General features: G+C 65.5%; 47 protein-coding genes and 2 tRNA genes. 30 read left to right on the forward strand and 19 right to left on the reverse strand.

Annotated elements, in window-relative coordinates; translation table 11 throughout:
• Window positions 1-209: 209 nt before the first annotated feature.
• Complete coding sequence (locus tag AB5S05_RS19750) at window positions 210-1,193, forward strand: tRNA dihydrouridine synthase (RefSeq protein WP_369289238.1); 984 nt, start codon at window positions 210-212, stop codon at window positions 1,191-1,193.
• A gap of 35 nt (window positions 1,194-1,228) precedes the next feature.
• On the opposite strand, the gene AB5S05_RS19755 is transcribed toward AB5S05_RS19750, so the two are convergent.
• The 3 genes from AB5S05_RS19755 to AB5S05_RS19765 all read right to left on the reverse strand — a co-directional run bounded on the left by AB5S05_RS19755 (window position 1,229) and on the right by AB5S05_RS19765 (window position 6,702).
• The gene (locus AB5S05_RS19755) at window positions 1,229-1,975 is read right to left on the reverse strand and encodes an SDR family oxidoreductase (RefSeq protein ID WP_369289239.1); all 747 of its coding nucleotides are present in this window, start codon (window positions 1,973-1,975) and stop codon (window positions 1,229-1,231) included.
• A 50-nt stretch (window positions 1,976-2,025) separates the two neighbouring features.
• A complete protein-coding gene (locus AB5S05_RS19760) occupies window positions 2,026-5,703 on the reverse strand; it encodes a PAS domain S-box protein (RefSeq protein WP_369289240.1) in 3,678 nt (1,225 codons plus the stop codon).
• A 93-nt stretch (window positions 5,704-5,796) separates the two neighbouring features.
• Complete coding sequence (locus AB5S05_RS19765) at window positions 5,797-6,702, reverse strand: LysR family transcriptional regulator (protein ID WP_369289241.1); 906 nt, start codon at window positions 6,700-6,702, stop codon at window positions 5,797-5,799.
• Between the two features lie 134 nt (window positions 6,703-6,836).
• Here AB5S05_RS19765 and leuC point away from each other — a divergent pair, with 134 nt between their 5' ends.
• From leuC to AB5S05_RS19835, 14 genes are all read left to right on the forward strand, one after another.
• Window positions 6,837-8,264 carry a 3-isopropylmalate dehydratase large subunit gene (leuC, locus tag AB5S05_RS19770; RefSeq protein WP_369289242.1) on the forward strand — a complete coding sequence of 476 codons (1,428 nt, stop codon included), beginning with the start codon at window positions 6,837-6,839 and terminating at the stop codon, window positions 8,262-8,264.
• Window positions 8,265-8,275: 11 nt separating this feature from the next.
• On the forward strand, window positions 8,276-8,923 hold the full coding sequence (gene leuD / locus AB5S05_RS19775; RefSeq protein WP_369289243.1) for a 3-isopropylmalate dehydratase small subunit: 648 nt from the start codon (window positions 8,276-8,278) through the stop codon (window positions 8,921-8,923).
• Between the two features lie 13 nt (window positions 8,924-8,936).
• Window positions 8,937-10,019, forward strand: coding sequence for a 3-isopropylmalate dehydrogenase (gene leuB / locus AB5S05_RS19780; RefSeq protein WP_369289244.1), 1,083 nt, complete (start codon window positions 8,937-8,939; stop codon window positions 10,017-10,019).
• A gap of 55 nt (window positions 10,020-10,074) precedes the next feature.
• Complete coding sequence (gene asd / locus AB5S05_RS19785; protein WP_369289245.1) at window positions 10,075-11,187, forward strand: aspartate-semialdehyde dehydrogenase; 1,113 nt, start codon at window positions 10,075-10,077, stop codon at window positions 11,185-11,187.
• A 159-nt stretch (window positions 11,188-11,346) separates the two neighbouring features.
• Window positions 11,347-12,357 (forward strand): aspartate-semialdehyde dehydrogenase, encoded by a 1,011-nt coding sequence (locus AB5S05_RS19790; RefSeq protein ID WP_369289246.1) that lies wholly within the window; start codon window positions 11,347-11,349, stop codon window positions 12,355-12,357.
• A 153-nt stretch (window positions 12,358-12,510) separates the two neighbouring features.
• Window positions 12,511-15,315, forward strand: coding sequence for a motility hub landmark protein FimV (locus AB5S05_RS19795; protein WP_369289247.1), 2,805 nt, complete (start codon window positions 12,511-12,513; stop codon window positions 15,313-15,315).
• 3 nt (window positions 15,316-15,318) lie between these two features.
• Entirely contained in the window at window positions 15,319-16,185 is an 867-nt protein-coding gene (gene truA, locus AB5S05_RS19800) for a tRNA pseudouridine(38-40) synthase TruA (RefSeq protein ID WP_369289248.1), read from the forward strand.
• 44 nt (window positions 16,186-16,229) lie between these two features.
• Window positions 16,230-16,850: a phosphoribosylanthranilate isomerase gene (locus AB5S05_RS19805; protein WP_369289249.1), complete on the forward strand. Its 621-nt coding sequence runs from the start codon at window positions 16,230-16,232 to the stop codon at window positions 16,848-16,850.
• A gap of 243 nt (window positions 16,851-17,093) precedes the next feature.
• On the forward strand, window positions 17,094-17,981 hold the full coding sequence (accD, locus tag AB5S05_RS19810; protein ID WP_369289250.1) for an acetyl-CoA carboxylase, carboxyltransferase subunit beta: 888 nt from the start codon (window positions 17,094-17,096) through the stop codon (window positions 17,979-17,981).
• A complete protein-coding gene (gene folC / locus AB5S05_RS19815; RefSeq protein ID WP_369289251.1) occupies window positions 17,978-19,285 on the forward strand; it encodes a bifunctional tetrahydrofolate synthase/dihydrofolate synthase in 1,308 nt (435 codons plus the stop codon). The genes accD and folC overlap by 4 nt, the downstream gene beginning before the upstream one ends.
• Complete coding sequence (locus tag AB5S05_RS19820) at window positions 19,269-19,865, forward strand: SPOR domain-containing protein (RefSeq protein WP_369289252.1); 597 nt, start codon at window positions 19,269-19,271, stop codon at window positions 19,863-19,865. The genes folC and AB5S05_RS19820 overlap by 17 nt, the downstream gene beginning before the upstream one ends.
• A gap of 67 nt (window positions 19,866-19,932) precedes the next feature.
• Window positions 19,933-20,475 carry a CvpA family protein gene (locus AB5S05_RS19825; protein WP_369289253.1) on the forward strand — a complete coding sequence of 181 codons (543 nt, stop codon included), beginning with the start codon at window positions 19,933-19,935 and terminating at the stop codon, window positions 20,473-20,475.
• 55 nt (window positions 20,476-20,530) lie between these two features.
• A complete protein-coding gene (gene purF, locus AB5S05_RS19830) occupies window positions 20,531-22,039 on the forward strand; it encodes an amidophosphoribosyltransferase (RefSeq protein ID WP_369289254.1) in 1,509 nt (502 codons plus the stop codon).
• Window positions 22,040-22,133: 94 nt separating this feature from the next.
• Window positions 22,134-23,345: an O-succinylhomoserine sulfhydrylase gene (locus tag AB5S05_RS19835; protein ID WP_369289255.1), complete on the forward strand. Its 1,212-nt coding sequence runs from the start codon at window positions 22,134-22,136 to the stop codon at window positions 23,343-23,345.
• 106 nt (window positions 23,346-23,451) lie between these two features.
• On the opposite strand, the gene sugE is transcribed toward AB5S05_RS19835, so the two are convergent.
• Complete coding sequence (gene sugE / locus AB5S05_RS19840) at window positions 23,452-23,766, reverse strand: quaternary ammonium compound efflux SMR transporter SugE (protein ID WP_369289256.1); 315 nt, start codon at window positions 23,764-23,766, stop codon at window positions 23,452-23,454.
• A gap of 78 nt (window positions 23,767-23,844) precedes the next feature.
• Window positions 23,845-24,765, reverse strand: coding sequence for a recombination-associated protein RdgC (rdgC, locus tag AB5S05_RS19845; protein ID WP_369289257.1), 921 nt, complete (start codon window positions 24,763-24,765; stop codon window positions 23,845-23,847).
• Between the two features lie 161 nt (window positions 24,766-24,926).
• Here rdgC and AB5S05_RS19850 point away from each other — a divergent pair.
• The 4 genes from AB5S05_RS19850 (at window position 24,927) to AB5S05_RS19865 (ending at window position 26,793) form a co-directional block, all read left to right on the forward strand.
• Window positions 24,927-25,002 (forward strand) — tRNA-Val (locus AB5S05_RS19850).
• Between the two features lie 21 nt (window positions 25,003-25,023).
• Window positions 25,024-25,100 (forward strand) — tRNA-Asp (locus tag AB5S05_RS19855).
• Window positions 25,101-25,286: 186 nt separating this feature from the next.
• Window positions 25,287-25,994 (forward strand): BamJ family beta-barrel-assembly machinery protein, encoded by a 708-nt coding sequence (gene bamJ, locus AB5S05_RS19860; RefSeq protein WP_369289258.1) that lies wholly within the window; start codon window positions 25,287-25,289, stop codon window positions 25,992-25,994.
• Between the two features lie 355 nt (window positions 25,995-26,349).
• Window positions 26,350-26,793 (forward strand): YkvA family protein, encoded by a 444-nt coding sequence (locus tag AB5S05_RS19865; RefSeq protein ID WP_369289259.1) that lies wholly within the window; start codon window positions 26,350-26,352, stop codon window positions 26,791-26,793.
• A gap of 19 nt (window positions 26,794-26,812) precedes the next feature.
• On the opposite strand, the gene AB5S05_RS19870 is transcribed toward AB5S05_RS19865, so the two are convergent.
• Window positions 26,813-27,538 (reverse strand): substrate-binding periplasmic protein, encoded by a 726-nt coding sequence (locus AB5S05_RS19870; RefSeq protein ID WP_369289260.1) that lies wholly within the window; start codon window positions 27,536-27,538, stop codon window positions 26,813-26,815.
• A gap of 132 nt (window positions 27,539-27,670) precedes the next feature.
• Between AB5S05_RS19870 and AB5S05_RS19875 the strand changes: the two genes are divergently transcribed.
• From AB5S05_RS19875 to AB5S05_RS19885, 3 genes are read left to right on the forward strand one after another with little or no spacing between them, the layout of a single operon-like run.
• Entirely contained in the window at window positions 27,671-27,988 is a 318-nt protein-coding gene (locus AB5S05_RS19875; protein WP_369289261.1) for a helix-turn-helix domain-containing protein, read from the forward strand.
• Window positions 27,985-28,350, forward strand: a complete 366-nt coding sequence (locus AB5S05_RS19880; RefSeq protein ID WP_369289262.1) for a hypothetical protein — start codon at window positions 27,985-27,987, stop codon at window positions 28,348-28,350. Before AB5S05_RS19875 ends, AB5S05_RS19880 begins: the two co-directional genes overlap by 4 nt.
• A complete protein-coding gene (locus AB5S05_RS19885; protein WP_369289263.1) occupies window positions 28,350-28,817 on the forward strand; it encodes an SEL1-like repeat protein in 468 nt (155 codons plus the stop codon). The genes AB5S05_RS19880 and AB5S05_RS19885 overlap by 1 nt, the downstream gene beginning before the upstream one ends.
• A gap of 65 nt (window positions 28,818-28,882) precedes the next feature.
• Here AB5S05_RS19885 and AB5S05_RS19890 read toward each other — a convergent pair whose 3' ends face one another.
• Entirely contained in the window at window positions 28,883-30,643 is a 1,761-nt protein-coding gene (locus AB5S05_RS19890; RefSeq protein WP_369289264.1) for a bifunctional diguanylate cyclase/phosphodiesterase, read from the reverse strand.
• A 141-nt stretch (window positions 30,644-30,784) separates the two neighbouring features.
• Entirely contained in the window at window positions 30,785-32,866 is a 2,082-nt protein-coding gene (locus AB5S05_RS19895; RefSeq protein ID WP_369289265.1) for a carboxy terminal-processing peptidase, read from the reverse strand.
• A 128-nt stretch (window positions 32,867-32,994) separates the two neighbouring features.
• On the opposite strand from AB5S05_RS19895, the gene AB5S05_RS19900 reads away from it, so the two are divergent.
• The 7 genes from AB5S05_RS19900 (at window position 32,995) to AB5S05_RS19930 (ending at window position 41,756) form a co-directional block, all read left to right on the forward strand.
• Window positions 32,995-33,960: an NAD(P)H-quinone oxidoreductase gene (locus AB5S05_RS19900; RefSeq protein ID WP_369289266.1), complete on the forward strand. Its 966-nt coding sequence runs from the start codon at window positions 32,995-32,997 to the stop codon at window positions 33,958-33,960.
• 156 nt (window positions 33,961-34,116) lie between these two features.
• Window positions 34,117-34,680, forward strand: a complete 564-nt coding sequence (ahpC, locus tag AB5S05_RS19905) for an alkyl hydroperoxide reductase subunit C (RefSeq protein ID WP_369289267.1) — start codon at window positions 34,117-34,119, stop codon at window positions 34,678-34,680.
• Window positions 34,681-34,831: 151 nt separating this feature from the next.
• Window positions 34,832-36,388 carry an alkyl hydroperoxide reductase subunit F gene (gene ahpF, locus AB5S05_RS19910; RefSeq protein ID WP_369289268.1) on the forward strand — a complete coding sequence of 519 codons (1,557 nt, stop codon included), beginning with the start codon at window positions 34,832-34,834 and terminating at the stop codon, window positions 36,386-36,388.
• A gap of 112 nt (window positions 36,389-36,500) precedes the next feature.
• Window positions 36,501-37,160 (forward strand): ABC transporter ATP-binding protein, encoded by a 660-nt coding sequence (locus AB5S05_RS19915; RefSeq protein ID WP_369289284.1) that lies wholly within the window; start codon window positions 36,501-36,503, stop codon window positions 37,158-37,160.
• A 1-nt stretch (window position 37,161) separates the two neighbouring features.
• Window positions 37,162-39,639 carry an FtsX-like permease family protein gene (locus tag AB5S05_RS19920; protein ID WP_369289269.1) on the forward strand — a complete coding sequence of 826 codons (2,478 nt, stop codon included), beginning with the start codon at window positions 37,162-37,164 and terminating at the stop codon, window positions 39,637-39,639.
• Window positions 39,629-40,705 (forward strand): lipocalin-like domain-containing protein, encoded by a 1,077-nt coding sequence (locus AB5S05_RS19925; protein ID WP_369289270.1) that lies wholly within the window; start codon window positions 39,629-39,631, stop codon window positions 40,703-40,705. The genes AB5S05_RS19920 and AB5S05_RS19925 overlap by 11 nt, the downstream gene beginning before the upstream one ends.
• Window positions 40,706-40,808: 103 nt before the next feature.
• Window positions 40,809-41,756 (forward strand): L-threonylcarbamoyladenylate synthase, encoded by a 948-nt coding sequence (locus AB5S05_RS19930; RefSeq protein WP_369289271.1) that lies wholly within the window; start codon window positions 40,809-40,811, stop codon window positions 41,754-41,756.
• Window positions 41,757-41,785: 29 nt separating this feature from the next.
• Here the strand turns inward: AB5S05_RS19930 and AB5S05_RS19935 are convergent, their stop codons facing one another.
• The 8 genes from AB5S05_RS19935 to AB5S05_RS19970 form a co-directional block, all read right to left on the reverse strand.
• A complete protein-coding gene (locus AB5S05_RS19935; protein WP_369289272.1) occupies window positions 41,786-42,187 on the reverse strand; it encodes a hypothetical protein in 402 nt (133 codons plus the stop codon).
• A 54-nt stretch (window positions 42,188-42,241) separates the two neighbouring features.
• Window positions 42,242-42,640 carry a VOC family protein gene (locus AB5S05_RS19940; RefSeq protein ID WP_369289273.1) on the reverse strand — a complete coding sequence of 133 codons (399 nt, stop codon included), beginning with the start codon at window positions 42,638-42,640 and terminating at the stop codon, window positions 42,242-42,244.
• A gap of 37 nt (window positions 42,641-42,677) precedes the next feature.
• Window positions 42,678-43,331, reverse strand: coding sequence for an HAD family hydrolase (locus AB5S05_RS19945; RefSeq protein WP_369289274.1), 654 nt, complete (start codon window positions 43,329-43,331; stop codon window positions 42,678-42,680).
• Entirely contained in the window at window positions 43,331-44,320 is a 990-nt protein-coding gene (locus AB5S05_RS19950; RefSeq protein WP_369289275.1) for an ABC transporter ATP-binding protein, read from the reverse strand. The genes AB5S05_RS19945 and AB5S05_RS19950 overlap by 1 nt, the downstream gene beginning before the upstream one ends.
• Window positions 44,317-45,114, reverse strand: a complete 798-nt coding sequence (locus AB5S05_RS19955) for an ABC transporter permease (RefSeq protein ID WP_369289276.1) — start codon at window positions 45,112-45,114, stop codon at window positions 44,317-44,319. The genes AB5S05_RS19950 and AB5S05_RS19955 overlap by 4 nt, the downstream gene beginning before the upstream one ends.
• A complete protein-coding gene (locus AB5S05_RS19960; RefSeq protein WP_369289277.1) occupies window positions 45,101-46,012 on the reverse strand; it encodes an ABC transporter permease in 912 nt (303 codons plus the stop codon). Before AB5S05_RS19960 ends, AB5S05_RS19955 begins: the two co-directional genes overlap by 14 nt.
• Window positions 46,009-46,815, reverse strand: a complete 807-nt coding sequence (locus AB5S05_RS19965) for an alkaline phosphatase family protein (RefSeq protein WP_369289278.1) — start codon at window positions 46,813-46,815, stop codon at window positions 46,009-46,011. Before AB5S05_RS19965 ends, AB5S05_RS19960 begins: the two co-directional genes overlap by 4 nt.
• Before the next feature lie 146 nt (window positions 46,816-46,961).
• Window positions 46,962-48,020: an ABC transporter substrate-binding protein gene (locus tag AB5S05_RS19970; protein WP_369289279.1), complete on the reverse strand. Its 1,059-nt coding sequence runs from the start codon at window positions 48,018-48,020 to the stop codon at window positions 46,962-46,964.
• 330 nt (window positions 48,021-48,350) lie between these two features.
• On the opposite strand from AB5S05_RS19970, the gene AB5S05_RS19975 reads away from it, so the two are divergent.
• Entirely contained in the window at window positions 48,351-49,067 is a 717-nt protein-coding gene (locus AB5S05_RS19975; RefSeq protein ID WP_369289280.1) for a UTRA domain-containing protein, read from the forward strand.
• Window position 49,068: 1 nt separating this feature from the next.
• Here AB5S05_RS19975 and AB5S05_RS19980 read toward each other — a convergent pair whose 3' ends face one another.
• From AB5S05_RS19980 to AB5S05_RS19990, 3 genes are all read right to left on the reverse strand, one after another.
• The gene (locus tag AB5S05_RS19980; protein WP_369289281.1) at window positions 49,069-49,467 is read right to left on the reverse strand and encodes a GFA family protein; all 399 of its coding nucleotides are present in this window, start codon (window positions 49,465-49,467) and stop codon (window positions 49,069-49,071) included.
• Window positions 49,467-50,756, reverse strand: a complete 1,290-nt coding sequence (locus AB5S05_RS19985; RefSeq protein ID WP_369289282.1) for a M18 family aminopeptidase — start codon at window positions 50,754-50,756, stop codon at window positions 49,467-49,469. The genes AB5S05_RS19980 and AB5S05_RS19985 overlap by 1 nt, the downstream gene beginning before the upstream one ends.
• A 72-nt stretch (window positions 50,757-50,828) precedes the next feature.
• A complete protein-coding gene (locus AB5S05_RS19990) occupies window positions 50,829-51,539 on the reverse strand; it encodes a 4'-phosphopantetheinyl transferase family protein (RefSeq protein ID WP_369289283.1) in 711 nt (236 codons plus the stop codon).
• Between the last annotated feature and the right edge of the window lie 621 nt (window positions 51,540-52,160).

The raw sequence follows: 52,160 nt of genomic DNA on the forward strand, positions 1-52,160 counted from the left end.
GGCTCGACCGCGAGGGGTAAGACGGGCATGTTTATGCAGGTTCATTCGGGGCTCCTGGAAGGCTTGGTTGGTCGCACTTCCAGAATTCCGGGAATGCCCCGGATGAACAACCTACTGAGAGATCACAGCTAGTCGGCAAGGACTGGCAGACTGTTCATCTGCCCGCCCGCGCCGCGTACACTGGCGGCCCTTTTTCGAGAGCTCCGTGAATGCAGATTGCCCTGGCGCCCATGGAAGGCCTGGTCGACGAGATCCTGCGAGATGTGCTGACCCGGGTCGGCGGCATCGACTGGTGCGTGACCGAATTCATCCGGGTTACCGAGCGGGTGTTGCCGGCCTCGACCTATCAGAAGCTCGCACCCGAGCTGTTCAGCGCTGCGCGGACTGCGGCGGGCACGCCGCTGCGCGTGCAGTTCCTCGGCTCGGACCCGCAGTGCCTGGCGGACAACGCCGCCTTCGCCGCCACCTTGGGGGCGCCTGTGGTCGACCTCAACTTCGGCTGCCCGGCCAAGACGGTGAACAAGTCCCGTGGCGGTGCGGTGCTACTCAAGGAGCCGGAGCTGCTGCATGCCATCGTCCGCGAGGTGCGCCGTACCTTGCCGGGGCAAATACCGCTGACGGCGAAGATGCGTCTGGGCTTCGATAACAAGGACCAGGCCCTCGAGTGCGCGTTGGCGCTGGCAGAGGGCGGCGCCGCGCAGATCGTGGTGCACGCGCGGACCAAGGTCGAGGGCTACAAGCCTCCGGCCCACTGGGAGTGGGTGGCGCGGGTGCAGGAGGCGGTCGCGGTGCCGGTGTTCGCCAATGGCGAAGTCTGGACCCTGGACGACTGGCGACGCTGTCGCGAGGTCAGCGGCGTCGACAACATCATGCTCGGTCGTGGCTTGGTGGCGCGCCCGGACCTGGCCCGGCAGATTGCCGCGGCCCGCGCCGGCCAGATCGTCTCGCCCATGGAATGGGCCGAGCTGCGGCCCCTGCTCGGCGAGTTCTGGCTGCAGGCGCGGCGCAAGATGTCGCCGCGATACGCCCCCGGGCGGCTCAAGCAGTGGCTGGCGATGCTGCTGCGCAGCTACCCACAGGCGGCCGAGCTGTTCAACCTGCTGCGTCGCGAGAACGATTGCAGCCGCATCGATGCCTTGCTCGGGGTCGAAGTGCCGGAGCGGGTGTTGCTTGAGCGCCTTGCCGTCGCCTGAGCGTCTGCGGGCAGTCGTTGCCCGCGATGCCCTGCTCAGCGCCCGCCGCTGACATCCAGCAGGGCCCCGCTGGTATAGGAGGCCTGCTCGCCGGCCAGCCAGAGTATCGCCCGGGCCACTTCTTCTGCCTGGCCGCCGCGGCCCATGGGCACGCTCTGGCTGACTCGCGTGACCCGCGCCGGTTCGCCGCCGCTGGCGTGGATGTCGGTGTCGATCACGCCGGGGCGCACCGCGTTGACGCGGATGCCCTCGGCGGCCACCTCCTTGGCCAGGCCCAGGGTCAGGCTGTCGATGGCACCCTTGGCGGCGGCGTAGTCGATGTACTCGCCGGGCGCGCCGAGGCGCGCGGCCACCGACGACAGGTTGACGATGGCTCCGCCCCGGCCGCCGTGGCGGGTCGACAAGCGTTTGACCGCCTCGCGGGCGCAGAAGAAGCTGCCGAAGACATTGGCGGCGAACACCCGCTGCAGGCGACCGCCGTCCATCTGCTCCAGGCGCATCTGCTGCTCCAGCATGCCGGCGTTGTTGACCAGCACATCGAGGCGGCCGAAGTGCTGGTCGAGGCGGGCGAACAGTTGCAGCACCTGCTGCTCGTCGGCCACGTCGGCCTGCACCGCGATGGCCTGGCCGCCCGCGGCGACGATCTCGGCGACCAGGGCCTCGGCCGCGTCGCGCTGTCGTCGGTAGTTGAGGCACAAGGCATAGCCTTCGGCGGCGGCCAGCCTGGCGGTGGCGGCGCCGATGCCGCGGCTGGCGCCGGTGATCAGCATGACTTTGTTCATCGACTCGCTCCGGTGGCCGGGCGCCGGCTCGGCGAGGGCGCCCGTTGGCATCAGCTCCTGCGCGGGCGCTGGGGGGTATGGGCCAGCAGCGCGCGGAACTCCATCAGCGGCAGCGGCTTGCTGAACAGGTAGCCCTGGTACAGGTGGCAGCCCTGCTGCTCGAGGAAATCCAGTTGCTGCTGCTGCTCGACGCCTTCGGCGATCATCTCCAGGCCGAGGCTGCGCGCCATGGCGACGATGGCGCGGATGATCTCGGCATCGTTGGGGTCGGTGGTGGCGTCGCGGACGAACGACTGGTCGATCTTCAGCACGTCCACCGGCAGGCGCTTGAGGTAGGTCAGCGAGCTGTAGCCGGTGCCGAAATCGTCCATCGCGAAGCTCACCCCCAGTCGCTTCAAGCGGTTCATCTTGGCGATGGTGTCCTCGATGTTCTGGATGACGATGCCTTCGGTGATCTCCAGTTTGAGCATCGGCTTGGGCAGCAGGCTGTTGGTCAAGCTGCTCTCGACTCGATCGACAAAATCGTTCTGGCGAAACTGCCGCGGGCTGATATTGACGCACAGGCTGAAGTCGTCGGCGCGGATCAGCTTGTCGTCGAGCAACTGGGCGCAGACCTGGCAGGATTCGGCGAGCACCCAGCCACCAACGTCGAGGATCAGCCCGCTTTCCTCCAGGACGTGGATGAACAACGCCGGAGACTGGGGGCCCAGGGTCGGGTGCTGCCAGCGCAGCAGGGCCTCGGCCCCGATTACCTGGCCATTGCGGGCATCGACCTGCGGCTGGAAGTACAGTTCGAACTCGCCGCGTGCCAGCGCCAGGCGCATGTCGTTCTCCAGGCGCAGGCGTTCGCTGGCGGCCTCCTGCATGGTGCTGCGGAACAACTGAATGGCGTTGCGTCCCTGGTCCTTGGCGCGATACAGGGCGATGTCGGCGCGCTTGAGCAGGTCGGCCGGGGTGTCGCCGTGGTCGGGGATCAGGGCGATGCCGATGCTCGGGGTGACCTGCAGGCGATGGCCATCGAGCAGCATGGGCTCGGCCAGCAGCCGGCGCAGTTTTTCCGCGACGCCACGGGCCTGGCGGGTGACCTCCGAGCGCTTGCCTTCCAGGCCGGAAATCAGCACCACGAATTCGTCGCCGCCGAGGCGGGCGACGGTGTCCTCCTGGCGCACGCTGGCTTCCAGCCTGGCGGTGACCAGCTTGAGCACGCTGTCGCCGACCGGGTGGCCGAGCGAGTCGTTGATGTGCTTGAAATGGTCGAGGTCGAGAAACAGCAGGGCGCCGCGCAGGTCGTGGCGCTTGAGCAGGGCGATCTGCTGGGTCAGGCGGTCCATCAGCAGGGCGCGGTTGGGCAGGTTGGTCAGCGAGTCGTGGTAGGCCAGGTGCTGGATCTGCGCCTGGGCTTCCTTGAGTTGGCTGATGTCGCGCGCCGTCAGCAACAGGCAGTCGGTATCGTTCAGCTCGATCGGCTCGACCGAGACTTCCACCGTCTTGATCTGCCCGTCGCGGTGTTGGCCGAGCATTTCCTGATGCAGGATGCGGCCGTCGCGCCGCAGTGTGTCGAGCATCGCCTGGCGCTGCTCGGGCTTGGCCCAGATATTCAGTTCCAGGGAGGTTCGGCCGATCACATCTTCGGGATGATAGCCGGTGAGGCGGTAGAAACCCTCGTTGACCTCGATATAGCGGCCGCTGTCACGCTCGGTGATGGTGATGGCGTCGGGGCTGGAGTGAAACGCCTTGGCGAATTTCTCCTGGCTGGCCTTGAGTGCCGCCTCGGCCCGCAGCTGTTCGCTGATGTCGCGGAAGGTGCTGGTGATGCAGAGTTCGCGCTCGACGCGGATATAGCGGCTGGAGACCACGCAGCTCAGCTGCCTGCCTGATCGCGTGCGGAAGCAGGCGACTTCGCCGCTCAGCCCCTTGTCGCGGCTGAGCCGGTCGTAGAGCTCGCGACGTCGTTGCGGATCGACCCAGAAGTTCACCTCCGGGGCGCTGCGGCCGACGATTTCCTCGGGCGGCCAGCCGAAGGTTTCGCTGAAACCGGGGTTGACCTCGACAAACACGCCGTCACGAATGCGCGAGACGCAGATGGGGTCGGGGCTGGAGTTGAACAGGGTGGCGAACTTCTCCTCCGAGGCGGCCAGGCGCTGCTCGCGCACCACCTGTTCGCTGACGTCTCTGACGGTCCCGGTCATGCGCAGGGGTTGCCCGTACTCGTCGAGATACAGCTTGGCGGTGCTTTCCAGGTGATGGGTCTCGCCGTTGGCGGGGCGTGAACGGTAGGTCACCTGGAACAGCTGGCCATGGCCTTCGAGCAGCTCCCGGTATCTGTGCAGCAGGCGTCGCCGGTCTTCCTCGGGCACATGGCGGAGAAAGGCGTCGAACTCGCCGAAGTAGGCCTCGTCAGCCAGGCCGTGCAGGCTGGCGGCGCGCTCCGAGCCATGCAGCATGTTGCTCGGGATGTGCCAGTCCCAGGTGCCCAGATCGGCGGACTCCAGGGCCAGGGTCAGGCGCTCCTGGCTGTCCTTCAGGGCGCGTTCCTGGGCGCGCTGGCGAGTGACGTCGCGTACCGTCAGTACCAGGCAGGCGCGGCCATCGAACTCGAACTCGCCACCGAACAGCAGGTTGTCGCTGATGCTGCCGTCGCGGCTGCGCAGGCGTACTTCCAGGTCGCTCAGGCGACCCTGGTGCAGGGCGTCGAGCATCCTCTGGCGATCGTCGGGGTCGGCCCAGATCCCCAGTTCCAGGGACGTGTGGCCGATGGTTTCGGCGGCACTCCAGCCGAACTGACGCTCGAAGCTGGCGTTGACCTCGAGGAAGCAGCCGCTGTCCTTGGTGGTGATCACCACGGCGTCGGGGGTGTGCTGGAAGGCTTGCGAGAACTTCTGCTCGCTGCTGCGCAGCGCCGCCTCGTTGCGTTTGCGTTCGCTGGTGTCGAGGAAGGTCAGGAGGATATAGCCTTGCTCATCCAGTTCCAGGTACTGGCTGCTCAGCAAGCCGTCGAGGATGCGGCCGTTGCGGGCGCGCCACTGAACTTCCTGGACGATGGGCTCGCTTCTGGCGTCGGCGTGCTGGCGCAGCTGCTCACGCTGCTCGGGGTGTACCCAGAGGTTCAGCTCGAGCGTGCTGCGGCCAATGGTCTCGGCCGCCGGCCAGCCGAACTGTTGCTCGAAGTGACGGTTGGCCTCGGTGATCACGCTGTCGCTGAGGCGCTTGAGCAGCACCACGTCCGGGCTCAGGTGAAACAGGCTGGAAAAGCGTTTTTCGGAGCTGGTCAGTGCCTGGGCACGCTCTTCCTGCGCGGTGATATCGCGGATCACGCCGAACATGCAGGGGCGCCCGTCCTCGGCAGACTGCAAGCTGCCGCTGATCTCCAGCCAGTGCAGGCTGCCGTCTGCCCACTGGATGCGGTGGCGCAGGGCATGGCTGCCGGGCGTGCCGGCGAGGATGGACTGGAAGACCTGCTGGACCTTGGCCCGCTCCCCGGGAGGAATCATCTCGATATAGTCGACTCGGGTGCGCAGGGGCCTGCTCGGGTCCAGGCCGAACAGCGCCTGGGCGCCGCGTGACCAACTGACCCGGCCGCTGCTGACATCCCAGTACCAGGCGCCAAGCTTGGCGCCGTTCAGCGCGGCGAGCAGGTGTTGGGCGTCGTCCCAGGTGCGCTCGAATTCGGCAGGGTCGAGTGCTGGAATGAACGGAAATGGCGGATGTTGACTACCGGGTTCGGCCATGCGCGGCTCTGTCTGTGCGTGAAGGAGTGGTGCGGCCCTTGGGTTGGAGATCTGGCACGGGCATGCGGCCCCTCCTTTTTATGCTTATGAGGCTCACGTTAGCCGTTGCGCAGGCCCCAGTGCAAGGCTGTCGCGCTGGCCATCGAGCAGGGCCATGAAGGCCCGTGCGGCATTCGACAGGGTGCGCTCGGTATGCAGGATGTAGCCGAGCCGGCGCGACAGTTGGACGCCGGGCAATGGCAGCCGTGCCACCTGCTCGTCGAGCATGGTGCGCGGCAGTACGCTCCAGGCCAGGCCAATGGAGACCATCATCTTGATGGTTTCCAGGTAATTGGTGCTCATGGCGATGTTCGGCGTCAGCCCCTGGGCCTCGAACAGGCGCTGGACGATATGATGGGTGAAGGTGTTGCCGCCCGGAAACACCGCCGGATGACGCGCCACATCCGCCAGGCTGATGGTGTCACTGGCCGCCAGTGGATGCTCGGGGGCGGCGACGAAATCCAGGGGGTCATCCCACACGGTGACCGCGCGTACCGGTTCGCGGGTCTCCGGCGCCAGGGTGATCACAGCCAGTTCGGCGCGGCCGTGGAGGATCTCCTCGTAGGCCACTTCCGAATCGAGAAACTGGATGTCCAGTGCCACCTGGGGGTAGGTGCGGGTGAAGGCGCGCAACAGCGGCGGCAAGCGGTGCAGGCCGATATGGTGGCTGGTGGCCAGGGTCAGGCGACCGCTGACCTCGCCACTGAGGTTGTTCAGGGCGCGACGGGTGTCGTCCAGCACATTGAGAATCTGGTAGGCCCGTGGCAGCAGGGCGCGTCCGGCTTGGGTCAGGCCAACCTCGCGACCCAGGCGGTCGAACAGGCGCACCTCCAGTTGCTGCTCCAGGCTGGCGATACGCTTGCTGACGGCGGGCTGGGTCAGGTGCAGGCGTTCGGCGGCCTCGGAGAAGCTGCCGAGCTCGGCGATGGCAATAAAGGCATTGAGGGTTGCCAGGTCCATATTGCATTCCAGTTGGTTATCCAATGGATGAAAAATATGAATTTGAGTAATTCAATGCAAGTCCTTAGGATCAGCCCCATAAGCCGAGGGGCTATTCGCCCAGGCATAGAAACACGCTGATGAGGGATAAGCTGATGGCCGGCAAAACGCTCTACGACAAGCTCTGGGAAATGCACGAGGTGAAGCGCCGCGACGATGGTTCGTCGCTGATCTACATCGACCGGCATATCCTCCACGAAGTGACCTCGCCACAGGCCTTCGAGGGGCTGCGCCTGGCCGGACGCAAGCCCTGGCGCATCGACGCCAACATCGCCACCCCGGATCACAACGTGCCGACCACCCAGGCAGAGCGCCAGGGCGGCCTCGAGTCGATTGCCGATGAGGTGTCGCGCATCCAGGTACAGACCCTGGACGAGAACTGCGATGACTTCGGCATCCTCGAATTCAAGATGAACGACAGTCGTCAGGGCATCGTCCACGTGGTCGGCCCGGAGCAGGGCGCTACCCTGCCGGGCATGACCGTGGTCTGCGGCGACTCGCATACCTCCACCCATGGCGCCTTCGGCGCCCTGGCCCACGGCATCGGCACCTCCGAGGTCGAGCACGTGCTCGCCACCCAGTGCCTGGTGGCCAAGAAGATGAAGAACATGCAGGTGCGCGTGGAGGGCCAGCTGCCCTTCGGCGTGACCGCCAAGGACATCGTCCTCGCCGTGATCGGCAAGATCGGCACCGCCGGGGGTAATGGCCATGCCCTGGAGTTCGCCGGCAGCGCCATTCGCGACCTGTCCCTGGAAGGCCGCATGACCATCTGCAACATGTCGATCGAGGCGGGCGCCCGGGTCGGCCTGGTGGCGGTGGACGAGAAGACCATCGCCTACGTAGAGGGCCGTCCCTTCGCGCCCAAGGGTGCCGATTGGGGCAAGGCCGTGGCGCAGTGGCGTGGCCTGGTGTCGGATGAAGATGCCGTGTTCGACACCGTCGTCGAGTTGCGTGCCGAAGACATCAAGCCGCAGGTCAGCTGGGGCACTTCGCCGGAGATGGTTCTGGCCGTCGACCAGAAGGTGCCGGATCCGGCTGCCGAAGCCGACCCGGTCAAGCGCGACTCCATAGTGCGTGCCCTCAAATACATGGGGCTGACGGCCAATCAGGCGATCACCGATATCCAGCTGGACCGTGTGTTCATCGGCTCCTGCACCAACTCGCGGATCGAAGACCTGCGCGCCGCCGCCGAGGTGGCGAAGGGGCGCAAGGTCGCCGCGACCATCAAGCAGGCCCTGGTGGTGCCAGGCTCCGGTCTGGTCAAGGCGCAAGCCGAGGCCGAGGGGCTGGACAAGGTGTTTATCGAGGCCGGTTTCGAATGGCGCGAGCCGGGCTGCTCCATGTGCCTGGCGATGAACCCCGACAAGCTGGGCAGTGGCGAGCATTGCGCCTCCACCTCCAACCGCAACTTCGAGGGGCGCCAGGGCGCCGGCGGGCGCACCCACCTGGTCAGCCCGGCCATGGCCGCGGCTGCCGCGGTGACTGGCCACTTCGTCGATGTGCGTGAACTGATCCAGCCTTAAGGAGACCGACCATGAAAGCCTTTACCCAGCACACCGGTCTGGTCGCGCCGCTCGATCGGGCCAATGTCGACACCGACCAGATCATTCCCAAGCAGTTCCTGAAGTCGATCAAGCGCAGCGGTTTCGGCCCCAACCTGTTCGACGAGTGGCGTTACCTGGATGTCGGCCAGCCGAATCAGGACTGCTCGACGCGGCCGATCAACCCGGACTTCGTGCTGAACTTCCCGCGCTATCAGGGCGCCAGCGTGTTGCTGGCACGGGAGAACTTCGGTTGCGGCTCGAGTCGCGAGCACGCGCCCTGGGCGCTGGATGAGTACGGCTTTCGCGCGGTGATCGCGCCGAGCTTCGCCGATATCTTCTTCAACAACAGCTTCAAGAATGGCCTGCTGCCGATCATCCTCGGCGAAAGCGATGTCGATGAACTGTTCCAGCAGTGTGAGGCCGAAGAGGGTTACCAGCTGACCGTCGACCTGGCGGCGCAAACCGTGACTCGCCCGGATGGCAAGCAGTACCGCTTCGAAGTCGATGCCTTCCGCAAGCACTGCCTGCTCAATGGTCTGGATGACATCGGCCTGACCCTGCAGGACCAGGCGGCGATCAAGGCGTTCGAGGCCAAACACCAGCAGAGCAGCCCCTGGCTGTTCGGCGCGATCAAGTAATCAAGGACATTTCATGAGCAAGCAGATTCTGGTTCTTCCTGGCGACGGCATCGGTCCGGAGATCATGGCCGAGGCGGTCAAGGTGCTGCGCTTGGCCAATGACAAGTACGACCTGGGCATCGAGTTGTCGTTCGATGAGCTGGGCGGCGCCGCGGTGGACAAGTACGGCGTACCCCTGGCCGACGAGACCCTGGAGCGCGCCCGCTCTGCCGATGCCGTGCTGCTCGGCGCCGTCGGCGGGCCCAAGTGGGACAAGATCGACCCGGCCCTGCGCCCGGAACGCGGCCTGCTGAAGATCCGCTCGCAGCTGGGCCTGTTCGCCAACCTGCGTCCGGCCATTCTCTACCCGCAGCTCGCCGATGCCTCTTCGCTGAAGCCGGAGGTGGTCGCCGGTCTGGACATTCTCATCGTTCGCGAACTGACCGGTGGCATCTACTTCGGTCAGCCGCGCGAGAGCAAGCTGCTGGAAAACGGCGAGCGCATGGCCTACGACACCCTGCCATACAGCGAGAGCGAAATCCGCCGTATCGCCCGGGTCGGTTTCGACATGGCTCGCGTGCGCGGCAAGAAACTGTGCTCGGTGGACAAGGCCAATGTGCTGGCCTCCAGCCAATTGTGGCGCGCCGTGGTCGAAGAAGTGGCCAAGGACTACCCGGACGTCGAGCTCAGCCACATGTACGTGGACAACGCGGCCATGCAGCTGGTGCGCGCGCCCAAGCAATTCGACGTGATGGTCACCGACAATATGTTCGGTGACATTCTGTCGGATGAGGCTTCCATGCTCACCGGTTCCATTGGCATGCTGCCTTCAGCGTCCCTGGATGCCAACAACAAGGGCATGTACGAGCCCTGTCACGGCAGCGCCCCGGATATCGCCGGGCAAGGCATCGCCAACCCATTGGCGACCATCCTCTCGGTGTCGATGATGCTGCGCTACAGCTTCAATCAGGGCCAGGCCGCCGATGCCATCGAGCAGGCGGTGAGCAAGGTGCTCGATCAGGGCCTGCGCACCGGCGACATCCATTCGGCCGGTACGACCAAGGTCGGTACGGCGGCCATGGGTGATGCGGTAGTCGAAGCACTGCGTAGTCTGTAATCTCTCGGATCCGCCGGGGCGGTTCCGGCGGTCTGTTCATATAGGTGTAGTCGTTATGAAACGTGTAGGTCTGATCGGTTGGCGTGGCATGGTCGGTTCCGTGCTGATGCAGCGCATGCTGGAAGAGCAGGATTTCGACTTGATCGAACCGGTGTTCTTCACCACTTCCAATGTGGGTGGTCAGGGCCCGGCCATCGGCAAGGACATCGCCCCGCTGAAGGACGCTTACAGCATCGATGAGCTCAAGGGCCTGGATGTGATCCTGACCTGTCAGGGTGGCGACTACACCAGCGAAGTCTTCCCCAAGCTGCGTGAGGCGGGCTGGCAGGGCTACTGGATCGACGCCGCGTCCTCGCTGCGCATGGCCGATGACGCGGTCATCGTGCTGGACCCGGTCAACCGCAAGGTGATCGACCAGTCCCTCGATGCCGGCATGAAGAACTACATCGGCGGCAACTGCACCGTGAGCCTGATGCTGATGGCGCTGGGCGGTCTGTACGAAGCCGGCCTGGTCGAGTGGATGAGCGCCATGACCTATCAGGCGGCCAGCGGCGCCGGGGCGCAGAACATGCGCGAGCTGATCAAGCAGATGGGTGCGATCAATGGCGCGGTCGCCGATGACCTGGCCAATCCGGCCAGCGCCATTCTCGACATCGATCGCAAGGTGGCCGAGGCCATGCGCGGCGATGCCTTCCCGGTGGACAATTTTGGCGTGCCGCTGGCCGGCAGCCTGATTCCCTATATCGACAAGGAACTGCCCAATGGGCAGAGCCGTGAAGAATGGAAGGCACAGGCAGAGACCAACAAGATCCTCGGTCGCTTCAAGAGCCCGATCCCGGTCGATGGCATCTGCGTGCGCATCGGTGCCATGCGCTGCCACAGCCAGGCGCTGACCATCAAGCTGAACAAGGATGTGCCGCTGTCCGACCTCGAAGGCCTGATCAGTCAGCACAACCCCTGGGTCAAGCTGGTGCCGAATCAACGCGAGGCGAGCATCCGCGAACTGGGCCCGACCGCCGTCACCGGCACCCTGAGCGTACCGGTGGGGCGTCTGCGCAAGTTGAACATGGGCTCGCAGTACCTGGGTGCCTTCACCGTTGGCGACCAGCTGTTGTGGGGGGCGGCCGAGCCGCTGCGGCGCATGTTGCGGATCCTGCTGGAGCGTTAAGGGCGAGCGGCCGGTTGCGATCGGTTGCGGGCTTGAGTAGAAGAAGGGGCGGGCTGTGCCGGTGTCGGGTGTTTTCCCCGATCGCCGGTCGGCTCGCTCCTTTGCATTTGTGGGGTCGCGCTATACAGTGCGGACCTTGTTTGAGTCAGAAGCGATGAGATGACCCGAAGTTTCGATATTGCCGTGATTGGCGCAACTGGCAGCGTTGGCGAGAGCCTGGTGCAATTGCTCGAGGAGCGCATCCTGCCGGTTGGCAGTCTGCATCTGCTTGCCGGTAGCGAGTCGGTGGGGCAGTCGCTGGCATTCAGGGGCAAGACGCTGCGCGTGCGGCCGCTGGAGTCCTTCGATTTCGGCAGCGTTCAGTTGGCCTTCTTCGCCGCAGGCGCAGCGGTGACCCGTGAGTACGCCGAGCGAGTGAGTGCCGCTGGTTGCGCGTTGATCGATCTGGCCGCGGCCTTGCCGTCCTCCCTGGCGCCGCGGGTGGTGCCGGAGGTCAATGCACAGGTCCTGGCTGGGCTGGCCGCACCCTACCGGCTGACCAGTCCGAGTGCGCCGGCGGTTGCCGTGGCGCTGGTGCTGGCGGCGTTGCGGCCGCAGCTGCAGGTGAAGCATCTGACGCTCACCGCGTGCATGGCCGTGTCCAGTCGGGGGCGTGAGGGGGTGTCCGAGTTGGCGCGGCAAACCGCCGAGTTGCTCAATGCTCGCCCGCTTGAGCCGCGTCTGTTCGACCGGCAGATCGCGTTCAATCTGCTGGCCCAGGTCGATACGCCCGATGCTACCGGTCACGGTGCGCTGGAGCGGCGTCTGGCCGGCGAGCTGAAGGAGTTGCTCGAGGCGCCGAGCCTGGCGGTTTCGGCTACCTGCGTGCAGGCGCCGGTGTTTTTTGGCGACAGCCTCAGCCTATCGCTGCTGGCCAATGCTGCCGTCGATCTACCGGCTGTTTGCGCAGCATTGCAGGCGGCGCCCGGGATCGAATATGTTGAGCCTGGCGATTATCCTACGGCGGTCGGTGATGCGCTCGGCCAGGACGAGGTCTATGTGGGCCGGGTTCGCGGCGGCCTGGATGAGCCGGCGGAACTGAATTTGTGGATTGCGTCTGATAATGCAAGAAAAGGCGCTGCCCTGAACGCTGTGCAGTTGGCCGAGTTGTTGATAAAACACTATCTGTAAAAGATACTTACCCTGAAATTTGAAGAATCTTTCGAGCTTGGCAATACTGGCTCAGTTGATTGCTGCATGGGGAGCCGCCTTCTTGGGGATGCAGGCAGCAATCATCACGTCCCCTCGCATGCCGAGAAAAAAGATAAAACAAGGGAAAACGCTATGGTTCGGGTTCGCAAACTGGTGCTGGCAATCGCAGCTGCTTCGGCACTGTCCTCGGGTATGGCGCATGCGCTAGGTCTGGGTGAGGTGACCCTGCAGTCGGCGCTGAATCAGCCCCTGGTGGCTGAAATCGAATTGCTCGAGGTGCGTGACCTGGGCTCCGATGAGGTGCTGCCGAACCTGGCCTCTCCCGATGAGTTCACCAAGGCTGGCGTCGATCGCCAGTACTTTCTCACCGACCTGAAGTTCACTCCGATACTCAAGCCCAACGGCAAGAGCGTCATCCGCGTGACTTCGAGCAAGCCGGTGCGCGAACCCTATCTGAACTTCCTGGTCGAGGTGCTGTGGCCGAGCGGGCGTCTGCTGCGCGAGTACACGCTGCTGCTCGATCCGCCACTCTATTCGCCGCAGGCGGTTACCGCTGTCGCGCCGGCGACGTCGGCGGCCGCGCCGGTGGTCCGTGCACCCGCTGCGCCGGTTGCGCCTGCGAGTGTTCCATCGTCATCGACTGCGGCGGCGTCGAGTGCGCCGCTGGGCGAGCAATACAAGACCAGCGCCAACGATACGCTCTGGGAGATCGCCCAGCGTGTGCGCGGCAGCGGCAGTGTAAATCAGGCCATGCTGGCCATTCAGGACCTCAATCCGCAGGCCTTTATCGATGGCAACATCAATCGGTTGAAGCGTGGGCAGGTCCTGCGTCTGCCGGACGCACAGCAGATCGCGCGCCGCACCCGTGAGGAGGCAATTGCCCAGGTTGCCGCACAGAATGCCAGCTGGCGCGAGGCGCGTGGGCTTGCAAGTGCTCGTCAGCTGGATGCGACCAAACGCAGTGTGGCGGGTGCCGCGCCGGCCGAGGTCAAGGCTCAAGACAGCCTCAAGCTGGTGGCCGCCGACGCCGGTAAGGCCACTAGCGGTAGCGAAAAAGGCTCTGCCGATAGCAAGGCACTGGCTGACAAGCTGGCCGTGACCCAGGAAAGTCTCGACTCGACCCGTCGTGAAAACGACGAGCTGAAGAGCCGCATGGGCGATCTGCAAGGGCAGCTCGACAAACTGCAGCGGCTGATTCAGCTCAAGGACGATCAGCTGGCCAAATTGCAGGTCGATCTGGCTGCGCAGGAGCAGGTCCCGGTGGCGCCTGCTGCTAGCGAATCCGCGGCAGCGACCACAGCCGCGCCGGTGGTGGTCGAGGAAGCGACAGGAGCCAGTGAGACGGTTGAACAGACTGACTTCAACTACAGCGAGGAAGTGGCGCAGAAACCGGCTGCCACCGAGGCTGCTCAGCCGCCAGTTGCCGAGCAACCGGCGGCGCCAGTCAAGCCTGCGGAGCCGGCGGCGAAGGCACCGGTTGCTGCGCCTGCGCCAGCGGTCAGCCAGCCGGCAGAGACGAGCTTGGTCGACGATTTGTTGGCTAATCCCATGCTTCTGGGGGTTGCCGGCGGCGGGGCGCTCCTGTTGGTACTGGTTGGCCTGATGATGCTGTCCCGGCGCAACGCGCTCAAGGAGGCCGAACTGCAGGAAGGGCTGGTCGCGGAGGCGACCCAGGCAGATTTCGACGCCGACATGCAACTACAACCCGATAGCTTTGAAGGCTTGTCGACCGAAGGCGATGAGACCCCGGCCTCTGCCAATGAGGGCCGGGTCACTGCGCAGACCGGTGATGCCCTGGGCGAGGCCGATATCTATATCGCCTATGGCCGATTCAATCAGGCTGCCGAGTTGCTGCAGAATGCCATCAACGACGAGCCGCACCGCGGCGACCTGCGTGTGAAGTTGATGGAGGTTCAGGCCGAGCTGGGTGATCGCGAAGGTTTTGCTCGTCAGGAGGCCGAACTGCGTGAGATCGGCGGTGCCGCGGCACAGGTCGAGCAGCTCAAGGCCAAATACCCGGCCATGGTCGGGCTGGCGATGGCCGGTACGGCGGCTGCCGCCGTAGAAGACGATATGGGTGGTTTCAGTCTGGATGACCTGGGTCTCGACGATGCGCCCGAGCATGCCAAGGCGGGAGCGGAGGATAGCGATGACGCATTCGACCTGAGCCTCGATGAGTTGGAGTCGGAATTGGATCGCGACCTGCCGTCCAGTGCGGCGAGCGCATCCGAGGAAGAGCTGGACACGCTGTCGCTCGACGACGATTTCGAGCTGGATGAGGTCGTGGGGCAGGGCATGAGCAAGGATGATGAGCTGGAGTTCGAGCTCAGCCTTGATGAGGGAGCCGAAGATCGCCCGGCAGCGAGTGATGAACTGGCCGGCTTCGACCTGATGTCCGCCTCCGAGGAGGCGCCGGCTGTGAGTGATGAGGATGAGTTTCTGTTGAGCCTGGATGACGAGGCGGAAGAAGCGCTGCCTGGCGGCGAACTGGCGGAGTCGAGTTTCGAATTGACCGACGAAGAGGTCAAGGCAGCAGCAGAGGACAATGCATTCGATCTGCCGATGGACTTCGATCTGTCACTCAGTGAGGAGGCCCCGGCCGAATCCACGGAAGGCAGCTTCGCGGCCCAGCTGGAAGAGGTGAGTGCCGAACTGGATCAGCTGTCGAGCGATCTGGAGCCGGCCACGCCGGACCTCGAAGTCGATGAGCCCGAGGCGGCCGCTGAGCCGGCGCTGGGGGGCATGGACCTCGAAGGCGATGATGACTTCGACTTTCTTGCCGGGACCGACGAGGCCGCCACCAAGCTCGATCTGGCGCGCGCCTATATCGACATGGGCGATGCCGAGGGGGCTCGCGATATCCTCGACGAAGTGGTCGTCGAAGGTAGTGAGGATCAACAGCAGGAAGCGCGCGAGTTGATCGCTAAATTGGTTTGATACATGTCTGATGCACGACCTGCAGCGGCAGCCGAATTGGCTGCCGTTGGCATTTTCAAAGTGGCTCTTGGTGTCGAATACAAGGGTTCGCGGTATCGCGGTTTTCAGCGCCAGCGTGCTGGCGTGCCGTCGATTCAGGAAGCGTTGGAGAAAGCCTTGGCCAAGGTGGCTGGCGGGGTTCCCGTGACTTTGAGCTGTGCCGGGCGCACCGATGCCCTGGTGCATGCCAGCGCCCAGGTGGTGCATTTCGATACGCCGGTCGAGCGCTCCATGCATGCCTGGGTCATGGGCGCCAACATGAACCTGCCCGGTGATATCAGCGTGACCTGGGCCAAGCTGATGCCGGCGCATTTCGATGCGCGTTTCTGTGCCATGGCTCGCCGCTACCGCTATGTCATCTACAATGACCAGATTCGTCCGGCGCATATGGCCGAGGAGGTTACCTGGAACCACCGGCCGCTGGATGTGGCGCGGATGCGTCAGGCGGCAGAGTCATTGGTTGGTACCCACGATTTCAGCGCCTTCCGCGCGCGCCAATGCCAGGCCAAATCGCCAATCAAGACCGTTCACCACCTGCACCTGCTCGAGCATGGCCGCTTTATCGTGCTGGATATTCGCGCCAATGCCTTCCTGCACCATATGGTGCGCAATATCGCCGGGGTGCTGATGGCGATCGGTGCCGGTGAGCGCCCGGTAGAGTGGGCGCGGGAGGTGCTGGAGACACGGGTGCGCCGCACTGGTGGAGTTACCGCCCACCCTTATGGTCTTTACCTGGTGCAAGTCGACTACCCCGAGGAGTTCGACTTGCCCAGACGCTACCTTGGGCCACACTTTCTCTCCGGGCTGCCGGATGTGGCGGCTGACGCCTAGAATACCTTTTGCTACCATCGATGTTTTCTAAGGGTGCACGCCAGTTGTCAGTCGTTCGCTGCAAGATCTGTGGGATTACTCGCGTAGAGGATGCACTGGCCGCAGCCGCGGCGGGTGCCGACGCGATCGGCCTGGTGTTCTACGCCAAGAGTCCGCGCGCTGTGAGTGTGCGTCAGGCGCAGGCGATCATCGCCGCGCTGCCACCGTTCGTGAGCACGGTTGGCTTGTTCGTCGATATGCCGCGCAGGGAGCTCGAGGGACTGCTCGATGTGCTCCCGCTGGACCTGCTGCAGTTTCACGGTGATGAATCACCGGCCGACTGCGTGGGTTACCCCCGTCCCTATATCAAGGCATTGCGGGTCAGGCCCGGTGACGATATTGCCGCCCGGGTGAAGCTCTATGGCGGTGCGGCAGGAGTCCTGCTTGACACCTACGTATCCGGTATTCCCGGAGGGACGGGCGAGGCATTCGACTGGTCGCTGGTGCCGGCGGATCTAAGCAAGCCCATTATCCTTGCCGGAGGCCTGACGCCAGGCAATGTCCAGGCGGCGATCGGGCAGGTGCGACCCTTTGCGGTCGATGTCAGTGGGGGCGTCGAGGCGAGCAAGGGTATCAAGGACGCCGACAAGATTCGGGCGTTCATGCAGGCCGTCAGGGCTGCGTGAGCGCCAAATGCAGGGCGATGTGACGGCGCTGCCGGCTTGGCCGTCCATAACCCCTGAGCGCCTATGGTGGCGGTCACGGCGAGGTGGCGGGTTGTTCGCTGTTGGTTTGCAGGCGTCAAAGGGTGACTGCCTGATGCGAATGCCGGTCCCTGTTGAGGCTGCACTCGTGAATTCGCTTGAATGTGCTTTCGGGGCAGGGTGCCTCGGGCTTGTTCGAGCCTAAAGCTGTGGAGAGATAAGAGCATGAGCAACTGGTTGGTAGACAAACTGATCCCATCGATCATGCGTTCCGAAGTCAAGAAGAGCTCGGTGCCCGAAGGGCTGTGGCACAAGTGCCCGTCTTGCGATGCGGTGTTGTACAAGCCCGAACTGGAAAAGACCCTGGATGTCTGTCCCAAGTGCAATCACCATATGCGCATCGATGCGCGCGCGCGCCTGGACCTGTTCCTCGACGCCGAGGGTCGGGAAGAAGTCGGCGCCGACCTGGAGCCGGTCGACCGCCTGAAGTTTCGCGACAGCAAGAAGTACAAGGATCGCCTGGCGGGTGCGCAGAAGCAGACCGGTGAAAAAGATGCGCTGGTGGCCATGCGTGGCACCCTGGAGCAGATGCCGGTTGTGGCCTGCGCCTTCGAATTCTCGTTCATGGGCGGTTCGATGGGGGCAATCGTTGGCGAGCGCTTCGTGCGCGCGGCCAACGTTGCGCTGGAGCAGCGCTGCCCGCTGATATGCTTCTCTGCCTCCGGTGGCGCACGCATGCAGGAAGCGTTGATCTCGCTGATGCAGATGGCCAAGACTTCCGCTGTGCTGGCTCGTCTGCGCGAAGAGGGTGTTCCTTTCATCTCGGTGCTGACCGATCCGGTGTATGGCGGGGTCTCCGCCAGCCTGGCGATGCTTGGCGATGTGATCGTCGCCGAACCGCGTGCGCTGATCGGTTTCGCCGGGCCGCGGGTGATCGAGCAGACGGTGCGCGAGAAGCTCCCCGAGGGCTTCCAGCGCAGTGAGTTCCTGCTCGAGCACGGCGCCATCGACATGATCATCCACCGCGCCGAGTTGCGCCCGCGCCTGGCCAGGTTGTTGGCTCAGCTGATGCGTCTGCCTTCCCCTGTTGCATCGTTGCCGGCTACCGCATGATCGAGCGTTCCCTTGCCGATTGGCTGGCGTACCTGGAGCAGTTGCACCCCAATGCGATCGACATGGGCCTGGATCGCTCCAGGGCAGTTGCCCAGCGACTAGGCCTGACTCGTCCGGCGCCGCGCGTGATTACCGTCACCGGCACCAATGGCAAGGGTTCGACCTGTGCTTTCCTCGCCTCGCTGCTCCAGGCGCAGGGCCTCAAGGTGGGCGTATACAGCTCGCCACATCTGCTGCGCTACAACGAACGGGTGCAGATCGCGGGTGCCGAAGCCGGCGATGCCGAGCTGTGCGCGGCGTTCGCCGCTGTCGAGGCGGCGCGCGGCGATATCTCCCTGACCTATTTCGAGGTGGGAACCCTGGCGGCTTTCTGGTTGTTCCAGCGCGCCGCCCTGGACGTCGCGGTGCTGGAAGTCGGTCTGGGTGGGCGGCTGGATGCGGTCAATCTGGTCGATGCCGATCTGGCGCTGGTCACCAGCATCGGTCTGGATCATGCCGAATGGCTCGGCGACAGCCGTGAATCGGTTGCCTTCGAGAAGGCCGGTATCTTCCGGTCGGGCAAGCCGGCGCTGTGTGGTGACCCGCTGCCGCCACAGCCGTTGTTGGACCAGGCGGCTGCGCTGGCGGCCCCCCTGCTGCTGCGTGGCCGTGATTATGATCTGCGCGTCACAGCCGAGGATTGGTCCTGGTCCGGCGTCGGCCCGCGGGGCAAGGGCCTGAGTCTGCAGCATTTGCCGCTGCTCGACTTGCCCATGGAGAACGCCGCACTGGCACTGCAGGCCTATGCCCTGCTGGATCTGCCCTGGCATGCCGGGCAGATCGCCGATGCGCTCAGGTGCACCCGGGTCATCGGCCGGCTGGATCGAAGAAACATCCAGTGGCAGGGCAAGGCGCTGACACTGCTGCTCGATGTTGGGCATAATCCCCACGCCGCCGAGTACTTGGCGCGCCGACTGGCGAGCAACTGCCCAAGGGGGCGCCGCTTGGCCGTGTTCGGCTTGTTGGCGGACAAGGATCTGCCTGGGGTGGTGACGCCCCTGTTGGACGTCGTATCGGACTGGGCGGTAGCGCCGCTGCCGACCGGGCGCACGCGTCCGGCCGGCGAGTTGCAGGCCTATCTGCACAACTGCGGTGCTCAGGTGGTGGTCTATGCCGATGTGGCGTCTGCCTTGCAGGGGCTGTGCATGAATGCCGTCGATGGCGATGAGATTCTGCTGTTCGGATCGTTTTACTGCGTGGCCGAGGCCCTGGGCTGGCTGGCCCGCCATGCCACGGGAGATGGGCAGGATGGCTTTGCTGGATAAAGGGTTGAAACAGCGCATGGTCGGCGCCCTGGTACTGCTGGCCCTGGCAGTGATCTTTCTGCCCATGCTGCTGACGCGCGAAGACCCGTTGCGTCAGGTCAGAGTCGACGCGCCCAGCATGCCGTCGGCGCCCGCCATGCCGCAGATCGACATCCAGCCGGTGGCGGTGCTGGAGCCCGAGGCCTTGCCGCAGGAGCCAGTGCCCGAGGAGCTGTCGGCGCAGCCTGCCCCTGTGCCGAGCGAAACGCCTGCGCCAGCGTCGGCCAAGGCCCTCGAGCCGGCTGCTGCGCAAGCCAGTGCGCCGGCACCAGCGCCCGCCGGTCGCCTGGATGCCAATGGCCTGCCGGTCAGCTGGTCGGTGCAATTGGCCAGTCTGTCCAGCCTCAGCGGGGCGCAAAGCCTGCAGAAGACGCTGCGCGGTCAGGGCTACAACGCCTATATTCGCAGCGTCGACGGCATGAACCGGGTGTTCGTCGGGCCCCTGATCGAGCGTGTCGAGGCCGATCGTCTGCGGGACCAGTTGCAGCGACAGCACAAGCTCAACGGTTTCGTCGTGCGCTTTCAGCCGGAGCGCAGCTAATCCTCTGCTTACTCGATGGCGGGGGCTCTGCTAAAATGCAGCGCCTTTTCCGTCGGTAGCCTGCATCGTGGCATTTACTTGGGTCGACTGGGCGATAATCGCCATCATCGCCATTTCGGGCTTGATCAGTTTGAGCCGGGGTTTCGTCAAGGAAGCCCTGTCGTTGCTCACCTGGATCATCGCGGGGGTGGTTGCCTGGATGTTTGGTGGAGCACTGTCCCAGCATCTGGTCGACTACATCCAGACCCCTTCTGCCCGGGTTATCGCCGCCTGTTCCATTCTCTTCATCGTCACCTTGCTGGTGGGTGCGCTGGTCAATTATCTGCTTGGCGAACTGATTCGGGTCACCGGCCTGTCCGGCACCGACCGATTGCTGGGCATGGTATTCGGCGCCGCCCGCGGCGGCCTGCTGGTCGTGGTGCTGGTCGGTCTGCTCAGCCTGACGCCGTTTCAACAGGATCCATGGTGGCGCGAGTCGACGCTGCTGCCGCATTTCTTATTGGTCGCCGACTGGTCGAAAAACCTCATTCTGGGGCTGTCCAGTCAGTGGCTTGCAAGCGGCGTCAGCGCGCCCGCCGAGCTGCCGTTCAAAACAGGTCTCTTGCAGTAAACTGCCGCAAGAGCGTTCGAAATTCGCGTGTTTCACTGAGTAGGGGTTGCGTCACATGTGTGGCATTGTCGGTATCGTCGGTAAATCGAACGTCAATCAGGCGCTGTATGACGGTCTCACCGTCCTCCAGCACCGCGGCCAGGATGCTGCCGGTATTGTCACCAGCCATGAAGGCCGGTTGTTTCTGCGCAAGGACAACGGCCTGGTGCGCGATGTCTTCCAGCAGCGCCACATGCAGCGTCTGGTCGGCCATATGGGCATTGGCCATGTGCGCTATCCGACCGCTGGCAGCTCCAGTTCAGCCGAGGCGCAACCTTTCTACGTCAACTCGCCCTATGGCATCACCCTGGCGCACAACGGCAACCTGACCAATGTCGAGCAGCTGGCCAAGGAGATCTACGAGTCGGATCTGCGCCACGTCAACACCAACTCCGACTCGGAAGTCCTGCTCAACGTGTTCGCCCACGAGTTGGCCCAGCGCGGCCGCCTGCAGCCGACCGAGGAGGACGTGTTCGCCGCGGTCAGCGACGTGCACAAGCGCTGCCGCGGCGGCTACGCGGTGGTGGCGATGATCACCGGCTACGGCATCGTCGGCTTCCGCGACCCTAATGGCATCCGCCCCATCGTCTTCGGTCAGCGCCATACCGACGAGGGTGTCGAATACATGATCGCCTCGGAGAGCGTGTCGCTCGACGTGCTCGGTTTCACCCTGATCCGCGACCTGGCGCCTGGCGAGGCGGTCTACATCACCGAGGACGGCAAGCTGTTCACCCGTCAGTGCGCCGAGAACCCGCGCTATTCGCCGTGCATCTTCGAGCATGTCTACCTGGCGCGTCCCGACTCGATCATGGACGGCATCTCGGTGTACAAGGCGCGCCTGCGCATGGGCGAGAAGCTGGCCGAGAAGATCCAGCGCGAGCGCCCCGATCATGACATCGACGTGGTCATCCCGATTCCCGACACCAGTCGCACCTCGGCGCTGGAACTGGCCAATCACCTGGGCGTGAAGTTCCGCGAGGGTTTCGTCAAGAACCGCTATATTGGCCGGACCTTCATCATGCCCGGGCAGGCAGCGCGCAAGAAGTCCGTGCGGCAGAAACTCAACGCCATCGAACTGGAGTTCCGCGGCAAGAACGTGATGCTGGTGGACGACTCCATTGTCCGTGGCACCACCTGCAAGCAGATCATCCAGATGGCCCGCGAGGCCGGGGCGAAGAACGTCTACTTCTGTTCGGCGGCGCCGGCGGTACGCTACCCCAATGTCTACGGCATCGATATGCCCAGCGCCCACGAGCTGATCGCCCACAACCGGACCACCGAGCAGGTCGCCGAACTGATCGGCGCCGACTGGCTGGTCTATCAGGACCTGCCGGACCTGATCGAGGCCGTCAGCGGTAGCAAGAAGATCAAGATCGACAACTTCGACTGTGCGGTGTTCGATGGCCAGTACGTCACCGGCGATGTCGACGAGGCCTACCTGGACAAGATCGAGCAGGCGCGCAATGACGCGACCAAGGCCAAGTCCCAGGCGGTCAGCGCGATTATCGACCTGTACAACAATTGATCGAATAGCTGCCTGGCGTCCAGCCGCACCCGATTCGCCAATCTGCGGCTAGGGCGGCGGTTCGGGCAAGGCGGTGTGGCGGTGTGAGGTAGGTATGAGTCAAGAATGGCAAGCCGGGCGACTGGATAGCGATCTCGAGGGCGTCGGTTTCGACACCCTGGCGGTGCGCGCCGGACAGCGCCGTTCGCCGGAAGGCGAGCACAGCGAGGCGCTGTACCCGACCTCCAGCTATGTGTTTCGCACAGCGGCGGATGCGGCGGCGCGCTTTGCCGGCGAGGTGGCGGGCAATGTCTACTCGCGCTACACCAACCCCACGGTGCGCGCCTTCGAGGAGCGCCTGGCGGCGCTGGAGGGCGCCGAGCAGGCGGTCGCCACGGCCTCCGGGATGTCGGCGATCCTGTCGATCGTCATGAGCCTGTGCAGCGGCGGCGATCACGTGCTGGTGTCACGCAGCGTATTCGGCTCCACCATCAGCCTGTTCGAGAAGTACCTCAAGCGCTTCGGCGTGCAGGTCGACTATGTGCCGCTGTCGGACCTGACGGCCTGGGCGGCAGCGATCAAGCCGAACACCAAGCTGCTGTTCGTCGAGTCGCCATCCAATCCGCTGGCGGAACTGGTGGATATCGCCGCGCTGGCGCAGATCGCCCACGACAGGGGCGCCTTGCTGGCCGTCGACAACTGCTTCTGCACCCCGGCGCTGCAGCAGCCGCTCAAGCTCGGGGCGGACATCGTCATGCATTCGGCGACCAAGTACATCGACGGCCAGGGCCGCAGCATGGGTGGCGTGGTGGCCGGTCGCGCCGAACAGATGAAGGAGATCGTCGGCTTCCTGCGCACTGCCGGGCCGACCCTCAGTCCGTTCAATGCCTGGTTGTTCCTCAAGGGCCTGGAAACCCTGCGCGTGCGCATGCAGGCGCATTGCGCCAATGCACAGCAACTGGCCGAGTGGCTGGAGCTGCAGTCTGGCATCGAGCAGGTCTACTACGCCGGCTTGCCCAGCCACCCGCAGCACGAACTGGCCAGGCGTCAGCAGAGCGGCTTCGGCGCGGTGGTCAGTTTCGAGGTCGAGGGTGGCAAGGAAGCGGCCTGGCGCTTTATCGATGCGACCCGGGTGATCTCCATCACCACCAACCTGGGCGATACCAAGACCACCATCGCCCATCCGGCCACCACCTCCCATGGCAGACTGTCGCCGGCCGAGCGCGCCAGCGCCGGCATCCGTGACAACCTGATTCGGGTGGCGGTGGGCCTGGAAGACCTGGCCGATCTCAAGGCTGATCTGGCCCGCGGCTTGGCGGCACTCTAGTTGCCCTGCAGCGGCAGTCACAATAAGAAGCCCCGGCGCAAGCCGGTAATGCTGTTCACTTAAGCATTACACCTATCGGTGGGCTTTTGCGTGGGTGCTGGGAGGCTCAGTGGCTGAGTTTGAGGCCGGCCAGGCCGCAGACGATCAGGGCGACGCTGGCCAGGCGCAGCAGCGCCATCGACTCGCCGAACAGGATGATCCCGGCGATCACGGTGCCCACCGCGCCTACTCCGGTCCACACGGCGTAGGCCGTGCCTAGTGGCAGTTCCTTCATGGCCAGGCCAAGCAAGGCGAGACTGACGATCATCGCGGCCAGGGTGAGCAGGGTGGGCAGCGGGCGGGAGAAACCGTCGGTGTATTTCAGCCCGACAGCCCAGCCGACTTCGAACAGCCCGGCGAGGAACAGGATTATCCAGGACATGATGACCTCCAGTGGACGTAGTAATGGAGGGGGGGGCGGCCCTGGCCAGGCGGGCCCAGGGCCGGGGCCGCACAGGCCTCAGATCCCCTGCGGAATGTCTTCGCCGCCGAGGGCCTCGAACAGCGCGGGGAGGAATTCGACGAAGGTCAGCATCATCAGGGTGAAGCTGGCGTCCAGCTGGCCGAGGTTGTCGTCGCCACCGTCCTGCTCGGCCTGCTCCTGCAGCAGGTCCTCGAAGCGCAGGCGCTTGACCACCAGCTTGTCGTCGAGCACGAACGACAGCTTGTCCTGCCAGGCCAGAGACAGCTGGGTGACCTGCTTGCCGGCCGTCATGTGCAGCTGGATCTCATCGCTGGTCAGGTCCTGGCGCTTGCAGCGCACCACGCCACCATCCTCGTGGGTGTCGCGCAGTTCGCATTCGTCGAGCACGGTAAAGTCAGCTGCGGCCTGCTGGGCCTTGACCCAGTCGGTGAGGGTGGCGCTCGGCGCGATCTTCACCGTCAGCGGGCGCACCGGCAGCGAGCCGATCGCTTCGCGCAGGGTCGACAGCAGGTCTTCGGCGCGCTTGGGGCTGGAGGCGTCCACCAGGATCAGGCCCTGGGCCGGGGCGATGGCGGCGAAGGTCGCCGACTTGCGGATAAAGGCGCGCGGCAGGAAGGCCTGGACGATCTCGTCCTTGAGCTGGTCGCGCTCCTTCTTGTAGACCTTGCGCATCTGCTCGTTTTCGATCTCGTCGACCTTCTCCTTGAGAGCGTCGCGCACCACGCTGCCCGGCAGAATGCGTTCTTCCTTGCGCGCGGCGATCAGCAGGAAGCCCTGGCTTTCGTGCACCAGCGGCGCGTCGGCGCCCTTGCCGAACGGCGCGATGAAGCCGTAGGTGGTCAGCTCCTGGCTGGCGCAGGGGCGCGCCGGCTTGGCGGCCAGTGCGGCTTCGAGCGCCTCGGCTGCAAACGGAACGTCTTGGGTGAGGCGATAGACCAGCAGGTTACGAAACCACATGAGGGGGTGACTCTCCATTAACGCAAAGCGCGCATTATTCTCCCCTCGGCGCTTCAGGCCAACCCTGCGCTAAGCCTTTGCCCTGCCGATAAAAAATTTTTAAATCAGTGCTTGCCAAGGTCGGGATGGCTCTCTAGAATGCGCCCCACTTCGAGAGTGAAGGGTGATTAGCTCAGCTGGGAGAGCATCTGCCTTACAAGCAGAGGGTCGGCGGTTCGATCCCGTCATCACCCACCAAACTCGCTTTTGAGGTTACGCGCAGCGGTAGTTCAGTCGGTTAGAATACCGGCCTGTCACGCCGGGGGTCGCGGGTTCGAGTCCCGTCCGCTGCGCCATTTTTCTCCTCGCTTCATCCTCGCTTCTCGCCTTCGCAGCATTCGCAGCTCCCCTCCTGAAAAACTCTAAACACCTGAACTTATACGCATTTTCTGGTTCCTATCCCGGTAGCCAGTGATCGCGGCGGCCTGCTAAGCTCGCGCCTTCACTCGATTGCCCTAGGGCGCACCGAACAAGGAACAAGCATGAAACAGCATCGTTTAGCAGCGGCGGTCGCCCTGGTGGGTCTGGTTCTCGCGGGTTGCGACTCGCAAACCAGCGAAGTGGAGCTGAAAAGTCCAGCGCAGAAGGCTTCCTACGGGATCGGCCTGAACATGGGCAAGAGCCTGGCCCAGGAGGGCATGGATGACCTGGACTCGAAAGCGGTGGCCCAGGGCATCGAAGACGCCATCGGCAAGAAGGAGCAGCGCCTGAAGGATGAAGAGCTGATCGAGGCCTTTGCCTTCCTGCAGAAGCGCGCCGAAGAGCGCATGGCGGCGATGAATGAAGAGTCGGCCAAGGCCGGCAAGCAGTTCCTCGAGGAGAATGCCAAGCGCGACGGCGTGGTTACCACCGAGTCCGGCCTGCAGTACGAAGTGCTGACTAAGGCTGATGGCGCCCAGCCGAAGGCCACCGACGTGGTGACCGTGCACTATGAAGGCACCCTGACCGACGGCAGCGTGTTCGACAGCTCGATCAAGCGCGGCAGTCCGATCGACCTGCCGGTTAGCGGCGTGATCCCAGGCTGGGTCGAGGGCCTGCAGCTGATGCACGTCGGCGAGAAGTACAAGCTGTATATCCCCAGCGAGCTGGCCTATGGCGAGCAGAGCCCGAGCCCGGCGATTCCGGCCAACTCGGTGTTGGTGTTCGAGCTGGAGTTGCTGGCGATCAAGGATGCCGCCGCCGAGCAGTAATTCTTTTTGCGTAAGGCAGCGCCCCGTCTCGACGGGGCGCTGTCGTTTTGGCCGATCGGTTGCCTGTACGAATGGCGACCGACGGGTCTGAAAACGAAAGGTGCGTTACGGTTATGCACATTTCGCAGTATTGACCCGGCGGTCGCCGGCAGGCTTTTGGCAAAACCTTTTGCTTTTTTTAACTTATTGATTTAAATGAATTTTATTGGCTGAGCAAAAAATGCCCGATCTGTAGAAAGGCCGCGTGGGACGGGCGTTTGCTAGGATCATCCAGAAACTGTTCACAAGGTTATCCACAGCTTCGGTGGATAACCCGAATCAGCCCAGCTAGCACGCGGGCTGAGCGGGAGGGGTCATGAACGCACCTTGGAGCTTTCTCCGTTACCTGCCCTTGGCGCAGCGTTATCTGCGCAATGGCCGTCTGCCGGCATTGCTCCTGGCGGTCGCGCGCAAGAGCGGCAAACAGGGATGGCGTTTCGCCGCCTTCAAGGAGGATCTGCAACTGCTGCAGAATCTCTGTCTGGCCTGGTGGCGGGGAGAGTATCGGGCGATCGCGCCCCGGGCGCTGGTGGCGGTAGTCGCCGCCCTGCTGTATTTCCTCACGCCACTGGACGCATTGCCCGATTGGTTGCCCGGGCTCGGGTTCATCGATGACCTGGCGGTGGTGGCCTGGGTGCTGGCGACCTGGCAGGAGGAGCTCGCTGCATTTCGCGCCTGGCGCCAAGCCCAGACGGCGGAAAAACTCGAGCGCATCGAGCGCCTGCCCGATACAGAGCCAATGGCGCTGAACAAGCCCTAGACCGCACGCAGTGCCCGGCTCAGGGGCGGTCCTCGAGCATCTGAGCAATCGCGCCCGAGTCGCGCAGTTGGCGCAGCACGCTATCCAGACGCTCGGCGCTGACCGGTAGTTCTGCGCCATACAGGCAGTACAGCTGGTAGCGCTGCACCACCCAGGTGGCGAGCCGAAGCGGCAGATCGGGGCGCTGAGCCAGCTTGCGCAGCAATGGTCGGCGCATGTCGATCAGGGCGTCGATGCGCCTCTTGCTGAGCATGCTCAGCTTGGTGTCGAGGTCGCGGATATTCTTGCGAGTCACCAATTGGCGCGCGAAGGCCTCCATCAGTGGTGCGCTGTAGACATAGCCCAGTTGGGTGCCCAGCACGGCACCATAGAGGTCCTGCAATTTCTCGACGGGTGCATGTTGCTCATGCAGCAGCAGTACGTCTGCTTCCTGGTAGAGCGGTGGCGACCAGTGATAGCGCCGCGGTTCGGCGACCCAGTCCGGGTTGCTGTTGCAGATCAGATGAATGCGACCGCGCTGGATGAAGCGTTCCAGGCGCTTGTTCGGGGTGTCGATGAACCGCAACTCGAGTCCCAGCTGTTCGCTCACCCGCATACCCAGGCGATAGGTGAAGCCGCCGCGCAACTGCTGTTCCTGGACGTCGACGTAGGGCATGCCATCGGCGCTGGAGAAGCCCCAGCGCAGTTCCTCTGCGTGGCAAAGGGAGGCGAGGCAGCCGAGCAGCGCGAGTAAAAGGCTGCGCAAAATGAGTCTCCCCCCGGGGCCAGCGACAGTTCGGGCAGTATAGATCACGCTCATTGCGGTACTGGGCTGGTAAGATGAGGCCTTGCAAGGGGGGTGCCGAAGCTGTCGGCACTGCTTTCAGGGAGAATTCGAATGAATGTGCAAGTAATCAGGCGGGACGGCGAGCCCGAATATGCGGTGCTGCCTTGGGCGGAATATCAGGCCTTGTTGAAGGCTGGCGGCCATCCCCAGCAGGTGGAGCAGTCGCCGGAGTCGACCACGCCGCCATTGACCCAGCTGGCTCGCCTGCGTGAGCAGAAGGGCCTGTCGGTGGAGGAGTTGGCGCGGTCGGTCGGTATCAGCCCGCACTACCTGGGCATGATCGAAAGCGGCGAGCGTCAACCGGACGCGGCCATTCAGCGTGCCTTGGCCTGGACGCTCGGCGTGTCGGGCTGGGAGTCGGAGTCTTGAGCGTCAGTATCAGTCGCCAGCACTGGCAAGCACTACTCGACGAACTGGACAATGCCCGCCGCCAACGCCACCTGGTGACCTACAGGGCACTGGTCGAGCGCCTGGCGTTGCCGACCCCGGCGATGCAGACCCTCACCGCCGCGTTGGAGCATTTGGCCGCCCTGGATGCGCGGGCCGAGCGGCCGCTGCGCAGTGCTCTGGTGATCAGTCAGGGGGCCAGCCGCCTGCCGCGCACCGGATTTTTCGACTGTGCGACTCGCCTGGGGCGTTTCAATGGCGCCTCGGACGGGGTTGCCGCCGCTTCCTGGCATGCTGCCGAAGTGGTGCGGGTATTCGAGTTCAGCTACCCCGAGGAACTCTAGTGTTCTGGCGTCTGCGTGCACGTCTGGGCTATGCCCTGGCCAGGCGCCTGCTGCGCTGGTCCTGGTGGGGCAGGCAGCCGCGCGCATGGCGCTGGATGGAGGGGCAGTTCGCCCGCATGGCTGCGCTGGGCGATGTTGCCGCGCAGAGCTTCTATGGGCATATCCTGCTGTTCCGAGGTCAGGGGCTGGGGGCTCGTGACGAGGGTCTTCGTCTATTGCGCCTGGCGGCCGACGGTGGCGACGGCAAGGCGGCCTTTCAGCTGGGCGTGGTAAGCCTGGCCGGCGACAGTCGACGGCCAGCGGATGCGCCGGCGGCCGTGCACTGGTGGTCCAAGGCATCGGCCGCCGGCCATCCCCTGGCCGCACGCCGTCTCGCCGACCTGTACCGCGCGGGCGCCCCTGGGGTGCCGGCGGATGCCGAGCTGGCGGCGACCCTCGCCGCGCGTGCTCAGGCGCTGGGGCTTTAGCACCCTGGGCGCGGCCCGCCACGCGCGGTGAGCGCAGGCTCAGCCCGAGCCCCCGAATGGTGCCGCTATGCCGACAGCTTGTGGGTATCGATGATATGCAGGCTGTAGCCCGGCACCGCCTTGGCGTGGCGTTTGGCCTCCGAGGCCAGGCTGGCGAGCTGGCTGGCATCCAGGTGGGCGCACTGCTCCGGGTGCAGATGGACCACGCCCAGCGAGATCGACAGCAGTGGGAACTCCTCGCGAACTCCCTGGCGGTTGTGGGAGATGAAACAGCCGGCATGCAGATGCTCGTCGCTGTAGAAGCGCCGGCATTGGCCCTGGAAGTCCTCCAGCAGCCTGTTGAGGCGGGCGCGCCAGTCCTCCGAGCCGAGCACCAGGAGGAAGTCGTCGCCACCGATATGGCCGACAAAATCGCGCGCCGGGTCGACCCGCTCGCTCAGACACTGGGCCAGGCACAGCAGTACTTCGTCGCCTTTGGCGTAACCGTACAGGTCGTTGAACGGCTTGAAGCTGTCGATGTCCACGTAGCAGATCACCGACTCGCGGGCCTGCTGCAACAGGCGGGTGAGGCACTGCTGGATCGGCACATTGCCCGGCAGCAGGGTCAGCGGGTTGGCGTGGCGGGCCTGCTGGATCTTCAGCTCGGTGATCAGCTTGAGCACGTCGATCACTCGGCCGAGTCCAAGGTAGCGGCCCTCCAGGGTGATGATGAAGTCTTCCTCGATGCGCTGGCGCGCACGGCTGGTGAGCAGGCGGCTGACCTTCTGCAGTGACTGCCCCTGCTCGACCGCGAGGAAGTCCTGGCTCATCAGCCAACTGATCGGTTTGCGCGCCAGCAACTCGTTGGCGAAGGGTTTCAGCAGGGCGTCGGCGAGCGAATGGCGATGGACGATGCCAACTGGCTGCTGCGCCTCGTTGAGCACCGCCAGGGAGTTGAGGTTGGCCTGCGCGCGAAAGGCCTCCAGGACCTCGGCGGTCGGAGTACCCAAGGCTACCGCCGGCTGCAGGTTGAGCAGGGCGGTGAGGTCGCTCGCGTCTTCGCCGAAGGCGTTCGACGCGCTGCCCAGTGTCGGCAGCAGGGCACGGGCGTCACGCGGCGGTTGCTCGTGGGGGCGCGCCAGCAGGTAACCCTGGACCAGGTCGATGCCCATCTCCGAGAGCACCGCCAGTTCTTCCTCCAGCTCGATGCCTTCGGCGATGACCTGGGCGCGCGAGGCCTTGGCCATCTGCAGGATCGAGCCGACGAATTCGCGCTTCACCGCATCCAGGTGAATGCCGTCGATGAAGTGGCGATCGATCTTCACGTATTCGGGGCGCAGCTCCGACCATAGGCGCAGGCTCGAGTAGCCGGCGCCGAGATCGTCCAGGGCGATGGAGAAGCCCATGGCCCGGTAGTGGTGCAGGGCGGTATCGAGCAGGCTGAAGTCGTCGGTGGGCGATTGCTCGGTCAGCTCGATCACCACCCGGCTCGGCGCAATCCCGAAGGCTTGCAGCAGCTGCAGGGTGCGTCCCGGCTGGTGGCCGGGCTCGAGCAGGGAATCCGGGGATATGTTGAGGAACAGCTTGCCCTCCAGCTGTTGCTCGCTGAACTGCCGGCAGGCGCTCCTGCGGCAAGCCACTTCCAGTTCGCTCAGGCGTCCGCCGTGGCGGGCCGCCGCGAACAGGTTGATCGGCGAGTGCAAGGGGCTGTTGGACGGGCCGCGGGTCAAGGCTTCGTAGCCGAGAATGCGTCGCTCCGAGAGTGACACTATGGGTTGGAACAGGCTGTGCAAGTCGCCGTGAGCAAGAATGTGGCCCAGCGCGCTCAACTGCTCGGTGACGGTCATGGAAGTCTCGATAGCCAGAAAAAGCAAAGGGGCTGATATCGCTATCAGCCCCTGCATTTCACGACAGATTGGTGACCGTTTAATGACACTCGCCCGCTGCCGGGTGATGACGCTGCGGCCCGCTGCAGGGCCGCGCACGGCCTATTGCTTGGCCAAGGCGGTATTGAGCCCCAGGTAGTCGATGAGAATGTGCCCGCTTTCGGCGAGGAACGCATCGTCCTGTGCCGAGGGCTTGCCCTCTTCGCTTGCCAGGTTGTCCTCGTCTTCCTGCTTCAGCTCGCTGAGCGGGGCTTCGCCCTTGGCCTGGCGGCGGCTGTTCTCGATCGCCAGCTGCAGGGTCTCGATCTCGGCCTGGCGGGCTCTGCGCTTGGTCTCGTTGAGGGTGACCGAGGTCTCGCCCATGAGCTTCTGCGCCAGTGCCTGGCGCTGGCGGGTAAAGGTGAAGTCGGGGTTCTTCGCCGTGCGGCTGTCGTAACGGGCCTGCAACTGCGCCAGGAAGGGCTTGATCGGGTCCTGTGCGGGGCGGATGGCCGGACTGATGCTGTCCCACGGCAGCGCTTCGGGCAGGGCGCTTTCGCCAATTTCCTTGGTGTCCATCGAGTCCGGATACTGGATATCCGGTATCACCCCCTGGTGTTGGGTGCTCTGTCCGGAGACGCGGTAGAACTTGGCCAGGGTCAGTTTCAGCTCACCGTGGTTGAGCGGCTGAATGGTTTGCACCGTGCCTTTGCCAAAGGTCTGGCCACCAAGGATCAGCGCGCGGTGATAGTCCTGCATGGCGCCGGCGAAGATTTCCGACGCCGAGGCGGACAGGCGATTGACCAGCACGGCCATGGGGCCGTTGTAGAAGGTTCCGCGATCTTCGTCGGCGAGCACATCGACCCGGCCATCGCTGTTGCGCACCAGTACGGTCGGGCCCTGGTCGATGAACAGGCCGGTCAGCTCGGTGGCCTCCTGCAGGGAGCCGCCGCCGTTGTTGCGCAGGTCGATGACCACGCCGTCGACCTTTTCCTTCTTCAGCTCGCTGAGCAGGCGGCGGACGTCGCGAGTGGTGCTCTTGTATTCCGGATCGCCGGCGCGGAAGGCCTTGAAGTCGAGGTAGAAGGCGGGGATCTCGATCACCCCCAGCTTGTAGTCGCGACCTTCGTGGTTCAGTTCGAGTATGGACTTCTTGGCGGCCTGCTCTTCCAGCTTGACCGCCTCGCGGGTGATGCTGACCACCTTGCTGGTCTGGTCATTCGGCGCGTTGCTGGCCGGAATCACTTCCAGGCGAACCTTGGAGCCCTTCGGGCCGCGAATCAGCTTGACCACCTCGTCCAGGCGCCAGCCGATCACGTCGACCAACTCCTCGTCACCTTGGGCGACAGCGATGATCTTGTCCGCCGGAGCGATCTGCTTGCTCTTCTCGGCCGGGCCGGCGGGCACCAGGCGTACCACCTTGACGTACTCATTGTCGTTCTGCAGCACGGCGCCAATGCCTTCCAGCGACAGGCTCATGTTGATGTCGAAATTTTCCGCGTTGTCCGGCGACAGGTAGGTGGTGTGCGGGTCGTAGGACATGGCGAAGGCGTTGATGTAGGTCTGGAAGATATCCTCGCCACGGGTCTGTTGCAGGCGCGACAGTTGGTTCTGGTAGCGCTTGGTCAACAGTTCCTGAATCGCCTTGGGCTCCTTGCCGGCAATCTTCAGGCGCAGCACCTCGTCCTTCACGCGCTTGCGCCAGAGGTCGTCGAGCTCGGCGATATCCTTGGCCCAGGGGGCATTTTCGCGATCGATCAGCAGGCTTTCATCGGTGCTGAAATCGATCTTGTCGACGCCCTTGTCGAGCATGTCGAGGGCGAACTGCAGGCGCCCTTGCAAGCGCTCCAGGTGGCGCTTGTAGATGGCAAAGCCGGGTTCGAGGTTGCCGCTCTTGAGCAGGTCGTCAAACTGGGTGCGCCATTGGTCGAATTCGGCGATGTCGGCGGCTGTGAAATAGCTGCGCGCCGGATCGAGCATCTTTAGGTAGCCCTGGTAGATCTTCGCCGAGCGTTCGTCGTTCAGCGGCGGCTTGCTGTAGTGATGGCGCTTCAACAACTCCAGGACGTTCAGGCTGGCGACCACCTGCTCGCGATTGGGCTGCAGATAGTCCCAGTTCTCGGTGTTGGCCGTCTTCGCCGACAACGGCAAGGCGGTCAGGCCGATGAACAGGGCCAGGGTGGTGCTGAGCAGGGAATGCTTCATGCTGATTCGACGCGGGGGCAGTTGATAACGCATATTAGGCCGTCTTTGAGGGCGCCGGTTCCATCGGCGCATAGCAAAAGCCCAGGTTCGATGGTGGGCTTGGGGGTTAATTGCACTATGGAGGCAGCGTGAAGGCATTGCAAGGCGTGGAAGGCCGTGCGGAGTGGGCTCAGCAGCCCCGCCCGGCCTGTGATGTGGGGCAGATCCGCATCCAAGTGGCGGCCGCCGGTTTGAATCGGGCCGACCTGTTGCAGCGTGCCGGACTGTACCCGCCGCCTCCCGGGGCCAGCGAGACGCTCGGCCTGGAGTGTGCGGGTATCGTCAGCGAGGTCGGCGCCGGTAGCGAGTGGCAGGTCGGTGACCGGGTCTGTGCCTTGCTGGCCGGCGGCGGCATGGCCGAGGAGGTGGTGGTCGACGCTCGCCATGCGCTGCCGGTGCCCGAGGGCGTCGCGCTGCGCGAGGCCGCGGGATTGCCGGAGGTGTATGCGACGGCCTGGCTCAACCTGTACCAGTTGACCGGCCTGAAGCCCGGCGAGAAGGTGTTGCTGCACGCCGGCGCCAGCGGCGTCGGTTCGGCGGCCATCCAGTTGTGTAAGGCCTTCGGCAACCCCTGCTGGGTCAGTGTCGGCTCGGCCGAGCGGCTGGCCTACTGCGAGGCCCTGGGCGCCCAGGGCGGCGTGTTGCGTGGCGACGACAACCTGCAGGCCCTGCGCGACTTCGGCCCCTTCGATGTGATCCTCGATCCGGTGGGCGGCGATTACGCCGCGCTCAACCTGGAGCTGCTGGCGCGCGACGGGCGCTGGGTGAATATCGGCCTGATGGGTGGACGCCAGGCGCAACTGGACCTGGCCCTGGTGTTGGGCAAGCGCATTCAGCTGATCGGCTCGACCCTGCGCAACCGCGACGATCAGTTCAAGGCCGATCTGCTGCGTGATCTGCGCCAGGCGGTGTGGCCGCTGTTTGCCGAGGCACGTCTGCAGCCGCAGCTGCAACGCAGCTATCCGGCCAAGGATGCGGAACTGGCCTTTGCCGAACTGGCGAGCAATCAGGTCAACGGCAAGCTGGTGCTGCTGATCGACGAAAGCCTCAGCTGACCATGAAAGGCCTGGCCGCCGCGCTGGGCAGGCCGATGCCGGCGGGGTGATTGACTGCCCCAATGAAATCAATGGCCTTATTCAATAAGCTTTTTAGATCAACTCGGCCTAACATGCGCCGGGTCAAACTTCTCAACCCCCAAAAAGGAACCCGAGATGAATCTCATCAACACCCAAGTGCAACCCTTCAAGGCCAACGCTTTCCACAACGGCCAGTTCATCGAAGTCACCGAGGAGTCCCTGAAGGGCAAGTGGTCGGTGCTGATCTTCATGCCGGCGGCCTTCACCTTCAACTGCCCGACCGAGATCGAAGACGCTGCCAACAACTACGCCGCGTTCCGCGATGCCAACACCGAGGTGTACATCGTCACCACCGATACCCACTTCTCGCACAAGGTCTGGCACGAGACTTCCCCGGCCGTCAGCAAGGCCCAGTTCCCGCTGATCGGCGACCCGACCCACCAGCTGACCAACGCCTTCGGCGTGCACATCGCCGAGGAAGGCCTGGCCCTGCGTGGCACCTTCGTGATCAACCCGGAAGGCGTGATCAAGACCGTCGAGATCCACTCCAACGAAATCGCTCGCGACGTCTCCGAGACCCTGCGCAAGCTGAAGGCCGCCCAGTACACCGCCGCCAACCCGGGCCAGGTTTGCCCGGCCAAGTGGAAAGAAGGCGAAGCCACTCTGGCGCCGTCGCTGGACTTGGTTGGCAAGATCTAAATCTGCCGACCTCCGCCCGGATCCGTGCGGTCCGGGGCGGACAACACCCTGCGCTGTCAGGGCCGCCAACCGGCCCTTGTGGTGCCCAATGCCCGGGCGCGATCCGCCCGGGCATTTTATTGCCCGAATTTCGTCATCGAGGAGCTACGCCATGTTGGACGCCAACCTGAAAACCCAGTTGCAGGCCTACCTGCAGAAGGTCACCCAGCCGTTCGAGATCGTCGCGTCCCTCGATGACAGCGACAAGTCTCGCGAGCTGCTCGGCCTGCTCGAAGACATCGTCGGCCTGACCGACAAGATCGCCCTGAAGACCGACGGCAGCGACGCCCGTCGTCCTTCGTTCTCGCTCAACCGCCCTGGCGCCGACATCGGCGTCAGCTTCGCCGGCATCCCCCTGGGCCACGAGTTCACCTCGCTGGTGCTGGCTCTGCTGCAGGTCGGTGGCCATCCGTCCAAGCTGGATGCCGAGACCATTGCGCAGATCCAAAGCATCGAGGGCCGGTTCGAGTTCGAAACCTACTTCTCGCTGTCCTGCCAGAACTGCCCGGACGTGGTCCAGGCGCTGAATCTGATGGCGGTGCTCAACCCCAACATCCGCAACGTTTCCATCGACGGCGCGTTGTTCCAGGACGAGGTCGAGCGGCGCCAGGTCATGGCCGTGCCGAGCATCTACCTGAACGGTGAGGTGTTCGCCTCCGGGCGCATGGAAGTGAAGGAAATCCTCGCCAAGATCGATAGCGGCTCTGCTGCCCGCGAGGCTGAGAAGCTCAGTGCCAAGGACTCCTTCGACGTGCTGGTGGTCGGCGGTGGCCCGGCCGGCGCCGCGGCGGCCATCTATGCGGCGCGCAAGGGCATCCGCACCGGTGTGGCGGCCGAGCGTTTCGGCGGCCAGGTGCTCGACACCATGGCCATCGAGAACTTCATCTCGGTGCAGGAAACCGAGGGACCGAAGCTGGCCCGCGCCCTGGAAGAGCACGTCAGGCAGTACGAGGTCGACATCATGAACCTGCAGCGCGCCAGCGCGCTGATCCCGGCCCAGGCTGCCGGCGAGTTACATGAAGTGAAGTTCGACAGCGGCGCCAGCCTCAAGGCCAAGACCTTGATCCTCGCCACCGGCGCCCGCTGGCGGGAAATGAACGTACCCGGCGAGCAGCAGTACCGTGGTCGTGGCGTGGCCTACTGCCCGCACTGCGACGGCCCGCTGTTCAAGGGCAAGCGGGTGGCGGTGATCGGCGGCGGCAACTCCGGGGTCGAGGCGGCCATCGACCTGGCGGGCATCGTTGCCCACGTCACCCTGATCGAGTTCGACGACAAGCTGCGCGCCGATGCCGTGCTGCAGAACAAGCTCAACAGCTTGGGTAACGTCAACGTGATCAAGAGCGCCCTGACCACCGAGGTCAAGGGCGATGGGCAGAAGGTCACCGGCCTGGTGTACCAGGATCGCACCACCGATGCACTGCACGAAGTCGCGCTGGAAGGCATCTTCGTGCAGATCGGCCTGCTGCCCAACAGCGACTGGCTCAAGGGCGCGATCGAACTGTCAGCGCGCGGCGAGATCATCGTCGACTCGCGCGGCGAGACCTCGGTGCCGGGCATCTTCGCCGCCGGCGACGTGACCACGGTGCCCTACAAGCAGATCGTCATCGCCGTGGGCGAGGGCGCCAAGGCCTCGCTTTCCGCCTTCGATAATCTGATCCGCTCTGCCTGAGCCGACAGGCTCTGACTGTGCGGATGGATTTCGCACACAGCTGCTAGGCTGCTGGTGACAGGCGAGCCGGCCCCGTTCGGCGCAGGCTTCGCCCGTCGAGCGGGGCATGCAGATGCTGAGAGTCCAGGGCTTGCACAAGAGTTATCCGACGCCGCAGGGGCCGCTGCCGGTGCTGTGCGGCGTCGACCTGCAGCTAGCGGATGGCGCCAGCCTGGCGCTGATGGGCGAGTCGGGCAGCGGCAAGAGTACCCTGCTGCACCTGGTGGCCGGACTGGACCGCGCCGACGCCGGGCGCATCGATGTCGATGGCCGGCTGCTCGGCGATCTCGACGAGGCCCAGCTGGCGGCCTGGCGGCGTAGCGGCGTGGGCCTGGTGTTCCAGCAGTTCAACCTGATCGGCAGCCTGCGCGTGGCCGACAACCTGGCGTTCCAGGCGCGCCTGGCCGGACGCCTCGATCGGCAGTGGCAGGGCGAGTTGGTCGAGCGGCTGGGCTTGGCCAAGCTGCTCGAGCGCTACCCCGAACAGCTTTCCGTCGGTCAGCAACAGCGGGTGGCGCTGGGCCGGGCGCTGGCGGTGCGACCACCGCTGCTGCTGGCCGACGAACCCACCGGCAGCCTCGACGAGGGCAATGCCGAACAGGTGCTGGACCTGCTCCTGCAACTGCTCGCCGGTACCGCCACCAGCCTGCTGCTGGTCACCCACAGCGCCCGGCAGGCCGCGCGCCTGCAGCGTCGCCTGGTGCTGCAGCACGGGCGGCTGGTGGAGCCGTGAAATGGTGCGCCTGTTCTGGACCCTGAGCACCCTGGCCAGCCACTGGCGGCGTCATCCGCTGCAGCTGTGCAGCGTGCTGGTCGGGCTGTGGCTGGCCACCGGCCTGTGGGCCGGGGTGCAGGCGCTCAACGGCCAGGCCCGCGACAGTTACGCACGGGCCAGCCAGTTGCTCGGCGGCGCCGATCGCTACAGCCTGGTCGCCCGTGACGGCGGGCGCTTCGCCCAGCACTATTTCGTCGACCTGCGGCGGGCCGGCTGGCCGGTCTCGCCGGTGCTGCAGGGCCGCCTGCGCCTGCGCGGGCAGGTCGGGCCGGGGTTGCAGCTGGTTGGTATCGAGCCGCTGACCCTGCCCGCCGGCAGCGCCCTGGCCGGACGCGCCGCCGAGCGGCTGGACCTGACGGCGTTCCTCGGTCGTCCCGGACGCACCTGGATCGCGCCCGAGACCCTGGCGCAACTTGGCCTGGAGGAGGGCGCCCGGCCGCGCAGCGAGTCCGGCCGGCGCTTGCCGCCGCTGACGCCATGGCCGCAGCTGGCGCCCGGCGTCTTGCTGATGGACATCGGCCTGGCGCAACGCCTGCTCGATGCGCCGGGGCAGATCTCGCGCCTGCTGCTGGACGACGAGTTTGCCCGCCGTGGCCCCGAGTTGCCGACCGAGCTGGCCGGGGTGCTGATGCTGCGCCGCGACGAGCAGCGCGTCGACCTGGCGCAGCTGACCGACAGCTTTCACCTCAACCTCAGCGCCCTCGGCCTGTTGGCGCTGGTCGTCGGTTTGTTCATCGTCCATGCCGCCATCGGCCTGGCCCTCGAGCAGCGCCGTGCGCTGCTGCGCAACCTGCGCATCTGCGGGGTCAGCCTGCGTGGCCTGCTGCTTGCCCTCGGGCTGGAGCTCGGCGTGCTGGGCCTGCTCGGCGGCCTGGCCGGGCTGGCCAGCGGCTTTGGCCTGGCGGCCTGGCTGCTGCCGGACGTCGCCGCCAGCCTGCGCGGCCTGTATGGCGCCGAGGTGGCCGGACAGCTCAGCCTGACGCCGAGCTGGTGGCTGGGGGCCCTGTTCATCTGCCTGCTCGGGGCGCTGCTGGCTGGCGGTGCCAGCCTGTTGCGGGCGGCGCGCCTGCCCCTGCTGGCCCTGGCCCAGCCCGAGGCCTGGCAGCAGGCCCTGGTTCGCAGTCTGCGGCGACGGGCCTGGCTGGCCGCGGCCTTCGTCCTGGCGGCGCTGTTGGCGTTGCTGCTGGGCGACAACCTGGTACTGGGCTTCGTCGGTCTCACCGCCCTGCTGCTCGGCGCGGCGCTGGCGCTGCCGGTGGGGCTCAACCGCCTGCTCGAGGCCTGGCTGGGATACTGCCGCCGACCGCTGCTGCAGTGGTTCGTGGCCGACAGCCGTCAGCAGCTGCCGGGCCTGAGCCTGGCGCTGATGGCCCTGTTGCTGGCGATGGCCGCGAGTATCGGCGTCGGCAGCATGACCGCCGGCTTTCGCCAGACCTTCAGCGGCTGGCTCGACCAGCGCCTGGCCGCCGAGCTCTATCTGCGGCCGCAAAACGCCGAGCAGGCCCAAGCGATCGAGTCTTGGCTGGCGCAACAGACGCAGGTCCGGGCGCTGCTGCCCAGCTGGCGAGTCGAGCTGCAGCTGCAGGGCTGGCCGGTGCAGCTCAGTGGCATACGCGAACACCCCTACTACCGCGAACACTGGCCACTGCTCAGCGCCGTCGAGGATGCCTGGTTGCGCCTGACGGCCGGGCAGGGGCTGATGCTCAGCGAGCAACTGGCGCGGCGCCTGGACCTGCGCCTGGGCGAGCTGCTGAGCCTGCCGACGCCCGAGGGCGAGTGGCGCCTGCCGGTGCTGGGCATCTACGCCGACTACGGCAATCCCCAGGGCCACCTGCTGGTCGCCGCCAGCGGCCTGCAGCGCCACTGGCCGGGGTTGGCGCCGCGCAGCTTCAGCCTGCGCCTGGCGCCCGAGCAGGTACCGGTGCTGAGCCAGGCGCTGCAGGCGCGCTTCGCCCTGGACGCCAACCAGCTGGTCGACCAGGCGACGCTCAAGGCCTGGTCGACCCGCTTGTTCGAGCGCACCTTCGCCGCGACCGCGGCGCTCAACAGCCTGACCCTGGGGGTGGCCGCCGTCGCGCTGTTCATCGCCCTGCTGAGCCTGGGCCGGGCGCGCCTGGATCAGCTGGCGCCGCTCTGGGCACTGGGCGTCGGCCGCGAGCGGCTGGCCTGGCTGAGCCTGGCCCAGACCCTGTTGCTGGCCTTGCTGACCCTGTTGCTGGCCGTGCCCCTGGGCCTGCTGGTGGCCTGGTGGCTGGTGGCGGTGGTCAACGTCCAGGCCTTTGGCTGGCGTCTGCCGTTGCAGGTATTTCCCTGGCAGCTGCTGCAGCTGTTTGGTCTGGGCCTGCTGGCGGCGCTGCTGGCGGCGGCCTGGCCCTTGTGGCGGCTGGCGCACTGCAGCCCGACGGCACTGCTGCGGACCTTCGCCGATGGGCGTTAGGACGCTGCTGGCATGCGCCGCGCTGCTGGCGCTGTCGGCCTGCGACGCGCCAACGCCGCCGGCTCAGGGCTTCGCCGGCCTGGGCAGCGCAGCGACGCGGTTCGCCCGGGTCGAGCCGGGCAGGGCGCTGCAGTTTCCCGCCGACCACGGCGCGCACCCGGACTACCGCATCGAATGGTGGTACCTCACCGCCAACCTGCGTGATCGCCAGGGGCGGTCCTGGGGCGTGCAGTGGACGCTGTTTCGCCATGCGCTGCGGCCCGGCGCCGACGAGCCCGGCTGGAGCAATCAGAACCTGTGGATGGGCCACGCCGCCCTGACCGGCGTCGACGGCCATCACTTTGCCGAGACCCTGGCCCGCGGCGGTATCGGCCAGGCCGGGGTCGAGGCCGTGCCCTTCAATGCCTGGATCGACGACTGGCAGTTGCGCAGCAAGGGCCCGGCCTCGGTCGGTCTGGGCGATCTGCAGCTCAGCGCCCGGGGCAAGGACTTCAGCTACTCCCTGCACCTGAGCGGCGAGCGGCCGCCGGTGCTGCATGGCGAGGGGGGCTTGAGCCGCAAGTCCGCCCAGGGCCAGGCCTCCTATTACTACAGCCAGCCGTTCCTCGAGGCCGAGGGAATCATCGAACTGGCGGGCGAGCGCCACCCGGTCATTGGCCAGGCCTGGCTCGACCGCGAGTGGAGCAGTCAGCCGCTGGCCGCCGACCAGCTGGGCTGGGACTGGTTTTCCCTGCACCTGGCCTCGGGCGACAAGCTGATGCTGTTCCAGTTGCGTCAGGTCGATGGCTCGGTGTACCGGGCCGGCACCTGGATCGGCGCCGATGGCCGCGCCGAGGCACTCGACCAGGCCGACATCGAGATGAGTCCGGAGCAGTACAGCCGGGTCGCGGGTCGTCGTCTGCCGACCCGCTGGCGCCTGGAGGTGGCGAGCAAGCGCCTGGCCATCATCACCGAGCCGTTGCAGGAAAACGCCTGGATGGCCACGCGCTTTCCCTATTGGGAGGGGCCGATTGGCCTGGCCGGCAGCCACCCCGGCGTCGGCTATCTGGAACTGACCGGCTACTGAGCTGGGCCAGGGGGCTGGCGGTCTCCGGCCAGCGGATTGCCCGCGCCGGATGGCGCTGGAACAGGCACAATAGGCCGTTATCGATTCAGCGTTCGAAGCCCCTATGCCGCAACTGACCTCAGACCTCGACCTTGCCTGCGCGCGCCTGCGCGCCGGCCACCTGCTCGCCCTGCCCACCGAGACCGTCTATGGCCTGGCCGCCGATGCGCGCAATGCCGAGGCGGTGGCCCGAGTCTTCGCGCTGAAAGGGCGGCCGAGCAGCAATCCATTGATCGTGCACCTGGCCAACGCCGACCAGGCCGAAGACTGGGCGACGGCGATCGGCCCGGCGGCGCGTCGGCTGATGGCCCGCTTCTGGCCGGGCCCGCTGACCCTGGTGCTGCCCGCCCGCGATCAGGTGCCGCGCAGCATCACCGCCGGGCAGGACAGCGTCGCCCTGCGCGTGCCCGCCCATCCGGTGGCGCGGCAGCTGCTGGAACGCTTCGCCGGGGCGCTGGTGGCGCCTTCGGCCAACCGCTACATGTCGATCAGCCCCACCAGCAGTGCCCACGTCGTGCAGCAGTTCGCCGACAGCGACCTGCTGATCCTCGAGGGCGGCGAGTGCCGGGTCGGCCTGGAGTCGACCATCGTCAGCCTGCTGCCGGGCGAGCCACCGCGGCTGTTGCGCGAGGGCATGCTGGCGGCCGGTGCAATCGAGCAGGTGCTCGGCGAGCCGCTGCTGCGTGGTGGCGAAGGCGCCGTGCGGGCGCCCGGCCAGCACCACCGGCATTACGCACCGGGCACGCCGAGCTGGCGCTTTCGCGAGGCCCCGCCAGCGGCGCTGGCCGACCCGCGCTGCGGCTGGATCTGGTGCGGTGGCGCGCGGGCCAGTGCCGGGCCGGCCATCGACCTGGGGGAAGACCCGGTGGATTTCGCCCAGGGCCTCTACGCCGCCCTGTACCGCCTGGATAACCTGGGCCTGGAACGCATGATGATCAGGACGCCGCCGGATGACGCGGCCTGGGCCGCCATCCATGACCGGCTGTCGCGTGCCAGCGCCATGCTCGACTGACGCGCCGCCGGTCGCTGGGCGGGCCGTCGTCAGTCGAGCGGCTGGTCGTCGCGGATCAGCACGTAGTGGCGGCCGTCGTCGTCTTCCAGGCAGTCGTGCACGTAGTACATCACCACCTCGCCGAGGCCGGGCATGACCGCCAGGTAGTCGCCCACTTCGGCGCTGAAGTAGCCGCGCGACAAAGGGTTGGCCTCGGACTCGATGCAGGCGCTGACAAACAACTCGGGGGCACTGTCGCCAAAGTAGTCGGCCCGCTCCTGGGCGTCCCATTCGACGGGCGGCTGAAAGGCGCCGGTAAACAGAACCTTGCCGTCCCCCAGATCCTGTTCCTCGGCATCGGGGTCACGCTGGTCCGGGCGGTAGAGCGAGCAGTCCTGGGCAGCGGGGTGATTGAGGACGAAGGCGCGTTGCGCGGAAGGGGTCGCAGGCATGGCGGTTCCGGTCTATGGGCAAAGGGGCGCCAGTGTAACCTCGGCGGCGCGGTCTCAGGCGTTTTCCGCCTCATGGCAGACCACGCACAGCTTGTTGCCGTCCGGATCGCGGAAGTAGGCGCCGTAGTAATCCGGGTGGTACTGCGGCCTCAGGCCGGGCGGTCCCTCGCAGGCGCCGCCATTGGCCAGCGCGATCGCATGGGCGCGGTCGACCGCCATGCGGCTGGGCGCCAGCAGCGCCACCATCTGGCCATTGCCCGGCGTCGCCGGCCGACCATCGAAGGCTGCGCCTATCAGTAACAGCGGGCGTGGCGCATCGGCCGGCATCCAGGCCGCCCAGGGCTTGCTGGGATCGCTGAACTTCAGCTGCAGGCCCAGTTCGGCCAGCAGTGGCGAGTAGAAGGCCAGGGCGCGCTGGAAATCGCCGATGCCGATATGGAAATGGGAAATCATTGCGCGGGCTCCGTCTCGAGCGGTCGGGTCACCAGGGTCAGCTCCAGCTCAATACCGGCCAGCCGGCCTGCTCGGCATGGCGGCGCAGCACCGGGTCGGGGTTGACCACGTGGGGCTGGCTGACCAGTTGCAGCAGCGGCAGGTCGTTGCGCGAGTCGGAGTAGAAGTAGGCGCCCTCCAGGGATTCGCCGTGCCGCTCCAGCCATTCCAGCAGGCGGGTGACCTTGCCTTCGCGGTAGGTCAGCACGCCCTGGGTGCGGCCGCTGTAGCAGTCGTCCTGCTGCTCCAGGTCGATGGCCAGCACTTCGTGGATGTCCAGGCGCGCGGCGATGGCGCTGACCAGGAAATGCGCCGAGGCGGAGATCACCAGGATACGGTCGCCGGCGGCGCGGTGGCGGGCCAGGCAGTGGCTGGCGTCGCTGTAGAGGATCGGCTCGATCACCTGCTCGACGAAGGGCTCGACCACATGGGCCACTTCCTCCGCGCTGCGCCCCACCAGGGGCGAGAGGCTGAAGGCCATGTAGTCCTCCATGGCCAGCTTGCCCTCGCCGTACAGCGCCATCAGTTCATGGTCGCGCTTGAGAAAGCTGGCGCCATCGACCCAGCCGAGCCGGGCCATCTGCGCGCTCCACAGGCTGGCGCAGTCGCCGCCGATCAGGGTTTCGTCCAAATCAAAAATTGCCAGGGCCATCAGGCCACCTCGTGAATTGCGTGAGCGTCGATGTTCAGGGCGATGCGCTGGCCGCTGGCGTGCATGTCGGCTGCCGCGCGATTGAGCACATCCACCAGCAGCTCCACGCCGCGGGCTTCGACCCGGTAGCGGATGACATTGCCGAGCAGGCTGTGGCCGCGCACCAGGGCCTCGATGCCGCCCTGGCTGGCGAACTGAATGGCTTCCGGGCGGATGGCGATGCGGCTGGCGATCGGCCGACCGAGCAGGCGGCTGGCGGTCTCGGCGTCGAGCAGGTTGTAGTTGCCGATGAAGCCGGCGGCGAAGGCATCCACCGGCGCGGTGTAGAGGGTCTCGGCGTTGCCGCTCTGGACGATCTTGCCGGCGTTCATCAGGAAGATCCGGTCGCTCATCACCAGCGCCTCTTCCTGGTCGTGGGTGACGAAGATGGTGGTCAGGCCCAGTTCCTGCTGGATCGTGCGGATCTGCTCGCGCAGGTGCTTGCGAATGCGTGCATCCAGCGCCGACAGCGGCTCGTCGAGCAGCAGCAGGCGCGGGCGGGTGACCAGCGAGCGGGCCAGGGCCACGCGCTGGCACTGGCCGCCGGACAGTTGCTGCGGGTAGCGGCCGGCGAACTCGCCGAGTTCGACCATGTCGAGGGCTTCGCGCACGCGCTGCTGGCTTTCCGCCTTGCCAACCTTCTGCATGCGCAGGCCGAAGGCGACGTTCTCCTGCACGGTCATGTTGGGGAACAGCGCGTAGCTCTGGAACACCATGCCGATGCCGCGCTTCTGCGGTGCCAGCGGCACCAGGTCCTGGCCGTCGAGGAGAATCTGCCCGCCGCCCACCTCGGTCAGCCCGGCGATGCAGCGCAGCAGGGTGGACTTGCCGCAGCCGGAGGGGCCGAGCAGGGTGACGAACTCGCCCTGGCCGATCTCGCAGTCGATGTCGCTGAAGATCTTTGTTTCGCCGTAGCTTTTATGCAGCCCTTGGATGGAGAGGTAACTCATGTCTTGTCCTTGTTCAGGCGGTTGGCGGCCCAGGTGAACACCAGCACGAAGAAGAAGTAGGAAATCACCAGCGCGCTGTTGAAGTGGCCGCTGCTGTTGCGCATGTTGTTCAGGTACACCTGCAGGGTCTCGTAGCGGGTGCCGACCAGCAGGTTGGCGAACACGAACTCGCCGAACAGGAAGCTGAACGAGAGGAACAGCGAGACCATCAGGCCCTTGCGCAGGTTCGGCAGCACCACCAGCAAGGCGGCTTTCCAGGTGCTGGCGCCGAGCAGGTGGGCGGCGTCCATCAGGTCGCGCAGGTTGATCGCGTGCAGGTTGTTGGTTATCGCCCGGTACATGAAGGGCAGGGCGATGGTGAAGTAGCAGCCGATCAGGATCCAGGGCGTGCCGACCATGGCCAGCGGCCCCGAGCCGTAGACCTGCAGCAGGCCTACCGAGGACACCACCGGCGGTACGGCGAACGGCAGCAGGATGAGGATGTTCATCAGCCCGTCGAGCCTGGGGAAGTGGTAGTGCACCACGAACAGCAGCGGCAGGATCAGGAGCACCGCCAGCAGCAGGGCGCCGAAGCACACCAGCAGCGACTGGCCGAAGGCGGCGAGAAAGCGCGCGTCGCTCCACAGCGCCAGGTACCACTTGAAGGTCAGGCCGTCCGGCAGCACGGTCGCGCCCCAGCTGGTGGACAGCGAATAGAGCAGGGTGGCGGCCAGCGGCAGCAGCAGGATCAGAAACAGCAGCCAGACCACCACGCGGTGGTAGAGGCTCGCGGGTATGGCGTCAGCGCGGGACATGGTAGCTCCTCTTGAGCAGCAGCTGATGGGCCACGGTGATCACCGCCATCAGGCCGACCAGGACCATGGCCAGGGCGCTGGCCAGGTCCGGGTTGAGCGAGATGTCGCCGGAGACCAGGCCGGCGATGCGGATCGGCAGCACGTTGAAGTTGCCGGTGGTCAGGTAGTACACGGTGGCGTAGGCGCCCAGGGCGTTGGCCAGGAGGATGACGAAGGTGCCGAGCAGCGCCGGGGTCAGCACCGGCAGGCCGATGTGCCGCCAGAAGTCCCAGGTGCCGGCGCCGAGCAGCGCCGCCGACTCGCGCCAGTCTTCGCGCAGGGCGTCGAAGGCCGGGTACAGCAGCAATACCCCGAGGGGGATTTGGAAGTAGGTGTAGAGCACGATCAGGCCGGTTTTGGAGTAGAGGTTGAAATCCTCGATCACCCCGATCTGCTTGAGCAGGATGGTCAGCGCACCGTTGAAACCGAGCAGGATGATGAAGGCGAAGGCCAGCGGCACCCCGGCGAAGTTGCTGGTCATGTTGGAGAAGGCGATGACGAAGTCGCGCAGCTTGGAGTCCACCTGGCGCAGCGAGTAACTGCCGAGGATGGCGATGAGGATGCCGATCAGGCTCGACCAGAAGGCGATCTGCAGGCTGTGCTTGATCGCCTGCAGGTAGAACCTGGAGGCGAAGATCTTCTCGAAGTTGCCCAGGCCCCAGCCGCCTTCGACGCTCAGGCTGTGCAGCGCGACCCAGGCCAGTGGGGCGATCTGGAAGGCGATGAAGAACAGCGCGAACGGCAGCAGGCACAGCGCCGCCAGCCACTTGCTGCGTGTATGGAAGGTGGCGCGTGCGCGTGGCGCTGCCGTCGGTTGGGCGGCGGCGAGCTGGCTGCCGGGTTCGAGTGAGGCGTTCATTTGAGCAGCTCCCGGCAGACGGGTTTGTCGTGAGGCACACCGAGCAGTTCGCAGACCGTGCCGCACAGCTCGGTCTGTTTCGGCTGGGCCGCGGCGTCGAGGCTGAAGGCATCGCCGAGGACGAACAGCGGCACCTCGCGCTCCTCCGGCAGCAGGCCGTTGTGCGAGCGGTCAAGGTTCATGCCGTGGTCGGCGGTGACCAGCACCTGGTAGCCGGCCGCCAGCCAGCCCTGCAGGTAGTCGGCCAGGAGGATGTCGGCGCGGCGGGCGCTGTTGCGGTACTGCGGGCTGTCGAGGCCGTGCTTGTGGCCGGCGTCGTCGATGTTCATCGGGTGCACCAGGAGGAAGTTCGGCTTGCGGCGCAGGCGCAGGCTCTCGGCGTCGGCGAAGAGGTGCGAATCCGGGTAGTGGTCGGCGTAGTAGAAGTGGCCGTGCTGGATCGGCAGGTCCGCGTCTTCGGTGTGACGGTCGCGCACCGCGTCGAAGGGGGCGCGGTTGTACAGTTCGCTGACCCAGTGATAGGCCGCGGCAGCGGTGCTCAGGCCGGCGGCGCGGGCGTAGTGGAAGACGCTGCGCTGGTTGGACAGACGCACCACCTCGTTGTGGACGATACCGCTGTCGATCGGGGGCACGCCGGTGAGGATGCACTCGTAGAGCGGCCGCGACAGGGCAGGCAGCGCGCAGTCGAGCTTGTACAGCGCGGCGCGGCCGGCATCGCAGTAGGCCTGCAGGTGGCCCAGGGCATGCCGGGCGACCTGGTAGTTCAGGCCATCCAGTACTACCAGGATGACGTCGTGTTTCATCTATTGCTCTCGTTCACGGGAGTGTCGTCGGCATCCGTAGGGCGTAATCGCGTAGCGGTACGCCGCCGATTGGCGGGTTTCCCCGACTATCGGCGGACTGTTCGCTTCGCTCCTGAGTCCATCCTACGGCTCGGTCGAGCGAAGGCTTACTCCATATTGATGATCACGTGCTCCTGCCAGAGTTGCGGCAAGGCCTTGGACGTGGCTTCCCAGGCGCTGGCATCCTTGATCGGCCGGACCTTGGCGTACTGGGCGTTGGGCAGCAGCTTGGCCTGCACCTCGGCCGGCAGGGTCAGGTGCTCGGCGCGGATCGGCCGGGCATTGCCCTTGGCCAGGTTGATCTGGCCGGCATCGGAGAGGATGTACTCGCGCGCCAGCTTGGCCGCATTGGGGTTCTTGGCGTACTTGTTGATGATGGTGCTGTAGCCGGAGATCACCGAGCCGTCGGAGGGGATCAGCACCTCGAAGCGGCTCGGGTCGATCTGGTCGCGGTAGGACAGGCCATTGAAGTCCCAGACCACGCCGACTTCCACCTCGCCCTTCTCCAGGGTCTGGATGGTCGGGTTGGACAGCGACAGGCGGCCCTGCTCGGCGATCGTGGCGAAGAAGTCCAGGCCCGGTTGGATGTTCTTCTCGTCGCCGCCGTTGGCGATGGCCGCGGCCAGCACGCCATTGACCGCCTGGGCGGCGGCGCTGACGTCACCGATGGCGACCTTGTACTGGCCCTGCTTGAGCTCGGCCCAGGAGGTCGGGATGTCCTTGACCAGGTTCTTGTTGACGATGAAGGCGATGGAGCCGGTATAGGCCAGCATCCAGTGGCCGTCGGCGTCCTTGGCCCAGTCCGGGATCTGCGCCCAGGTACTTGGCTTGAACGGCTGGGTCACACCCTGCTGCACGGCAATGGGGCCGAAGGCGGCACCGACGTCGCCGATGTCGGCGGTGGCGTTGTCCTTCTCGGCGGCGAACTTGGCGATCTCCTGGGCCGAACTCATGTCGGTGTCCAGGTGCTTGAGCCCATACTGTTTGTTGAGGTCGGCCCAGGTGTCCTTCCAGTTGGCCCAGCTGTCGGGCATGCCCACGCTGTTCACCGCGCCTTCGGCGCGCGCGGCCTGTTCCAGGGCCTGGATGTCGGTGGTGGAAGCCATGGCCTGGGTGGCCAGGGCGATGGCCGAACCCATCAGTGAAGCCAGCAGCAGTTGTTTCATCGGAAACTCCTTTGCGGTGAGAGTGTTGGTCTAGATCAGCAAGAGCCACGCCAATCTAGGCCTGCTTCATGACAATTTTATGTATGACGCTTGTGGATAGATGTCCAGGCTGGTTGCCAAGCCGGCGCAGATCAAGCGTAGACCATGGTTAAGTAGCTGATTTAGCTGAAATGCAGTTATTTTTGCAGGTGGCACAGGGCATGCTTGAAAACCGCTTGTCATCGACCGGTCATCTAGACTGACTAAGCTTGCAATAAATTTCTACGGCCGATTGAGCCGACGATCAGGCCCCTTCGTGGGGCTGGACTAGTCCATGAGGGGAAAATCTTGATGCGCGAAGAAGCGCCGCGTGCCGTCACCAGCATCTGCCGTGCCCTGGAGGAGCAGATCGAGCACGGCTTGCTGCCCTCCGGCAGCAAGCTGCCGGCCGAGCGCAAGCTCAGCGAGTTGTTCGATACCACGCGCATTACCCTGCGCGAGGCGCTCGGCCAGCTGGAGGCCCAGGGTTTGGTCTACCGCGAGGAGCGCCGCGGCTGGTTCGTCTCGCCGCCTCGGCTGGCCTACAACCCGCTGGTGCGCAGTCACTTCCATGCGATGGTCGCCGAGCAAGGGCGGGTGCCGGCCACCGAGGTCCTGAGCGCCCGGCTGCTGCCGGCCAATGCGGAGATCTGCCAGCTGCTGGCCTTGCCGGCACTGTCCAGCGTCTATCAGATCCGCCGCGCCCGGCGCATCGACGGGCGACTGGTGCTCTATGTCGAGCACTACCTCAATCCGGCCTACTTCCCGGGGATCCTCGACTTCGACCTGACCCGTTCGTTGACCGATCTGTATGCCAGCGAATACGGGGTGCGCTATGGCCGGGTGCGCTTCGACATCGTACCCACTGCCCTGCACAGCGAGGCGGCGGCCGCCCTCAAGGTCGCCGTGGGCAGCCCGGCGCTGCGCATCGTGCGGGTCAACCGTGACCAGCACGGCCGGCTGATCGATTGCGACCTGGAGTTCTGGCGCCACGACGCCCTGCATGTCAGCGTCGAGGTGCCGGAGTGAGTCAGCGCCCCGGCTGCCACTCGGGGTAGGCGGGTAGTCCCTCGGTCGTCAGCCAGGGCCGGTCGTGGTCGGTCCAGATGTGCTGGGCCGGCCGCGCGCCCGGGTCTTCGTCGAGCGTGGCGACGCGGACGATGACATGGGGTTGGCCGGCGCGTTCGGCGACCAGCTGGGAACCGCACACCGAGCAGAAGCGCCGCAGTTTGCCCGGCGAGGATTCATAGCTGGTGACTTTGTCCTCGCCGCGCAACCAGTGAAAATGTTCACGCAGCACCCCGGCGGTGCTGGCGAAAGCCGCCGAGTGGGCCTTCTGACAGGTCAGGCAGTGGCAATGGCCGATCGGTTTGTCCAGCTGATCGATGGCATAGGCCACCGCGCCGCACAGGCAGCTGCCGCCGATCATCAGGGCAACTCCGGGCTGGCATAGAAGGCCGTCAGCACCTTGACCAGGTGGGCCAGGTCATGGCTGCCGGCCAGCTCGCGGATCGAGTGCATGGCGAAGGTCGGCAGGCCGATGTCGACGGTGCGCACGCCCAGCTGGCTGGCGGTGATCGGGCCGATGGTCGAGCCGCAGCCCATGTCGCTGCGGGTGACGAAGCTCTGCACCGGCACTTCGTTCTCCAGGCACAGGTGGCGGAAGAAGCCGGCGGTTTCGCTGCTGGTGGCGTAGCGCTGGTTGCAGTTGATCTTGATCACCGGGCCGGCGTTGAGTTTGGGGCCGTGATTCTCGTCGTGCTTGTCCGGGTAGTTGGGGTGCAGGGCATGGGCGTTGTCGGCGGAGACCAGCAGCGAGCGCTGAATGCTGCGCACGAAGCCGTCGCCCTCCGGCAGCGCCCGGCGCAGCACCTGCTCGAGCATCGCCCCGTCGGCGCCACAGGTCGAGCTGGAGCCGACTTCCTCGTGGTCGGTGCAGACCAGTACGCAGCTCTCGCTGTCCGGGGCGGCCAGCAGCGCCTGCAGGCCGGCATAACAAGACAGCAGGTTGTCCAGCCGCGCGCCGGCGATGAAGTCGCCGCTCAGGCCCACCACCGCGGCGGCCTGGGTGTCGTAGAAACTCAGCTCGTAATCCAGCACCGCATCGGCATTGAGGCCGTGCTCGCGGGTCAGTTGCTCGGCCAGCAGGGCGCGGAAGTCGGGGGCATCGCTGCCGGCGAGCTGGGCCAGGATCGGCGGCAGCTCGGTCTGGGCGTTGATCGCCCAGCCCTGGTTGGCCTCGCGGTTGAGGTGGATGGCCAGGTTGGGAATCACCGCGATCGGCGCCTGGAAATCGATCAGCTGGCTCTGCACCCGGCCGCTTTCGCGGAAGGTCACCCGTCCGGCCAGCGACAGGTCGCGGTCGAACCAGGGGGCGAACAGGGCGCCACCATAGACTTCCACGCCCAGCTGGAAAAAGCCCTGACGCTGCAGCTCCGGCTGCGGCTTGACCCGCAGGCAGGGGCTGTCGGTGTGCGCGCCGACCAGGCGCAGGCCGCCTTCTAGGGGCGAGCGCTGGCCCAGCTTGAAGGCGATGATCGAGGAGTCGTTGCGGGTCACGTAGTAGCGGCCGCCGGCCTCGCAGTGCCAGGCTGCACGCTCGTCGAGGTGCTGATAGCCGGCCCCTTCCAGGTGCTGGGCGAGGCTGGCGGTGGCATGAAAGGGGGTCGGCGAGGCCTTGAGGAAATCGATCAGGCCTTGGTTGAATTCTTCGCGCATGGGGCACTCCTGGCGGCAATGCCCGGAGTTTATCGGAAATGGCCGGGGCATTGGGCGCGGGGGCGCCGCGGATCAGGCCGGGATGGCGACCAGGCTGAGCAGGCGACCGTCGAGTTCAGCGAACTGACCGTGCAGCTCGCTGCCGGCCGGCCAGTCGTCGGCCAGGTCGATCAGCAGACGCAGGCGCGCCTGCCCGTCGACGTGGCACTCCAGCAGTTCGGCGTCGTGAAAGTAGAAGCGCCGCAGCACCAGTGGGTACAGGGCCTTGAACAGGCTCTCCTTGAGCGAGAAGCTCAGGCTCACCCGCCAGGCCTGCTGTTCAGGCGGCAGATCCTGCAGCCGCAGCAGTTCGTCGGGGGTGAGGATCTGCGCCGCGAGGCGCTCGGCGCGTGCCGCCGGCAGCAGTTGCTCGACGTCCAGGCCCAGGCCGCGCCAACCGCGCTCGGCCGCCACCAGGGAGCCCGCCCAGCCGTTGCCATGGCTGATCGAGCCACGCACCCCAAGGGGCCATTGCGGCGCACGGTCGGCGCCCACCGCGGGCACGGCGGCGTTGCCGCTCACCCGCCTGATGCCTTCGCGGGCACACAGGCGACCGGCCAGGTATTCCGCCTGGCGCTTGGCCACGCCGGCGACGGGCGCGATGGCGCAGCGCTGGAAGTCCTCGCTGTGCAGCCGGCCCGGATCGAAGTGCGTGCTGATCAGCTGCACGCCCGCCAGCACCTTCGGCAGTGGCCAGTGATCGCTCAGGGGAGAGCAGCAGGCGGGGAGATAGAGATCGCTCATGGCGGCATTCTGCCGTGCGTACCGAGCGCCCGCCAGTCGCGCGCGCGTTTACATTTCTTTGCACGGCGGTAACAAAGCTAAACGGTCAGGCGCGCGGCGATTTGCCAGACTGGCAGCGCGTTTCTTCGGGAACGCAGGTGAGGTTGTAGCTGACATCGGCCGCAATGCCGCTGTCGGTTTTTCTCTGATTCGAGTGCGGGAGCCCGTTTGGGCTCCCGTTTTTTTTTGTATGGCACCGACACAGGTAAGGTTTCGGCACAAGTAGTGGCTAGGGCGGTAGCCCACAACTGGCCGGATATACGAATGCAACCGCACTGACCACAGAGCTGGAAAAGCTATTGCTCACTACTTGTGGGGAGTGTCCATATACCACTAGTTAGGTAAGCTAAGTGATGAGCTTAAAGGCTAAGGAGTTGTTAGGGCTGGCCGAAGTGCGCGGTGTAGCATAACTATGGTTTTTTTGTGTAAGTCTTTCGTGTATTCGCACGAAGCACCTGTAGTGGTCAACCCATCCCGGACAGTGGGTTAAGTTTTTCTTCGGCCACCGCAGGTGGTAGCCCGTCGTTGTATTGATGCGGTCTGATCCAGTTGTAACGGTGCATCAAGTAATGACTGATGTCC

It is taken from the genome of Pseudomonas zhanjiangensis (assembly GCF_041027545.1).
In the GTDB taxonomy this organism is placed as follows: domain Bacteria; phylum Pseudomonadota; class Gammaproteobacteria; order Pseudomonadales; family Pseudomonadaceae; genus Aquipseudomonas; species Aquipseudomonas zhanjiangensis.

Excerpts from the sequence above, each read along its gene's own strand:
- AB5S05_RS19750 (WP_369289238.1), top strand. The coding sequence starts at position 210 with ATGCAGATTGCCCTGGCGCCCATGGAAGGCCTGGTCGACGAGATCCTG.
- AB5S05_RS19755 (WP_369289239.1), bottom strand. The coding sequence starts at position 1,975 with ATGAACAAAGTCATGCTGATCACCGGCGCCAGCCGCGGCATCGGCGCC.
- AB5S05_RS19760 (WP_369289240.1), bottom strand. The coding sequence starts at position 5,703 with ATGGCCGAACCCGGTAGTCAACATCCGCCATTTCCGTTCATTCCAGCA.
- AB5S05_RS19765 (WP_369289241.1), bottom strand. The coding sequence starts at position 6,702 with ATGGACCTGGCAACCCTCAATGCCTTTATTGCCATCGCCGAGCTCGGC.
- leuC (WP_369289242.1), top strand. The coding sequence starts at position 6,837 with ATGGCCGGCAAAACGCTCTACGACAAGCTCTGGGAAATGCACGAGGTG.
- leuD (WP_369289243.1), top strand. The coding sequence starts at position 8,276 with ATGAAAGCCTTTACCCAGCACACCGGTCTGGTCGCGCCGCTCGATCGG.
- leuB (WP_369289244.1), top strand. The coding sequence starts at position 8,937 with ATGAGCAAGCAGATTCTGGTTCTTCCTGGCGACGGCATCGGTCCGGAG.
- asd (WP_369289245.1), top strand. The coding sequence starts at position 10,075 with ATGAAACGTGTAGGTCTGATCGGTTGGCGTGGCATGGTCGGTTCCGTG.
- AB5S05_RS19790 (WP_369289246.1), top strand. The coding sequence starts at position 11,347 with ATGACCCGAAGTTTCGATATTGCCGTGATTGGCGCAACTGGCAGCGTT.
- AB5S05_RS19795 (WP_369289247.1), top strand. The coding sequence starts at position 12,511 with ATGGTTCGGGTTCGCAAACTGGTGCTGGCAATCGCAGCTGCTTCGGCA.
- truA (WP_369289248.1), top strand. The coding sequence starts at position 15,319 with ATGTCTGATGCACGACCTGCAGCGGCAGCCGAATTGGCTGCCGTTGGC.
- accD (WP_369289250.1), top strand. The coding sequence starts at position 17,094 with ATGAGCAACTGGTTGGTAGACAAACTGATCCCATCGATCATGCGTTCC.
- folC (WP_369289251.1), top strand. The coding sequence starts at position 17,978 with ATGATCGAGCGTTCCCTTGCCGATTGGCTGGCGTACCTGGAGCAGTTG.
- AB5S05_RS19820 (WP_369289252.1), top strand. The coding sequence starts at position 19,269 with ATGGCTTTGCTGGATAAAGGGTTGAAACAGCGCATGGTCGGCGCCCTG.
- purF (WP_369289254.1), top strand. The coding sequence starts at position 20,531 with ATGTGTGGCATTGTCGGTATCGTCGGTAAATCGAACGTCAATCAGGCG.
- AB5S05_RS19835 (WP_369289255.1), top strand. The coding sequence starts at position 22,134 with ATGAGTCAAGAATGGCAAGCCGGGCGACTGGATAGCGATCTCGAGGGC.
- sugE (WP_369289256.1), bottom strand. The coding sequence starts at position 23,766 with ATGTCCTGGATAATCCTGTTCCTCGCCGGGCTGTTCGAAGTCGGCTGG.
- rdgC (WP_369289257.1), bottom strand. The coding sequence starts at position 24,765 with ATGTGGTTTCGTAACCTGCTGGTCTATCGCCTCACCCAAGACGTTCCG.
- bamJ (WP_369289258.1), top strand. The coding sequence starts at position 25,287 with ATGAAACAGCATCGTTTAGCAGCGGCGGTCGCCCTGGTGGGTCTGGTT.
- AB5S05_RS19865 (WP_369289259.1), top strand. The coding sequence starts at position 26,350 with ATGAACGCACCTTGGAGCTTTCTCCGTTACCTGCCCTTGGCGCAGCGT.
- AB5S05_RS19875 (WP_369289261.1), top strand. The coding sequence starts at position 27,671 with ATGAATGTGCAAGTAATCAGGCGGGACGGCGAGCCCGAATATGCGGTG.
- AB5S05_RS19890 (WP_369289264.1), bottom strand. The coding sequence starts at position 30,643 with ATGACCGTCACCGAGCAGTTGAGCGCGCTGGGCCACATTCTTGCTCAC.
- AB5S05_RS19895 (WP_369289265.1), bottom strand. The coding sequence starts at position 32,866 with ATGAAGCATTCCCTGCTCAGCACCACCCTGGCCCTGTTCATCGGCCTG.
- ahpC (WP_369289267.1), top strand. The coding sequence starts at position 34,117 with ATGAATCTCATCAACACCCAAGTGCAACCCTTCAAGGCCAACGCTTTC.
- ahpF (WP_369289268.1), top strand. The coding sequence starts at position 34,832 with ATGTTGGACGCCAACCTGAAAACCCAGTTGCAGGCCTACCTGCAGAAG.
- AB5S05_RS19915 (WP_369289284.1), top strand. The coding sequence starts at position 36,501 with ATGCTGAGAGTCCAGGGCTTGCACAAGAGTTATCCGACGCCGCAGGGG.
- AB5S05_RS19920 (WP_369289269.1), top strand. The coding sequence starts at position 37,162 with ATGGTGCGCCTGTTCTGGACCCTGAGCACCCTGGCCAGCCACTGGCGG.
- AB5S05_RS19925 (WP_369289270.1), top strand. The coding sequence starts at position 39,629 with ATGGGCGTTAGGACGCTGCTGGCATGCGCCGCGCTGCTGGCGCTGTCG.
- AB5S05_RS19930 (WP_369289271.1), top strand. The coding sequence starts at position 40,809 with ATGCCGCAACTGACCTCAGACCTCGACCTTGCCTGCGCGCGCCTGCGC.
- AB5S05_RS19935 (WP_369289272.1), bottom strand. The coding sequence starts at position 42,187 with ATGCCTGCGACCCCTTCCGCGCAACGCGCCTTCGTCCTCAATCACCCC.
- AB5S05_RS19940 (WP_369289273.1), bottom strand. The coding sequence starts at position 42,640 with ATGATTTCCCATTTCCATATCGGCATCGGCGATTTCCAGCGCGCCCTG.
- AB5S05_RS19945 (WP_369289274.1), bottom strand. The coding sequence starts at position 43,331 with ATGGCCCTGGCAATTTTTGATTTGGACGAAACCCTGATCGGCGGCGAC.
- AB5S05_RS19950 (WP_369289275.1), bottom strand. The coding sequence starts at position 44,320 with ATGAGTTACCTCTCCATCCAAGGGCTGCATAAAAGCTACGGCGAAACA.
- AB5S05_RS19955 (WP_369289276.1), bottom strand. The coding sequence starts at position 45,114 with ATGTCCCGCGCTGACGCCATACCCGCGAGCCTCTACCACCGCGTGGTG.
- AB5S05_RS19960 (WP_369289277.1), bottom strand. The coding sequence starts at position 46,012 with ATGAACGCCTCACTCGAACCCGGCAGCCAGCTCGCCGCCGCCCAACCG.
- AB5S05_RS19965 (WP_369289278.1), bottom strand. The coding sequence starts at position 46,815 with ATGAAACACGACGTCATCCTGGTAGTACTGGATGGCCTGAACTACCAG.
- AB5S05_RS19970 (WP_369289279.1), bottom strand. The coding sequence starts at position 48,020 with ATGAAACAACTGCTGCTGGCTTCACTGATGGGTTCGGCCATCGCCCTG.
- AB5S05_RS19975 (WP_369289280.1), top strand. The coding sequence starts at position 48,351 with ATGCGCGAAGAAGCGCCGCGTGCCGTCACCAGCATCTGCCGTGCCCTG.
- AB5S05_RS19980 (WP_369289281.1), bottom strand. The coding sequence starts at position 49,467 with ATGATCGGCGGCAGCTGCCTGTGCGGCGCGGTGGCCTATGCCATCGAT.
- AB5S05_RS19985 (WP_369289282.1), bottom strand. The coding sequence starts at position 50,756 with ATGCGCGAAGAATTCAACCAAGGCCTGATCGATTTCCTCAAGGCCTCG.
- AB5S05_RS19990 (WP_369289283.1), bottom strand. The coding sequence starts at position 51,539 with ATGAGCGATCTCTATCTCCCCGCCTGCTGCTCTCCCCTGAGCGATCAC.